This is a genomic window from Streptomyces sp. NPDC052107 (genome assembly GCF_040680215.1).
Taxonomy (GTDB): domain Bacteria; phylum Actinomycetota; class Actinomycetes; order Streptomycetales; family Streptomycetaceae; genus Streptomyces.
The window spans coordinates 285,894-337,928 of record NZ_JBFAWG010000004.1; the positions used below are offsets into that span (position 1 = coordinate 285,894).

General features: G+C 71.4%; 38 protein-coding genes and 2 pseudogenes (1 of these 40 cut by a window edge). 26 read left to right on the plus strand and 14 right to left on the minus strand.

The window, feature by feature from the left end; genetic code table 11:
* Nucleotides 1-1,287, minus strand: partial view of a 4-aminobutyrate--2-oxoglutarate transaminase gene (gene gabT / locus AB0M27_RS06825; protein WP_365718658.1) — the 5' portion only. Its footprint begins 48 nt before the window's first position; 1,287 of the gene's 1,335 nt are visible here — the first part of the coding sequence; it begins with the start codon at nt 1,285-1,287; its stop codon lies beyond the left edge, outside the window.
* Nucleotides 1,288-1,600: 313 nt separating this feature from the next.
* Here gabT and AB0M27_RS06830 point away from each other — a divergent pair, with 313 nt between their 5' ends.
* The 4 genes from AB0M27_RS06830 (at nt 1,601) to AB0M27_RS06845 (ending at nt 9,023) form a co-directional block, all read left to right on the plus strand.
* Complete coding sequence (locus AB0M27_RS06830; protein ID WP_365718660.1) at nt 1,601-4,072, plus strand: ATP/GTP-binding protein; 2,472 nt, start codon at nt 1,601-1,603, stop codon at nt 4,070-4,072.
* A gap of 128 nt (nt 4,073-4,200) precedes the next feature.
* The gene (locus AB0M27_RS06835) at nt 4,201-5,859 is read left to right on the plus strand and encodes a PucR family transcriptional regulator (RefSeq protein ID WP_365718662.1); all 1,659 of its coding nucleotides are present in this window, start codon (nt 4,201-4,203) and stop codon (nt 5,857-5,859) included.
* Nucleotides 5,860-6,012: 153 nt separating this feature from the next.
* Nucleotides 6,013-7,458: an aldehyde dehydrogenase family protein gene (locus AB0M27_RS06840; protein ID WP_365718664.1), complete on the plus strand. Its 1,446-nt coding sequence runs from the start codon at nt 6,013-6,015 to the stop codon at nt 7,456-7,458.
* Between the two features lie 203 nt (nt 7,459-7,661).
* Complete coding sequence (locus tag AB0M27_RS06845; RefSeq protein WP_365718666.1) at nt 7,662-9,023, plus strand: S53 family peptidase; 1,362 nt, start codon at nt 7,662-7,664, stop codon at nt 9,021-9,023.
* A gap of 112 nt (nt 9,024-9,135) precedes the next feature.
* On the opposite strand, the pseudogene AB0M27_RS06850 reads toward AB0M27_RS06845, so the two are convergent.
* Nucleotides 9,136-9,462: pseudogene (locus AB0M27_RS06850) on the minus strand (carbohydrate-binding protein); the annotation flags it as partial.
* Between the two features lie 192 nt (nt 9,463-9,654).
* Nucleotides 9,655-10,668, minus strand: a complete 1,014-nt coding sequence (locus AB0M27_RS06855; protein ID WP_365718668.1) for a LacI family DNA-binding transcriptional regulator — start codon at nt 10,666-10,668, stop codon at nt 9,655-9,657.
* A 318-nt stretch (nt 10,669-10,986) separates the two neighbouring features.
* Between AB0M27_RS06855 and AB0M27_RS06860 the strand changes: the two genes are divergently transcribed.
* Nucleotides 10,987-12,924 (plus strand): acyl-CoA dehydrogenase family protein, encoded by a 1,938-nt coding sequence (locus AB0M27_RS06860; RefSeq protein ID WP_365718670.1) that lies wholly within the window; start codon nt 10,987-10,989, stop codon nt 12,922-12,924.
* A 38-nt stretch (nt 12,925-12,962) separates the two neighbouring features.
* Here the strand turns inward: AB0M27_RS06860 and AB0M27_RS06865 are convergent, their stop codons facing one another.
* Complete coding sequence (locus AB0M27_RS06865) at nt 12,963-13,439, minus strand: hypothetical protein (RefSeq protein ID WP_365718672.1); 477 nt, start codon at nt 13,437-13,439, stop codon at nt 12,963-12,965.
* Nucleotides 13,440-13,682: 243 nt separating this feature from the next.
* Here AB0M27_RS06865 and dxr point away from each other — a divergent pair, with 243 nt between their 5' ends.
* From dxr to ispG, 3 genes are all read left to right on the plus strand, one after another.
* Nucleotides 13,683-14,954 carry a 1-deoxy-D-xylulose-5-phosphate reductoisomerase gene (dxr, locus tag AB0M27_RS06870; RefSeq protein WP_365718674.1) on the plus strand — a complete coding sequence of 424 codons (1,272 nt, stop codon included), beginning with the start codon at nt 13,683-13,685 and terminating at the stop codon, nt 14,952-14,954.
* Entirely contained in the window at nt 14,951-16,252 is a 1,302-nt protein-coding gene (locus tag AB0M27_RS06875) for a site-2 protease family protein (RefSeq protein WP_365718676.1), read from the plus strand. Before dxr ends, AB0M27_RS06875 begins: the two co-directional genes overlap by 4 nt.
* Before the next feature lie 170 nt (nt 16,253-16,422).
* Nucleotides 16,423-17,580 (plus strand): flavodoxin-dependent (E)-4-hydroxy-3-methylbut-2-enyl-diphosphate synthase, encoded by a 1,158-nt coding sequence (ispG, locus tag AB0M27_RS06880; protein WP_365718678.1) that lies wholly within the window; start codon nt 16,423-16,425, stop codon nt 17,578-17,580.
* A gap of 24 nt (nt 17,581-17,604) precedes the next feature.
* Here the strand turns inward: ispG and AB0M27_RS06885 are convergent, their stop codons facing one another.
* On the minus strand, nt 17,605-18,024 hold the full coding sequence (locus AB0M27_RS06885) for an ATP-binding protein (RefSeq protein ID WP_365718680.1): 420 nt from the start codon (nt 18,022-18,024) through the stop codon (nt 17,605-17,607).
* Between the two features lie 166 nt (nt 18,025-18,190).
* Between AB0M27_RS06885 and AB0M27_RS06890 the strand changes: the two genes are divergently transcribed.
* The 5 genes and pseudogenes from AB0M27_RS06890 (at nt 18,191) to AB0M27_RS06910 (ending at nt 24,253) form a co-directional block, all read left to right on the plus strand.
* Nucleotides 18,191-19,015, plus strand: coding sequence for a helix-turn-helix transcriptional regulator (locus tag AB0M27_RS06890; RefSeq protein WP_365718740.1), 825 nt, complete (start codon nt 18,191-18,193; stop codon nt 19,013-19,015).
* Nucleotides 19,012-19,209: a DUF397 domain-containing protein gene (locus AB0M27_RS06895; RefSeq protein WP_365718682.1), complete on the plus strand. Its 198-nt coding sequence runs from the start codon at nt 19,012-19,014 to the stop codon at nt 19,207-19,209. The genes AB0M27_RS06890 and AB0M27_RS06895 overlap by 4 nt, the downstream gene beginning before the upstream one ends.
* A gap of 288 nt (nt 19,210-19,497) precedes the next feature.
* Nucleotides 19,498-22,615, plus strand: a pseudogene (locus AB0M27_RS06900) (RHS repeat-associated core domain-containing protein); the annotation flags it as partial.
* A gap of 59 nt (nt 22,616-22,674) precedes the next feature.
* Complete coding sequence (locus tag AB0M27_RS06905; protein WP_365718684.1) at nt 22,675-23,070, plus strand: hypothetical protein; 396 nt, start codon at nt 22,675-22,677, stop codon at nt 23,068-23,070.
* A 334-nt stretch (nt 23,071-23,404) separates the two neighbouring features.
* A complete protein-coding gene (locus tag AB0M27_RS06910; protein ID WP_365718686.1) occupies nt 23,405-24,253 on the plus strand; it encodes a GNAT family N-acetyltransferase in 849 nt (282 codons plus the stop codon).
* A gap of 36 nt (nt 24,254-24,289) precedes the next feature.
* Here the strand turns inward: AB0M27_RS06910 and AB0M27_RS06915 are convergent, their stop codons facing one another.
* Nucleotides 24,290-25,327, minus strand: a complete 1,038-nt coding sequence (locus tag AB0M27_RS06915) for a questin oxidase family protein (protein WP_365718688.1) — start codon at nt 25,325-25,327, stop codon at nt 24,290-24,292.
* Nucleotides 25,328-25,468: 141 nt separating this feature from the next.
* Here AB0M27_RS06915 and AB0M27_RS06920 point away from each other — a divergent pair, with 141 nt between their 5' ends.
* Together AB0M27_RS06920 and AB0M27_RS06925 are read left to right on the plus strand one after the other, a co-directional pair.
* Nucleotides 25,469-25,999 (plus strand): GNAT family N-acetyltransferase, encoded by a 531-nt coding sequence (locus AB0M27_RS06920; RefSeq protein WP_365718690.1) that lies wholly within the window; start codon nt 25,469-25,471, stop codon nt 25,997-25,999.
* An 87-nt stretch (nt 26,000-26,086) separates the two neighbouring features.
* On the plus strand, nt 26,087-27,790 hold the full coding sequence (locus AB0M27_RS06925; RefSeq protein WP_365718692.1) for a proline--tRNA ligase: 1,704 nt from the start codon (nt 26,087-26,089) through the stop codon (nt 27,788-27,790).
* Nucleotides 27,791-27,808: 18 nt separating this feature from the next.
* Here AB0M27_RS06925 and AB0M27_RS06930 read toward each other — a convergent pair whose 3' ends face one another.
* From AB0M27_RS06930 to AB0M27_RS06950, 5 genes are all read right to left on the minus strand, one after another.
* Nucleotides 27,809-28,198, minus strand: a complete 390-nt coding sequence (locus AB0M27_RS06930) for a hypothetical protein (RefSeq protein WP_365718694.1) — start codon at nt 28,196-28,198, stop codon at nt 27,809-27,811.
* Nucleotides 28,150-28,407, minus strand: coding sequence for a hypothetical protein (locus tag AB0M27_RS06935; RefSeq protein ID WP_365718696.1), 258 nt, complete (start codon nt 28,405-28,407; stop codon nt 28,150-28,152). The genes AB0M27_RS06930 and AB0M27_RS06935 overlap by 49 nt, the downstream gene beginning before the upstream one ends.
* 75 nt (nt 28,408-28,482) lie before the next feature.
* A complete protein-coding gene (locus AB0M27_RS06940; RefSeq protein WP_365718698.1) occupies nt 28,483-29,382 on the minus strand; it encodes an aminoglycoside phosphotransferase family protein in 900 nt (299 codons plus the stop codon).
* 52 nt (nt 29,383-29,434) lie between these two features.
* Nucleotides 29,435-29,929, minus strand: coding sequence for a ferritin-like domain-containing protein (locus AB0M27_RS06945; protein ID WP_365718700.1), 495 nt, complete (start codon nt 29,927-29,929; stop codon nt 29,435-29,437).
* Complete coding sequence (locus AB0M27_RS06950; RefSeq protein WP_365718702.1) at nt 29,926-30,435, minus strand: hypothetical protein; 510 nt, start codon at nt 30,433-30,435, stop codon at nt 29,926-29,928. The genes AB0M27_RS06945 and AB0M27_RS06950 overlap by 4 nt, the downstream gene beginning before the upstream one ends.
* Nucleotides 30,436-30,766: 331 nt before the next feature.
* On the opposite strand from AB0M27_RS06950, the gene rimP reads away from it, so the two are divergent.
* The 9 genes from rimP (at nt 30,767) to AB0M27_RS06995 (ending at nt 43,069) form a co-directional block, all read left to right on the plus strand.
* Nucleotides 30,767-31,285 carry a ribosome maturation factor RimP gene (gene rimP / locus AB0M27_RS06955; RefSeq protein ID WP_356306042.1) on the plus strand — a complete coding sequence of 173 codons (519 nt, stop codon included), beginning with the start codon at nt 30,767-30,769 and terminating at the stop codon, nt 31,283-31,285.
* A gap of 2 nt (nt 31,286-31,287) precedes the next feature.
* Nucleotides 31,288-32,274, plus strand: a complete 987-nt coding sequence (nusA, locus tag AB0M27_RS06960) for a transcription termination factor NusA (protein WP_365718704.1) — start codon at nt 31,288-31,290, stop codon at nt 32,272-32,274.
* A gap of 140 nt (nt 32,275-32,414) precedes the next feature.
* The gene (locus AB0M27_RS06965; protein ID WP_365718706.1) at nt 32,415-32,711 is read left to right on the plus strand and encodes a YlxR family protein; all 297 of its coding nucleotides are present in this window, start codon (nt 32,415-32,417) and stop codon (nt 32,709-32,711) included.
* Nucleotides 32,712-32,855: 144 nt separating this feature from the next.
* A complete protein-coding gene (gene infB, locus AB0M27_RS06970) occupies nt 32,856-35,903 on the plus strand; it encodes a translation initiation factor IF-2 (protein ID WP_365718708.1) in 3,048 nt (1,015 codons plus the stop codon).
* A 234-nt stretch (nt 35,904-36,137) separates the two neighbouring features.
* On the plus strand, nt 36,138-36,431 hold the full coding sequence (locus tag AB0M27_RS06975; RefSeq protein ID WP_365718710.1) for a DUF503 domain-containing protein: 294 nt from the start codon (nt 36,138-36,140) through the stop codon (nt 36,429-36,431).
* 41 nt (nt 36,432-36,472) lie between these two features.
* Complete coding sequence (gene rbfA / locus AB0M27_RS06980) at nt 36,473-36,925, plus strand: 30S ribosome-binding factor RbfA (protein WP_365718712.1); 453 nt, start codon at nt 36,473-36,475, stop codon at nt 36,923-36,925.
* Nucleotides 36,922-37,827 (plus strand): tRNA pseudouridine(55) synthase TruB, encoded by a 906-nt coding sequence (gene truB, locus AB0M27_RS06985; RefSeq protein ID WP_365718714.1) that lies wholly within the window; start codon nt 36,922-36,924, stop codon nt 37,825-37,827. Before rbfA ends, truB begins: the two co-directional genes overlap by 4 nt.
* Nucleotides 37,828-38,124: 297 nt before the next feature.
* Nucleotides 38,125-41,955: a trypsin-like peptidase domain-containing protein gene (locus AB0M27_RS06990; protein WP_365718716.1), complete on the plus strand. Its 3,831-nt coding sequence runs from the start codon at nt 38,125-38,127 to the stop codon at nt 41,953-41,955.
* Nucleotides 41,956-42,121: 166 nt separating this feature from the next.
* Entirely contained in the window at nt 42,122-43,069 is a 948-nt protein-coding gene (locus AB0M27_RS06995; protein WP_365718718.1) for a bifunctional riboflavin kinase/FAD synthetase, read from the plus strand.
* A 72-nt stretch (nt 43,070-43,141) separates the two neighbouring features.
* On the opposite strand, the gene AB0M27_RS07000 is transcribed toward AB0M27_RS06995, so the two are convergent.
* The 3 genes from AB0M27_RS07000 to eccE form a co-directional block, all read right to left on the minus strand.
* Complete coding sequence (locus AB0M27_RS07000) at nt 43,142-46,342, minus strand: SCO5717 family growth-regulating ATPase (RefSeq protein WP_365718720.1); 3,201 nt, start codon at nt 46,340-46,342, stop codon at nt 43,142-43,144.
* A gap of 282 nt (nt 46,343-46,624) precedes the next feature.
* On the minus strand, nt 46,625-47,368 hold the full coding sequence (locus AB0M27_RS07005) for a hypothetical protein (protein WP_365718742.1): 744 nt from the start codon (nt 47,366-47,368) through the stop codon (nt 46,625-46,627).
* Nucleotides 47,369-47,388: 20 nt separating this feature from the next.
* Complete coding sequence (eccE, locus tag AB0M27_RS07010; RefSeq protein ID WP_365718722.1) at nt 47,389-48,750, minus strand: type VII secretion protein EccE; 1,362 nt, start codon at nt 48,748-48,750, stop codon at nt 47,389-47,391.
* Between the two features lie 207 nt (nt 48,751-48,957).
* On the opposite strand from eccE, the gene eccB reads away from it, so the two are divergent.
* Nucleotides 48,958-50,478 carry a type VII secretion protein EccB gene (eccB, locus tag AB0M27_RS07015; RefSeq protein ID WP_365718724.1) on the plus strand — a complete coding sequence of 507 codons (1,521 nt, stop codon included), beginning with the start codon at nt 48,958-48,960 and terminating at the stop codon, nt 50,476-50,478.
* A 25-nt stretch (nt 50,479-50,503) separates the two neighbouring features.
* Complete coding sequence (gene mycP / locus AB0M27_RS07020) at nt 50,504-51,784, plus strand: type VII secretion-associated serine protease mycosin (protein ID WP_365718726.1); 1,281 nt, start codon at nt 50,504-50,506, stop codon at nt 51,782-51,784.
* The last annotated feature ends 251 nt before the right edge of the window (nt 51,785-52,035 follow it).

Here is a 52,035-nt window from a genome sequence, read left to right on the forward strand (position 1 = left end):
CAGGTCCTCGCCGATCACCAGCGGGGGCAGGAAGCGCAGCACGTTGCCGTAGGTGCCGCAGGTCAGGACCAGCAGGCCCTCGGCGTGGCAGGCCTTGGCGAGGGCGGCGGTGGCCTCCGGGTTCGGCTCCTTGGTGGTGCGGTCCTTGACCAGCTCGATGGCGATCATGGCGCCGCGTCCCCGCACGTCACCGATGACGTCGAACTTCTCGGCCATGGCGGCGAGGCGACCCTTCATGATCTCCTCGATGCGCTTGGCCTTGCCGTTGAGGTCGAGCTCCTTCATGGTCTCGATGGCACCGAGCGCACCCGCGCAGGCGACGGGGTTACCGCCGTACGTACCACCGAGGCCACCGGCGTGCGCGGCGTCCATGATCTCGGCGCGGCCGGTCACGGCGGCGAGCGGAAGCCCACCGGCGATGCCCTTGGCGGTGGTGATGAGGTCCGGGACGATCCCCTCGTCCTCACAGGCGAACCACTGCCCGGTACGGCAAAAGCCGCTCTGGATCTCATCGGCGACGAAGACGATCCCGTTGTCGGCGGCGAACTGCCGGATGGCCGGCAGGAAGCCCTTGGCCGGCTCGATGAAGCCGCCCTCGCCGAGCACCGGCTCGATGATGATCGCGGCCACGTTGTCCGGGCCGACCTGCTTGGTGATCTGGTCGATGGCCTGCGCGGCGGCCTCGGGACCGGCGTTCTGCGGACCCGTCGGCCAACGGTAGGCGTACGCCACCGGGACCCGGTACACCTCGGGCGCGAACGGCCCGAAGCCGTGCTTGTACGGCATGTTCTTCGCCGTCAGCGCCATGGTCAGGTTGGTGCGCCCGTGGTAGCCGTGGTCGAACACGACGACGGCCTGGCGCTTGGTGTAGGCGCGGGCGATCTTGACGGCGTTCTCGACGGCCTCGGCGCCGGAGTTGAACAGCGCGGACTTCTTGGCGTGGTCACCGGGCGTCAGCTCGGCCAGAGCCTCGGCGACGGCGACGTACCCCTCGTACGGGGTGACCATGAAACAGGTGTGGGTGAAGTCGGCGAGCTGAGCGCTCGCCCGCCGTACGACGGCCTCGGCGGAGGCGCCGACGGAGGTCACGGCGATACCGGACCCGAAGTCGATGAGCCGGTTGCCGTCGACGTCCTCGATGATCCCGCCACCCGCGCGCGTGGTGAAGACCGGCAGCACGGAGCCCACGCCCTGCGCGACCGCGGCGGTACGGCGGGCCTGCAGCTCCTGCGACTTCGGGCCGGGGATGGCGGTGACGACGCGGCGCTCCTGCGGAAGTGCGGTCATGGGGGCTCCTGATGATCTTGCGTACCGAGCGGTCTGATCTGGCGTCCCGGACGATCCCGGGCGGTGAGTTTTCGGCCGCTTACCTATCCTTCTTCGCAGGCTAGGGCCGGGGGTGGGGGGTGGGCATGCTCCATGTGGGCGTCTTCTGGGAGAGTCGTTGTCCGGAGTGGACATAGAGGTGCCAGGAGGGGGACGCCGTGGCGTGCTCGTATCTCGCCGCGCGCCCCGTCACGCAATCGCTGAACTCGCCTGGCGAGGGCATTAGATTGACTCGCTGATGGTGGACGGAGCGGCTGGTCAGGGGGCAAGGGCGATGGACAGCGACGGGACGCAGGACACGCGGGGCACGCACGCTCACCCCGTGCCGCGGCCGGCGGAGCCGACGGACGGGCCCGCGGCTCCGCGGAACGGGCCTGCGACGCCGTACGACGCACCCGCCGTGCCGCCGCGGCCGACGCGGGAGCCGGATATGCCGCCGATGGCCGCACAGCCGGGGTACACCCGTCATGCGCCGCATCCCCGCTCGCGCGTCGCCGACTGGCTCGATGAGCCGCGCCCGGCCGTCGAGCTTGGTATCTGGCGCATCGGCTACCGTCGGCCCGTGGCCGCACGTCAGGCACAGCGCCTGGCCCCCGTCACCATCGTCGGCTTCGTCGTCCCCCTGGCCGCGGGACTGCTTCTGTGGTCGCTGTGGCGGCACGGCGGCCTCCCCTACCAGTGGACCGTCCTCAAGCTGCTCACCCCCGACGCCTGGTGGTGGCCCGGCACCACATCACCGAAGGGCTACCAGGGTCTCGAGGCCAAGACGGTCGCCGACGGGGTGTTCTTTGCGATCCTTGTCTACGCCATGGCGCGCCTGGGCAGTTGGTCCGACGTCATCCGGCACTTCGTCACCCGACGCGAACAACCCGCTCGCGCCCTCATCGCCGCCCTCGGCGCGCTGATCGCGCTGGCCTTCGTCTTTCCGAGCTGGTTCGGCCTCGGCTGGGACGCCCTGCCCGTCCAGGATCCGTTGTTCTCCCTGATCGTCCTGCTCAACGGCGGCGACTACGGCGTGTTCGCGTCGAAGCTGCTCACGGACGGGCTGTACACGCTGATCAGTCTGCTGGTGCTGTGGCCGTTCGCCCGGATCGGCGGCTGGTGGCTCCTCGCGAAGGAGGCGCTCGCCGCGCGGGCGCGGGGCAGGACGGCCGAGGCAGCCGCGCAACCGGCCGTCGACCGCCGGCCGTCGCAGTGGCCCGAACTGCGTGAGGCCGGTCAGCACCAGGCCGCGGACGTGCTGGCCGCCGAGGTCGACGCCGACCGGATGAACGACGTGGACTGCGCCAGGGTCGGCCACATGTGGACCGTGGCGCGTGCCCGCGCTCGGCTGTCCTCATTCACCGACACCGTCCTGCGCGAGGGCGCCGCCGCCTGGACCCACCCCTCCGGCGACCGCGACCTGCCCGGCCGGGCCGCCCGGCATGATCTGTGCGTCGGGCAGGTGCGCATCGGCAAGTGGGTGGCGGGGGAGCGCACCCCGCTCGACTACGGCGGCGCCGGCGCGGCACTCGCGCCGGACACCCTGGGCACCTCGCTCCTGGCCGTCGGGCCAGCGGGCTCCGGCAAGACACGCCACCTGATCCGGCCCGTCGTCGAGTCGCTCGGCCTGCAGGCCCTCGCCGGACAGTGCGCCGTGGTCGCCGTGTGCGCTGCCGGCACTCCGCTCGGACCCGACTCGGCCTACGACGTGGTCGTACGCCTAGGTGACCCCCGGTCCGTGCACGACCTCGACCCGTACGCGGACTCCGACGACCCCGACGAGGCGGCCGCCTTCCTGGCGGAGGGGCTGGCCGGCGACCTGGACACCGTGAGCGGTCAGCGGTCGGTCACCGCGCTCGCCCAGCTCCTCGGCCCCTACCGGGCGGCGTACGGACGCTTCCCTGCCCTGCCCGTGCTGCGGGAACTCCTGGAGGGCGATTCCCCGGCCCTGGCCGCGCTGCGTGACGCGCTCGCCGGGGACGAGCACGCCGTGATGCGCCGCGAACTCGATGCGCGCGCCCGGCAGTCGGGCAGCGCCGGGGATCCCCGGCCGGTCCTGGCCGACCGGCTCGCGGTGCTGGACCGGCCGGCGTTCGCCGAGTTCTTCGGCGGGGACGGCGGAAGCGCCAGGCCGTTCTCCCTGCGCGCCGTCGCCCACCATCCGTTGCGCGTCCGTATCGACCTGCCCGACCGCGGACACGAAGAGGCGTCCCGGATCATCACTCGGCTGCTGCTCGCCCAGTTCGGAGCCGTGGCGTCGGCAGGCGAACGGACCCACTTCGCCTGCCTCGTCCTGGACGACGCCACCGGCGCGGTGACGGCCGGGTCCGTCCGCCGCATCCAGCGCCTGCGCTCCCGCAACGCGGGCGTGGTGCTCGCCCTGCGTACGGTCGGCGATGTCCCCGAGGCGCTGCACGGGCCGTTGTACGCGGCCGTCGGCTGCCATATGGCGTTCTCCGGGGTGACCACATGGGACGGCGGCAGGTTCGCGGACGCCTGGGGCACGCAGTGGGTGGAGACCCGGGACGTGGCCCGGCACACCGTCTTCGCGGACCAGCCGATGACTCGCGCCATCCATGCCCTGCGCAAGCTGGTGACCGGCAAGGCGGTGACGACCGAGGCCGTCACCGTCCGGCAGGTGGAGCGTGAGCGTTGGTCCGCGTCCGAGTTGGCTCATGGGGTGCCGGCGGGGCATGCGGTGGTGTCGTTGACGAGTGTGCGGGGGGAGCACGCGCCGCCTTTGCTGGTGGATCTGCGGGGGTGAGGGGGCGGCGGGGGATCGTACGGTGAGGCAGAATCGGTGTAGGTCGTTCATACGGTTCGGCCAAAAGATCCATCCCCCCTGCCGACCTGTCCACCTGGACGCCCGGTTTCGCGTCACCTGAAGGACCGATGCCCCCTACCCTCGCCTCGCTCGTCCACCACTCCGCGCTGAAGCTGACCGTGCGCGCGGGCGAGGACCGCCTCGACGTGCCCGTCCGCTGGGCCCACGTCAGCGAGCTGGCCGACCCCGTGCCCTACATGGAGGGCGGTGAGCTGCTGCTGATCACCGCGCTCAAGCTGGACGCCGAGGATCCCGAGGCCATGCGGCGGTATGTGAAGCGGCTGGTGCAGGCGGGGGTCGTCGGGCTCGGGTTCGCCGTGGGGGTCAATTACGAGGAGATCCCGGCGGCCCTCGTCGACGCCTGTCGGCAGGAGGGGCTGCCGTTGCTGGAAGTCCCCCGCCGCACCCCCTTCCTCGCCATCAGCAAGGCCGTGTCCGCCGCCATCGCCGCGGATCAGTACCGGGCCGTCACCGCGGGGTTCGCCGCGCAGCGCGAGCTGACCAAGCAGGCCCTCAACGCCGGACCCGAGGGGCTGCTCGGCGCGCTCGCCGGGCAGGTCGACGGGTGGGCCGCGCTGTACGACGCCTCCGGCGCCGTCGTCGCCGCCGCGCCCGAGTGGGCCGGACGGCGTGCCGCCCGGCTGACGGCGGAGGTCGAGCGGTTGCGGGAGCGGGCCGCGCCCGCCTCCGCCGTGGTCGGCGGACCCGATCACGAGGACCGGGTCGAGCTGCACTCCCTGGGGACGGGGCGGCGGCCGCGCGCGGCGCTCGCCGTGGGCACCGCCGCGGCCCTCGGCACCGCCGAACGCTACGCCGTGCACTCCGCCATCGCCCTGCTCACCCTCACCACCGAACGCTCCCGCTCCCTGCACGCGGCCGAACAGCGCGTCGGCACGGCCGTACTGCGCATGCTCCTAGCCGGGGAACCCGACCACGCCCGGGCCGTCGCAGGCGACCTGTACGGCGGCCTGCTCGACGCGCCGTTCCGGATGATCGTCGCCGAGTCGGCGTCCGGATCCGCCGCCCGGGCGCACGCCGACGCCCGCGGTCACACGCGGGCGCCGGGTGCCGGTGGCGCCGCGCCCGACACCGGCGACCTGGGCGGTGATCCGCTGGGCGAGCTGGCGGAGAGCGTGGAATCCGCCGCCGCGCGCTCCGGGGAGGCCGTGCTGGTCGTGCCCGACGGGGAGCGGCTGGTGGTGCTCGCGACCGACGGAGGCGCGGCGGTGGCCGCCTGCACGCAGTACGCGGCGGCGCTGGAGGCGGCGCGGGCGGTGCCCGAGCAGGCCGGGGGCGACGAGGAGGAGCTGGTCGTCGGGCTGTCCGCGCCGGCCGGGCCGATCGCCGCCGCGGCGGCCTTCAAGCAGGCCGAGCAGGCCTTGTCGGTGGCGCGGCGGCGGGGGCGGGTGCTGGTGGAGCACGAGCAGCTGGCCGCGGGGTCCGTGCTGCCGTTGCTGGCCGACGACGCGGTGAAGGCGTTCGCGGACGGGTTGCTGCGGGCGCTGCACGAGCACGACGCGACGGGGCGCGGGGATCTGGTCGCCTCGCTGCGGGCGTGGCTGTCGCGGCACGGGCAGTGGGACGCGGCGGCCGCGGACCTGGGGGTGCACCGGCACACGCTCCGGTACCGGATGCGGCGGGTCGAGGAGATCCTCGGGCGGTCCCTGGACGATCCGGACGTCCGGATGGAGCTGTGGCTCGCCCTGAAGGCGACCAGCGCCGAATAGGTAGTCCGCACAGAGCAGCGCCGAGTAGTCCAAACAGTAGTGCGCGGTCCGGCTACTGCTACGACTCGGACAAGCGACCCCCGGCCGCCCCCGCCCTACCGTTGACCACGAAAGCCAAGCACACCCCCAACGCGGAAGGGCCGGGACTCGCACATGACTTCCACCCACGCCTTCTGGCTCGCCGGCCGCCAGGTCACCGGCGAGGACACCTTCGACGTCACCTCCCCGTGGGACGGCCGGCTCGTCGGCAAGGTCGGCGTGCCGACCGACGCCCAGGTCGAGGAGGCCGTGGCCGCCGCGTACGCCGTACGGGACGAGTTCGCCGCCACCCCGGCGCACGTACGCGCCGCCGCCCTCGACCACGTCAGCAAGCGGCTGGTCGAGCGCACCGAGGAGATCGCCCAGCTGATCTCCGCCGAGAACGGCAAGCCCATCAAGTGGGCCCGGGGCGAGGTCGGCCGTGCCGTCTCCGTGTTCCGGTTCGCCGCCGAGGAGGCCCGGCGGTTCAACGGCGGCGAGGCCCAGCGGCTGGACACCGACGCCGGCGGCCAGGGCCGGCTGGCGCTGACCCGCCGCTTCCCGAAGGGTGTCGTGCTCGGCATCGCGCCGTTCAACTTCCCGCTGAACCTGTGCGCGCACAAGGTCGCCCCGGCGATCGCCGTCGGCGCGCCGATCATCCTCAAGCCCGCCCCGGCCACCCCGCTCTCCGGCCTGATCCTGGGCGAGCTGCTGGCCGAGACCGACCTGCCGGCCGGTTCCTGGTCGGTCCTGCCGGTCCCGAACGACCGCATGCCCGCCCTGGTCCAGGACGAGCGCCTGCCGGTGATCTCCTTCACCGGTTCCGACAAGGTCGGCTACGCCATCATGGACTCGGTGCCGCGCAAGCACTGCACGCTGGAGCTGGGCGGCAACGGAGCCGCGGTCGTCCTCGGCGACTACGCCTCCGACGCCGACCTGGACTGGGCCGCGACCCGCATCGCGACCTTCTCCAACTACCAGGGCGGCCAGTCCTGCATCTCCGTGCAGCGCGTGATCGCCGACGCCTCCGTCCACGACCGCCTGCTGCCGCGCATCGTCGCCGCCGTCGAGGCCCAGGTCACCGGTGACCCCTCCGACGCCAAGACGGACGTCGGCCCGCTGGTCAGCGAGGACGCCGCCAAGCGCGTGGAGTCCTGGGTGAAGGAGGCCGTCGAGGCCGGTGCCACGCTGCTCACCGGTGGCGACCGCGACGGCGCCTCCTACGCGCCGACCGTCCTCACCGACGTGCCGGCGGACGTCACCCTCGCCTGCGAGGAGGTCTTCGGACCGGTCCTCACCGTGCAGAGGGTGGACGGCGAGGCGGAAGCCTTTGCCGCGGTCAACAACTCGAAGTACGGCCTCCAGGCAGGCGTGTTCACCCACGACCTGCAAATCGCCTTCCGTGCCCACCGCGCCCTCGAGGTCGGCGGCGTGGTGATCGGCGACGTCCCGTCCTACCGCGCCGACCAGATGCCGTACGGCGGCGCCAAGCAGTCCGGTGTGGGCCGCGAAGGCGTGCGGTTCGCGATGGAGGACTACACCTACGAGCGCGTGCTGGTCCTGACCGGTCTCGCGCTCTGACCTGCCACGGACAGGTCGGAAACAGAACGGCCGCAGCCCACTGTGCGGGGGCTGCGGCCGTTCGTGTTCACGAAAGCTCTGGCCGGGTAAAGGATTCGGCATCGGCCGGTCAATAATCTTGTTCTGTGCATGACTCAATCGACGGTCTGCGTGTCGACTAGGGCGACCGATCACGTCCGACACCGGACCACTCAGGGGAACACATGCACATAGCCCGTACCGGGCGCGGCCTCGCGGCCTCCGCCGCCACCGCCGCACTCGTCGCCGCAGGACTGGCGACCGTTTCTTCGGCCGGCGCCACCACCGCCGCGCCCGCCGGCGTACCGCACACCTTCGCGCAGCCGGCCATCGCGGGGCACACCCTGGTCCACGGCGTGGCCAGCCCCCTCCCCATCGCGCAGTGCCGGTCCAAGTGGCACATCGCCTGCTACAACCCGCTGCAGTACCGCGCCGCGTACGACCTGAACCCGCTGTACAAGAAGGGCATCACGGGCAAGGGGCGGACGATCGTCATCGTCGACTCCTTCGGATCCCCCACCGTCCAGCACGATCTGGACGTCTACAGCAAGCAGTTCGGGCTGCCCAGCGCCAAGGTCCAGGTCGTCAAGTGGGGTCACGTCCCGAAGTTCGACCCCAAGAACGCCGACATGACCGGATGGGCCGGCGAGACCACGCTGGACGTCGAGATGGCTCACGCCGTCGCGCCCGGCGCGAAGATCGTCCTGGTGGAGACGGCGGTCTCCGAGACCGAGGGCACCACCGGTCTGCCGGAGATGATGTCCGCCGAGAAGAGCCTGATCGACCACGGCGTCGGCGATGTCATCAGCCAGAGCTTCGGCGCCACCGAGAACACCTTCCCGGGCTTCGGCAAGGGCGACTTCTCCAGCATCAAGAAGCTCCGGTACGCCTTCGAGGCCGCGCAGCGCAAGCACGTGACCGTGCTCGCCTCCTCCGGTGACGGCGGCGCCACCGACCTGAAGGCGGACGGCAAGACGTACTACAACAAGCGCGTCAACTCCTGGCCGTCGTCCGACCCGTTGGTCACCTCCATCGGCGGCACCCAGCTGCACCTGAACGACAAGGGCGAGCGCGTCAAGCCGGACAGCGTCTACAACGACTACGGCGCGGGCGGCGGCGGCCAGTCCCACGTGTTCACCCGCCCGGCCTTCCAGGACGGTGTGAAGAACGTCGTCGGCACCCGCCGCGGCACCCCGGACATCTCGATGGCCGCCGCGGTCGACGGCGGCGCCTGGGTCTACTCCAGCTACGACCCGACCGCCACCGGCTGGGACGTCTCCGGCGGCACCAGCGAGGCCAGCCCGCTGTTCTCGGGCATCGTCGCCCTCGCCGACCAGGCGGCCGGCCACCGTGTGGGCGACATCAACGCGGCGCTGTACACCCTTCTGAAGCAGAAGAACCCCGGCGTCGTCGACGTCAACGACGGCACCGACAACAGCTATGAGGGTGTCGCGGGCTACAAGGCCGTCAACGGATACGACATGGCCACCGGCGTGGGCACGCTGGACGCCCTGCGCCTGGTCCAGGCCCTCGCCAAGAACCACTGATGAGAACCATTTTCGCGTAGCCTGAGCGTGGCGCTGCCCGCCATGCAAAAGGGGCCCGGCACCGCTGCCTTCCGGTGCCGGGCCCCTCCCGTCGTCGGTCTCCTCCGGACCCTCAACCGCAGAAGCCGACGTGCGTGAGCCACAGCGGGCCGCGCAGCCTGAGGTGGACGTCGTGCACGCCGTCGGCGACGAGACCGGCGCCCAGGGTGGTGTAGGCGTAGACGTGGGCGGTGGGGGCGTCCGGCGTCAGCGCGGCCAGCACCGGGCCGCCGTCCAGGGACACCTCCAGTACTCCCTCGCCCGCCACCTGCGCCGTCACCTCGCTCACCCCCGTACCGAAGTCGCAGGCAAGGTAGACCAGTTCGGCCGCCGCGTCGTGCACCGGCGTCACCGCGTCGCCCGCCGTCCGCGTCCGGTCCACGATCGCGATGCCGGACTCTCCTAACGGCCGCTCCACTCCAGCGCCCCGTCCCGCTCACGGAAGGTGCCGACGGTGGGGGAGGACTGGGCGAGGGAGACCTTGGGCTGCGTGACGGCAGGCTGATTCTCTGCATACTCCTGAAGGAGTGCGGGACAGGGACAAGGCAGGCAGAGGGGTGCCCCGGACGCACCGGAGCACGGGAGGGTGCGGTCAGGAGGCGGCCGGTGCCGGTCCCGAGCTCGCCCGTACCGTCAGCTCGGGCGCGATCAGCAGGACCTCGTCGCCGCCCCGCCCGTCCAGCTTGGCCACCAGATGCTCGACCGCGTACCGGCCCATCTCCTGCGCCGGAATGGCGACCGAGGTCGGCCGCACAGATGCATGGACGGCGACCTGGTCCGGGCAGATCGCGACCACGGACACGTCCTCCGGCACGGCCCGGCCCTGCTGGCGCAGCAGCGCGAGCAGCGGCTCCACCGCCGACTCGTTCTGCACCACGAACCCGGTCGTCCCCGGGCGCTCGTCGAGGATCCGGGCCAGGGTCAGGGCCATGGCGTCGTAGCCGCCGTCGCACGGGCGGTGCAGCACCCGTACGCCCGCCTCTCGGGCCCGGGTGCGCAGTCCGTCGAGGGTGCGCTCGGCGAAGCCGGTGTGCCGCTCGTAGACGGCCGGGGCCTCGCCGATGACAGCGATGTCACGATGACCGAGCCCCGCCAGATGCGCCACGCACAGCGCGCCCGTCGCACTCCAGTCCAGATCCACACAGGTCAGACCGGCCGTGTCGGCGGGCAGGCCGATCAGCACCGAGGGCTGGTCGGTCCCCCGCAGCAGCGGCAGCCGCTCGTCCTCCAGTTCGACGTCCATCAGGATCATCGCGTCGGCGAGACCGCTGCCGGTCACCCGGCGCACCGCGTCGGGCCCCTCCTCTCCGGCGAGCAGCAGGACGTCGTAGCCGTGGTTGCGGGCCGTGGTGGCCACCGCGATGGCGATCTCCATCATCACCGGCACATACATGTCGGTGCGCAGCGGGATCATCAGCGCGATGATGTTCGACCGCTTGCCGGCCAGGGCGCGGGCGCCGGCGTTGGGGTGGTAGCCCAGTTCCCGGATGCTCTGCTCGACCCGCTGCCGGGTGGTCGCGGAGATGGACCGCTTGCCGCTGAGGACATAGCTCACCGTGCTCGCCGAGACTCCGGCGTGCTGGGCGACCTCGGCGAGGGTGACCATCCGTGCTCCAAGCTTTGTGAAGCGCTTCGACAACGCGCGTTGCTGACGGGGATGAGTGAGGGTGAATTGACACTAGCCTCAGCCGGGGCCGGGTGTCCATAGGCTGTCGAAGCGCTTCGACGACTTTTCGTCGGCCGATATCCCGAACGGCCCATCGGGAAGAAGTGCACACCTGCGGGTCGGACTCCGGCAGACCTTTCGGCCGATCGGACGCGCGAGGGGTGGTGGGGTCGGCCCGTTTCGGGTACCAACGATCCAGTAGCACTGGTCGGTAACGAACGGTCCAATTCGTCCCTCTTTGCGGCGAGGTGAGCCTCAATGTCCGCCCCTACCAAGTCACGCACCACCGTCACCGAGCGCGAGGCGCGCCAGGTGGCGGAGGCCGCCCGGCAGCAGGACTGGCACAAGCCCAGCTTCGCCAAGGAGCTCTTCCTCGGGCGCTTCCGGCTCGACCTCATCCACCCCCATCCGCTCCCGGACCCCGAGAGCGTGCGGCGCGGCGAGGAGTTCCTCGCCAAGCTGCGCGCGTTCTGCGGGTCCACGATCGACTCCGCCCGCATCGAGCGCGAGGCCCGCATCCCCGACGAGGTCGTGACCGGCCTGAAGGAACTCGGTGCCCTCGGCATGAAGATCGACCCCAAGTACGGCGGTCTCGGCCTCAGCCAGCTGTACTACAACAAGGCCCTCGCCCTGGTCGGCTCCGCGAGCCCCGCCGTCGGCGCCCTGCTCTCCGCCCACCAGTCGATCGGCGTGCCCCAGCCGCTGAAGATCTTCGGCACCCAGGAGCAGAAGGACGCCTTCCTGCCCCGCTGCGCCCGCACCGACATCTCCGCCTTCCTGCTCACCGAGCCGGACGTCGGCTCCGACCCGGCCCGCCTCGCCACGACGGCCGTACCCGACGGGGACGACTACGTACTCGACGGGGTGAAACTGTGGACCACCAACGGGGTGGTCGCCGACCTGCTCGTCGTCATGGCGCGCGTGCCGAAGTCGGAGGGGCACAAGGGCGGCATCACCGCGTTCGTGGTGGAGGCGACCTCGGAGGGCGTCACGGTCGAGAACCGCAACGCCTTCATGGGCCTGCGCGGCATCGAGAACGGCGTCACCCGCTTCCACCAGGTGCGGGTCCCGGCCGCGAACCGGATCGGCCCGGAGGGCGCGGGCCTGAAGATCGCTCTCACCACGCTCAACACCGGCCGGCTCTCGCTGCCGGCGATGTGCGCGGGCGCCGGCAAGTGGTGTCTGAAGATCGCCCGCGAGTGGTCGGCGGAGCGCGAGCAGTGGGGCAAACCGGTGGCGCTGCACGAGGCCGTCGGCTCCAAGATCAGCTTCATCGCGGCCACCACCTTCGCCCTGGAGGCCGTCCTCGACCTCTCCTCGCAGATGGCCGACGAGGACCGCAACGACATCCGCATCGAGGCCGCCCTCGCCAAGCTCTACGGCTCCGAGATGGCCTGGAAGATGGCCGACGAACTGGTCCAGATCCGCGGCGGCCGCGGCTACGAGACGGCCGAGTCGCTGAAGGCGCGCGGCGAGCGCGGGGTCCCGGCCGAGCAGATCCTGCGCGACCTGCGCATCAACCGCATCTTCGAGGGCTCGACGGAGATCATGCACCTGCTGATCGCCCGCGAGGCCGTCGACGCCCACCTCTCGGTCGCCGGTGACCTCATCGACCCCGACAAGTCCCTGTCCGACAAGGCGAAGGCGGGCGCGAACGCGGGTGTGTTCTACGCCAAGTGGCTGCCGAAGCTGGTCGCCGGACCGGGTCAACTGCCGACGTCCTACGGCCAGTTCAAGTACGGCGTCGATCTCTCCGGGCATCTGCGCTACGTCGAGCGCACCGCCCGCAAGCTGGCCCGCTCCACCTTCTACGCCATGTCCCGCTGGCAGGGCCGGATGGAGACCAAGCAGGGCTTCCTCGGGCGGATCGTGGACATCGGCGCCGAGCTGTTCGCGATGAGCGCGGTCTGCGTCCGGGCCGAACTGCTGCGCAGCCGCGACGACCACGGCCGCGAGGCCTACCAGCTGGCGGACGCCTTCTGCCGGCAGGCCCGCATCCGCGTCGAGGAACTCTTCGACCGGCTGTGGACCAACACCGACGCCCTCGACCGCAAGGTGGTCAAGGGCGTGCTCGGCGGGGCCTACACCTGGCTGGAGGAAGGCGTCGTCGACCCGTCCGGGGACGGCCCGTGGATCGCCGACGCGACCCCCGGAGCGTCGAAACGGGAGAGCGAGCGCCGTCCCTTCGGGGACTGAGCCGCCCTCCCGCCTGTCGACCGGGTGCCTGGGGTTGGTCAGTTGCCCCAGGTGCCCTGGTCCACGGCGCAGGTCCAGCCCGAGCCGCGCAGGGTGAACTTCACCTTGTAGCTGTGGGTGTTGAGCAGATGCGTCTGCACCTTCACCCCGAGGCTCGCCTTCTTGTTCAGCGTCCCCGTGTACACCGTCACCGTCTTCGACGTCTTGTGGGTGACCTTGCCACCCGTGGCCTTGGCCGAGCCGAAGCGGATGTTCTTGACGTCGGTGACGGTGAAGCTGACCTTCTTGAAGCTCTTCGTCGTGCTCTTGTTCTTGATGCCGAAGTACAGACCCCCGTTGGTCACCCAGCCGTGCGAGTCGATGTAGAAGCTGGTCGGGTAGACCAGGTTGATCGGGCAGCCGGAGCTCGTCGGCGCCTGGGCGGCGGCGAACGCGCCCCCGGCCAGACCGAGCTGAGCGGCGGTCAGGACACCGGCCGTCCCCAGGACGGCGGCGGTCGTACGCATACGGTTCATGGTGGAACTCCTCCCCCTTTGGCCCTTCTTGACGGGCGCCAACGGAAGGATGCCATCACCGGTGCGCGGAAGCGCGCGATTTCGGGATCGCCCCACCGATGGTGTTCGTGATCGACACCAACACGTGATCTTTACTGATGCTTCACAACATGACAATCGCTCCATAAAGCGCGAACTACCTCGACGCACCCGCCCGGGGGACGCCCTGTCCTGTCGGTCACCGGTTGGGGCAACAATGGGGGGATGACCGACAGCCCCGCCCATCCGGCACCCCTCGCCGATCCGCACCTCGTCTACGACCCCCTCGCGGGCGACAGCCCCAAGGACGTGGTGATCCTCGGCTCCACCGGATCCATCGGCACCCAGGCCATCGACCTCGTGCTGCGCCACCCCGACCGCTTCCGGGTCAGCGCGCTGTCCGCGAACGGCGGCCGCGTCGCCCTCCTCGCCGAGCAGGCCCGCCGGCTGCGGGTGCGGACCGTCGCGGTCGCCCGCGAGGACGTCGTACCCGCCCTGCGAGAGGCGCTCGCCGCCGAGTACGGCCCCGGCGAGCCGCTGCCCGAGATCCTCGCCGGAGCGGACGCGGCCACCCACGTCGCCGCCTCCGACTGCCACACCGTGCTGAACGGCATCACCGGCTCCATCGGCCTCGCGCCGACCCTCGCCGCCCTGGAGGCCGGCCGCACCCTGGCGCTCGCCAACAAGGAGTCCCTGATCGTCGGCGGTCCGCTGGTCAAGGCGCTCGCCAAGCCAGGGCAGATCATCCCGGTCGACTCCGAGCACGCCGCCCTCTTCCAGGCGCTGGCCTGCGGGACGAGGACCGATGTACGCAAGCTGGTCGTCACGGCGTCCGGGGGGCCCTTCCGGGGCCGTACGAGGGCCGACCTGGCCCGGGTGACCGTCGAGGACGCCCTCGCCCACCCCACCTGGGCGATGGGCCCGGTGATCACGATCAACTCCGCGACCCTCGTCAACAAGGGCCTGGAGGTCATCGAGGCACACCTCCTCTACGACATTCCCTTCGACCGCATTGAGGTGGTCGTGCATCCCCAGTCGTATGTCCACTCGATGGTCGAGTTCACCGACGGATCCACGATCGCCCAGGCGACGCCCCCCGACATGCGCGGGCCGATCGCCATCGGTCTGGGCTGGCCCGAACGCGTCCCGGACGCGGCGCCCGCCTTCGACTGGAGCAAGGCCTCCACCTGGGAGTTCTTCCCGCTGGACAACGAGGCCTTCCCCTCGGTGAACCTCGCCCGGCACGTGGGGGAGCTCGCGGGGACCGCACCGGCGGTGTTCAATGCGGCCAACGAGGAGTGCGTCGAGGCCTTCCGCAGCGGGGCGCTGCCCTTCAACGGCATCATGGAGACCGTCACCCGGGTGGTCGAGGAGCACGGCACCCCGGATTCGGGAACTTCACTCACCGTGTCGGACGTCCTCGAAGCGGAGACCTGGGCAAGGGCCCGGGCCCGCGAACTCACAGCCACGACGGCGACCGCGGAGGCGCGTGCATGACGACCTTGATGTTCATCCTCGGCATACTGGTCTTCGTTCTCGGCCTGCTCGTCTCGATCGCGTGGCACGAGCTGGGACACCTCTCCACGGCCAAGCTCTTCGGGATCCGCGTCCCGCAGTACATGGTCGGCTTCGGCCCGACCATGTGGTCGCGGAAGAAGGGCGAGACCGAGTACGGCATCAAGGCGGTCCCGCTCGGCGGCTACATCCGCATGATCGGCATGTTCCCGCCCGACGACCAGGGCCGCGTCTCCGCCCGCTCCACCTCCCCGTGGCGCGGCATGATCGAGGACGCCCGCTCGGCGGCCTTCGAGGAGCTCCAGCCCGGCGACGAGACCCGCATGTTCTACACACGCAAGCCGTGGAAGCGCGTCATCGTCATGTTCGCGGGCCCGTTCATGAACCTGATCCTCGCGATCGGCCTGTTCTTCACCGTGCTCATGGGCTTCGGCATCCCGCAGCAGACCACCACCGTCGCCTCCGTGTCGCCCTGCTCCATCAAGCAGAGCGAGCACCGCGACAGCTGCAAGAAGTCCGACCCGGTCTCCCCGGCGGCGCAGGCCGGCATGAAGGCGGGCGACAAGATCGTCTCCTTCGACGGCAAGTCCACCAAGGACTGGAACACCCTCTCGGACCTCATCCGCGACAGCGCCGGCAAGAACGTCGCGATCGTCGTCGACCGCAAGGGCCACGAGCTGACCCTGCACGCGACGATCACCACCAACCTGGTGGCCAAGAAGGACGCCCACGGCAAGTACGTGAACGGCTACGTCAAGGCCGGCTTCCTCGGCTTCAGTGCCGCCTCCGGAGTCGTCAAGCAGGACTTCGGCGGGTCGGTGAGCTGGATGACCGACCAGGTCGGCAACGCCGTCGACTCCCTCGCCGCCCTGCCCGCCAAGATCCCGGCACTGTGGGACTCGGCCTTCGGCAACGCCCCGCGCCAGCCGGACTCCCCGATCGGCATCGTCGGCGCCGCCCGCATCACTGGCGAGATCGCCACGCTGGACATCCCCGCCTCACAGCAGCTCGCGAACTTCGTGATGCTGCTGGCCGGCTTCAACCTCTCCCTGTTCCTGTTCAACATGCTCCCGCTGCTCCCCCTCGACGGCGGGCACATCGCGGGCGCGCTGTGGGAGTCGCTGCGGCGGAACGTGGCACGGGTGCTGCGCCGCCCGGACCCCGGTCCGTTCGACGTGGCGAAGCTGATGCCGGTGGCGTACGTGGTGGCGGGGATCTTCGTCTGCTTTACCGTGCTCGTCTTGATTGCGGACGTCGTTAACCCGGTGAAAATCTCGTAGCCATACGGCGTTGGAGGCGGCCCGGAACCCGATGTTCCGCGCCGCCATCCATCGAGTGGCTTTACCGGGTGGGATGTGCTGGCGCCTGGGCCCGTGCCGTAATCTCGAAGCCTGGAGCCCGCCCGTAGACGGGACCGGACCTTGATCCACGACTTGGGGTTGCACAGCAGATGACTGCGATTTCTCTCGGCATGCCGTCCGTTCCGACCAAGCTCGCCGAGCGCCGGAAGAGCCGGCAGATCCAGGTCGGAAGCGTGGCGGTCGGCGGGGACGCGCCCGTCTCGGTCCAGTCGATGACCACGACCCGTACGTCGGACATCGGCGCCACCCTCCAGCAGATCGCCGAGCTGACGGCGTCCGGCTGCCAGATCGTGCGCGTGGCGTGCCCGACCCAGGACGACGCGGACGCCCTGGCGACCATCGCGAAGAAGTCCCAGATCCCGGTGATCGCGGACATCCACTTCCAGCCCAAGTACGTCTTCGCCGCCATCGAGGCGGGTTGCGCGGCGGTCCGCGTGAACCCCGGCAACATCAAGCAGTTCGACGACAAGGTCAAGGAGATCGCCAAGGCCGCAAAGGACCACGGCACCCCGATCCGCATCGGCGTCAACGCCGGCTCCCTGGACAAGCGCCTGCTCCAGAAGTACGGCAAGGCGACCCCGGAGGCCCTGGTCGAGTCGGCCCTGTGGGAAGCGTCCCTCTTCGAGGAGCACGATTTCCGGGACATCAAGATCTCCGTCAAGCACAACGACCCGGTCGTCATGATCGAGGCCTACCGCCAGCTCGCCGAGCAGTGCGAATACCCGCTCCACCTCGGCGTGACGGAGGCGGGCCCGGCGTTCCAGGGCACGATCAAGTCGGCGGTGGCGTTCGGCGCGCTGCTCTCGCAGGGCATCGGCGACACGATCCGGGTCTCTCTGTCGGCTCCCCCCGTCGAGGAGGTCAAGGTCGGTCTGCAGATCCTGCAGTCGCTCGGCCTGCGCCAGCGCGGCCTCGAGATCGTCTCCTGCCCGTCCTGCGGCCGGGCCCAGGTGGACGTCTACAAGCTCGCGGAGGAGGTCACGGCCGGTCTGACCGGTATGGAGGTCCCGCTGCGCGTCGCCGTCATGGGCTGCGTCGTCAACGGCCCCGGCGAGGCCCGCGAGGCCGACCTCGGCGTCGCCTCCGGCAACGGCAAGGGCCAGATCTTCGTCAAGGGCGAGGTCATCAAGACCGTCCCCGAGTCCAAGATCGTGGAGACCCTCATCGAGGAGGCCATGAAGCTGGCCGAGCAGATGGAGCAGGACGGCGTGGCCTCCGGCGAGCCGTCGGTGTCGGTGGCCGGCTGATCTTTTCGGCTTTCGTGAGTCCCGTCACCGCTGGGTGGCGGGACTCAGCCATACCTCCGCCCAGACGGATTTGCCGGGTTGTAGCGGCGTGACGCCCCACTTGTCGGCGAGCGCCTCTACCAGCAGCAGCCCCCGCCCGGACTCGTCGGCCGGGACCCGCAGCTCGGGCAGCCGCTCGGTACGGGTGTCGGAGACCTCCAGGCGCAGGGTGCCGGACGACTCGGCGAGCCGGAGACGGAAGTCCCGCCCGGGTACGTGCCCGTGACGAACCGCATTCGCCACGAGTTCGGCGGCGATCAGGGTGACGGCTTCGTTCACGGGGCCGGCGTAGGCGTGCCCCCACTCGTCCAGTCGGAGCGAGACGAGCCGCCGGGCGAGGCGTGCGCCGCGTGGGGTGGAGGTGAAGCGCATGGCGAATTCGCGGGTGGAGATTTCCGACTTCATGTCGCTCACGCTCGCGCACGCTCAGTAACGTTGAACAGCGGCCGCACCTTGACCAACACGCGTTGTACGAGCGTGGGGTGCCGCTGTACACGAGCGCGCCGTGACCGACGGTGGCGCGAGGGTATTGGGGGTGTATGTGAGCGAGGAAGTGCAGGCGGAGCCTGAAGTGAGGGAGCCGGAGGGCGAGTCCGGGCCCGACTCGGCTGTTCCGCTCATCTTCGGGCGGTTGTTGAAGCGGCTGCGGACTCAGGCGGGCATGGAACGCGCCGAACTCGGTTCCCGTACCGGGTACTCGGCGGCGACAATCGCGTCGTTCGAGCAGGGGAGGCGCATTCCATCGGCGAGGTTCATCAGTCACGCCGATGAGGTGCTGGGTGCGCAGGGGGTGCTGGTCGATTTCATCGAGGAGATGGAGAAGGCGCAGTACCCGGCGTTCTTCCAAGATGCGGCGGCGCTGGAGAAGAAGGCTGTCGCGTTGCACTTCTTCGCCGTGCAGACCGTGCCCGGTCTGCTTCAGACCGAGGACTACGCGCGGGCGGTCTTCACCGTCCGGCGTCCCCCGCTGGATGAGGCGACGATTGAACAGCGCGTGACGGCCCGGTTGGCCCGGCAGGAGATCTTCGGGCGGAAACCGATGCCCACCATCAGCTTCGTGATGGAAGAGGCGGTTCTACGGAAAGGGCTGGGTGGACGGGAGGTAGTGCGGGGCCAGTTGGAGCAGATCCTGCTCGTCGGTCAACGGACCAACGTGGAGATCCAGGTAATGCCGGACGGTCGCGAGGAGCATGCGGCCCTCTCCGGACGATTCACCTTGATCGAGACGACGAAAGGGCGCAGGATCGCGTACGTGGAGGCATACAAGAGCAGCCGCCTCTTCATCGATCGCTCGACGGTCAGGGAGCTGGAGGAGCGGTACGGTCTCCTACGGGCGCAGGCCCTGTCCCCGCGCGAATCACTGGCCCTCGTAGAGAAGTTGCTGGGAGAGACATGAACGTCGAAGAGCCGACCGAGTTGGTGTGGTTCAAGAGCAGCTACAGCGACGGCGAGGGCGGCGAATGCGTTGAGGTCGCCATCCGCCCCACCACCATCCACGTACGAGACTCCAAGCAGAACCCCGCCACGGCGCCCACCCTCGCCCTGCCCCCCGCTGCCTGGCAGGTGTTCCTCGATCTTGTCCAAGCTTGAGTGGAACTTTACTGCCCCTTTGGCGCCGCTCCCGATTGCGAACTCGTCTTGCCAACTAGTGTTTTCGGGCTGGTGAGTCCACTGACGGGGAGGAACGCGGCACCATGGGTGACCAGGGCGTCAGCGGCGGCGACGGCAAGATACTCGACATCAAGATCGCCGATCTGAAGCAGACGGCTCCGCATTTCCAGACGCACAGCTCGGATCTCACCAAGGCGCTCACCAAGCTCAAGACGGCGCTCGCGGCGGCCGGTTCACCCTGGGGCGACGACAAGCAGGGCAAGGAGCCCCCGCTCGGGCCGGGTTTGGCACTTCGCCGACCAGGGCGAGGACAGGGCGGTCCTGGAGCAGGTAGACGACCGCAACGGCAACTGGCTGACCTTCGAGTACGACACCGAGGGCACGCCGCTGGCGATCGCGTCGTCGGCCGGTTACCGCCTGAAGATCACCACGTCCGGCGACCGGATCACCGCTCTGCACCTGGCGGGCGCGGCCCCGGACGGTGCGGACCAGGAGATCAAGCGGTACGGCTACTCCGCCGAGGGCCACCTGACGGATGTCATCAACTCCTCGGGCCTGCCCCTGCGTTTCGGCTATGACGAGCGCGGCCGGGTGGTGTCCTGGACGGACACGAACTACCGCAGTTACACCCACGACTACGACGGCCGGGACCGCTGCATCGCCGAGAGCGGCTCCCACGGCCACATGGCCCTGCGTCGACCCGGCGACCGGCCACCGCGTCACCACCACGGTGACGGGCGAGGGCCACACGCGCCGATACCTGATCAACAGCGGCAGCCAGGTCGTCACGGAGATCGACCCGCTGGGCTCGGCGACGCACTTCACCCGCGACCGCTACAACCGCCTGCTCTCCGTCACGGACCCGCTGGGCCACACGACGTCGTTCCGCTACGACGACGCGGGCAACCTGATCTCGGTCATCCGCCCGGACGGCCGCGAGGCGAGGGCGGAGTACAACGACCTAGGCCTGCCGGTGAAGGTGACCGGCACGGACGGCAACACCCACCGCCGTACGTACGACGAGCGGGGCAACCGGACGTCGATGACGGACCCGGCGTCCCAGGCGACCCGGTTTGCGTACAACGAGGCCGGCCACCTGACATCGATGACCGACCCGCTGGCCCACACGACGAGGGTGCTGTGCGATCGCGCGGGCCTGCCGATCGAGGTCACCGACCCACTCGGCGCGGTCACCCGCTACACACGGGACGCCTTCGGCCGCCCGATCGCGATCACGGGCCCGACCGCCGCGCCGACCCACCTGGAATGGACGGTGGAAGGCCAACTGGCGCGACGTACGGCCCCCGACGGCACGACCGAGTCGTGGACGTACGACGGCGAGGGCAACTGCACCAGCCACACAGACGCTTTGAGCGGTGTAACGCACTTCGAGTACACCCACTTCGACCTGCTGAGCGCCCGTACCGGCCCCGACGGTGTCCGCTACGAGTTCACCCATGACACCGATCTGCGCCTGACGAAGGTCACGAATCCCCAGGGCATGACCTGGGAGTACGCCTACGACCCAGCCGGCCGCCTGCTGCGGGAGAAGGACTTCGACGACCGCATGCTGACGTACGAGCACGACCTGGCCGGCCGCCTGGCCTCACGCCGGAACGCCCTCGGCGAGGTGACGTGCTACGAACGCGACGCTATGGGCCGGATCACCGCGAAGAACGTCGCAGGCGCCATCAGCACCTACGCCTACGACTTCACCGACAACCTGGCCCAGGCAACGGGCCCGGACGGCACGGCTCTCACGCTGCTGCGCGACCGCTACGGCAGACTGCACTCGGAAACGGTCAACGGCCGGACCGTGACGTACGCCTATGACGTCCTGGGCCGCCGTGTGGGACGCACCACACCGACAGGTGCCATTTCCACATGGTCGTACGACGCAGCGGGCAATCGTATCCAGCTGACCACCAACGGCCGCACGATCGACTTCTCCTACGACGCGGCTGGCCGGGAGCTGACCCGTCACATAAGCGAAACGATCACGCTGGAGAACACCTTCGACCTCCTGGGCCGCCTGAGCACCCAGGCGGTGACCGAGGCGGGGGGCAGCACGCTGCAACGCAGGGCGTACACCTACCGCGCCGACGGCAACGTAGTTGGTATCGAGGACTACCTCTCGGGCACCCGCCGCTTCGACCTGGACGCGACGGGCAGGGTGACAGCGGTCCACGCGACGGGTTGGACGGAGCGATACGCCTACGACGAGGCGGGCAACCAAACAGAGGCAAGCTGGCCGACGAACCACCCGGGTGCGGAGGCAACGGGCCCACGCGCCTATACGGGCACCCGCATCACCCGAGCCGGTAACGTCCGCTACGAACACGACGCCCTGGGCCGCGTCACGCTCCGGCAGAAGACCCGTCTGTCGAGGAAGCCGGACACCTGGCGCTACGAATGGGACGCCGAGGACCGCCTGACATCGGTGACAACCCCGGACGGCACCCGCTGGTGCTACACCTACGACCCCTTGGGCCGCCGCACGGCCAAACTCCGCCTGGCGGAAGACGGCGAAACGGTCGTGGAAAGGGTGGACTTCACCTGGGACGGCACAACGCTGTGCGAACAAACCACCACCTCCAGGGCTCTCCCCAACCCCGTCACTCTCACGTGGGACCACCAGGGCCTCCGTCCCTTGGCCCAATCGGAGCGCATAGTGGCGCCGGATGCCCCGCAGGGTGAAATCGACTCCCGGTTCTTCGCCATAGTCACCGACCTCGTGGGCACCCCCAGCGAACTCATAGACGAACAGGGCGACATAGCCTGGCGCACCCGCAGCACTCTGTGGGGCACAACGGCGTGGGCAACGGGCAGCAGCGCCTACACCCCGCTGCGCTTCCCAGGCCAGTACTACGACCCGGAAACCGGCCTCCGCTACAACTACTTCCGTCACTACGACCCCGAGACGGCGCACTACTTCGCGGCCGACCCGCTCGGGCTCGCACCCGCCCCGAGCCCCACCGCCTACGTCCACAACCCACACATGTGGTGTGACCCGCTGGGCCTGGCTCCGGAGTACAACAAGAAGCCGAAGCGCCCACCGGAGATAACTGTCGGAAAGGATCCCGACGGCAACATACCTTTCGACAGTTTTGAGCAGGCAAGAAACAAGGCTCTCGATATCATGGGGGAAATCGACCCGCATACGAGACAGCCCTACATAAGCAGACTGGAGAACTCTGCAGCACATGGCGAGGTTGTGGGATTCGAAACGCGGGTCAACGGCGAATGGAAGCAATTCCGTATCGACTATGACCCCGCCAAGGGGCCGCACATCAATGTGGCCATCGGAAAGGGTGAGGCTCGCTATGCAGTACGGTGGAACGGAACGGAAGCGGACATGCTTCGAATCCTGAAGAGGAACACATAGTGGGTAACCGTCACCCATACGGTAGCGGCAGGGCGCGACTCGATGATCTTCTGAGAGGTATGGAGCCAGAAGAGCGGCAGAATGTGCTGATTCTTGAGAAAGGGGAAAGCGATACTTTCGAGGCATGCAGCCTGAACAGGTTTCCTCACTCTGCCTGGGAGGGCATCGACTGGGAGGCGGCCGATTTCCTGGACCAGGAGTACACCTCTGGAGAACGCGAGGCGGCTGAGTTGATGCGCGGCTGGCTGACGCGCGCCACCTCGCCGACATCCCTCTTGGTTATTTTCTGGGGCAACGCCGTTGTTCCGACCGTCGCTCTGCCTGCAGAAGAGACGAAGAGGCATGCCGAGGAAATCTTGTACACCAGTGCGGATGTGTGGCTGTTTTCCGTTGATGACCATATCTTGATCGAATACACTCACGATGGACGCCTGACATTGGCCGCGGTCAAATGAGGCGACGTTCATGGTGAAGTTCACATCGGCGTCGCCAGGGACCTGGCGCTCCTGGTCCGTGACGGCCGGATGATCGGCTGGAGCCTCGCCGACCCCGCCGGGGGGATGTGCTGTACGAAGTCGTCAGCCGACTGATCGAGGACAACGAGCTCTGATGCCGGAGTCGCCGGGGAAGCGCCCCCTGCCCGGCGAGGGCGGAGCAGATCCGAGCTGCCGGGGCGGGAGAAGCCCGGCCTGGACGTCGTCCGGCTGAGCCGTCCTCACCCGGAAGCGCTCCTTAAACGCTCGGGGTACAGTGCCACGACCAGCAGAACCCCAGGGTGAGGCCCCGCACGTGTTGACCCAGACCACCTCACGGGTGCTCGAACCGAGCGACCTTGACGCCGCGCTCGCCGTCCTCGACCGCGATCCGGTCGCGAACGCCTTCGTGACCTCGCGGGTGCAGGTCGCCGGCCTCGACCCGTGGCGCCTGGGCGGCGAGATGTGGGGCTGGTACGAGGACGGCATGCTCACGTCCCTGTGCTATGCGGGCGCCAACCTGGTCCCGGTCTGCGCCACCCCGCGTGCCGTCCGCGCCTTCGCGGACCGGGCGAGAAGGGCCGGCCGCCGCTGCTCCTCGATCGTCGGCCCCGCCGAATCCACGGCCGCGCTGTGGCGCCTGCTGGAACCCCACTGGGGCCCCGCCCGCGAGGTCCGCGCCCACCAGCCCCTGATGGTCACCGACCGGCTGCCTGCCGACATCGCCCCGGACCCCTATGTCCGCCGCGTCCGCAAGGACGAGATGGAGACGATCATGCCGGCCTGCGTGGCGATGTTCACCGAGGAGGTCGGCGTATCGCCGCTGGCGGGTGACGGCGGCCTGCTCTACCAAGCGCGCGTCGCCGAACTCGTCGGCTCCGGCCGCTCCTTCGCCCGCCTCGACGAGCACGGCAAGGTCGTCTTCAAGGCGGAGATCGGCGCGGCGACCCGCCATGCCTGCCAGATCCAGGGCGTCTGGGTGGCCCCCGAGTACCGGGGGAGGGGCCTGGCGGCCCCCGGCATGGCGGCCGTCCTGCGCTATGCCCTCGCCGACGCGGCCCCGGTCGTCAGCCTGTACGTGAACGACTTCAACACGGCGGCGCGGCGGACGTACCACCGGGTGGGATTCCAAGAGGCGGGCGCGTTCATGAGCGTCCTGTTCTGAAGATCGCGGCAGTCCACGGCAGTCCACAGCCCTCCATCAGTACGGCTCGATCAGCCCCGCCGCCCGGACCACCGCCGCGAGCGCCTCGGGACGTCCCGTGCGCCGGTGCACGTCGAGGCAGGTGTCGGCGAGCTTGATGACGTGCTCGTCCCCGTGCCGCGCGGCGAGATCGAACACCTCCTCCACCGATTCCGGGGCCGTCGGCAGGCTGTCCTCGGGCGCCGGTGCGGCGGGGCGATAGGCCGCGGTGACCGCCGCACTCGCGGTCCACGCCGCGTGCAGACTCGGTACCCAGTGGGACCGGGGGAGCGCCGGGAGGGTCCGCAGTACCGCCATGGGCGCGGTCGCCGCGTGCACCAGCATGACGGCCGAGCCGTGCGCGTTGGGGAGATAGTGCAGCGCGGCGGCGGACGTCACGTCGGCCAGCAGCTCGCGTGCCTGTTCCGCGTTCGCGGCGGGCCTGAGCGCGGCCAGCGCCGTGGACCAGCCGGCCAGCTCGGACAGCTGGCCGAGCCGGTGGTTGATGCCCGCGCTCTGGTCCGGTACCGGGGGCACCCCGGCGAGGGCGGACGCGGGGCCGGCGGCCCCGGACGGCGGGACGGCGGTGACCGGCTGCCAGCGCGCCGCCCAATAGCCGAGCGCCTGCCCCAGCTCGGTCAGCCGCGGACCGTCCTCGTGGTCGAGCAGGACCCGCACCGCGTGGCCGGTACGGATCACCCCGTGGGTGGCGCCGGCCGCGATGCCGGGCAGCAGCCTCGGCCACCACGTCTCCAGCACCGCGCGCCAGGGCTGCTCCCGCACCTCGCGCTCGAAGTACGCGAGCCAGTCACCGAGCCGGCGCGGGTCCCCCAGCGCCGTACGCCACCCGTCGGCGGTCACCGGCGACGTCCCGCGCGGCAGTTCGTCCAGCCGGCCGATGTAGCGGTCCAGCCAGCGGTGCACCTGATCTCCCTGCCCGTGCCTGACCAGTGCCTCCACGGCCATGGGGCCGTGGTTGCTCAGCCAGCCCTCGAACTCCGGCCCGCTGTGGTGCAGTCGTTCGTACGCCTCGTCGAGACTGCTGTCGATGCTCATGACATCCGACCGTAATCAGCACCCGCCGTCCGGTCATCGGCCGCCGGATCGAGCCGGGCCCGTGCGCCGGTCCTAGGCCCCCCGTCACACCCCGCCCGGGACGGAAAAACGCCGGCCGCGGCTTCCGGGTACGCTCCCGCCATGGACCTCGTGATCGGCCCCCTGGACCTCGCTGCCCGTGTCGACGAGGCCCTCGCCGTCCAGGCCGTGGCCTTCGGACTGGGCCCCGACGAGGTCGCCGTGCGCCGGCAGATCGTCCAGCGTCACATGCAGTTCCCGGGCGCGCGGGCGCTCGGCGCGACCGTCGGCGGGCACCTCGTCGGCTTCGTCTACGGCATGCCCAACTCCCGCACCCACTGGTGGTCCACCGTCGTGGAGCCGTACCTCCGCGCGACCGGCAACGACTTCTGGCTGGACGACTCCTTCGTGATCACGGAGCTGCACGTCCACCCCGGCCATCAGAACCGGGGCATCGGCCGCCGCCTGATCACCATGATCACCGACACCGCCGACGAACCCCGCTCGATCCTCTCCGCGATCGACACCGAGAGCCCCGCCCGCGGCCTGTACTTCTCCCTCGGCTATGTCGACCTGGCCCGCCGGGTCCACTTCCCGAGCGCGCCGAAGCCGTACGCGGTGATGGGGGCCCACCTGCCCCTGCGCCGCAGATGAAGCCGGGGCGTATCCGATTTCCACCGGCATGGCCCGCCCGGCTAACCTCCTATGCCATCACCCTTACCCGGCAGGAGTACGAGAACCATGGCGAACGCACCGGTCCAGCGCATGTCCCAGTTGATGGCGAAGACGCTGCGCGACGACCCGGCGGACGCCGAGGTCCTCAGCCACAAGCTCCTCGTCCGCGCCGGCTATGTCCGCCGCACGGCCGCCGGCATCTGGAGCTGGCTGCCCCTCGGCATGAAGGTCCTCTCCAACGTCGAGCGGATCGTCCGCGAGGAGATGGACGCCATCGGCGCCCAGGAGGTCTCCCTCCCCGCCCTGCTGCCCCGCGAGCCCTACGAGGCGACCGGCCGCTGGGACGAGTACGGCCAGGAGCTGTTCCGCCTGAAGGACCGCAAGGGCGGCGACTACCTCCTCGGCCCCACCCACGAGGAGATCTTCACCCTTCTGGTCAAGGACCAGTGCACGTCCTACAAGGACCTGCCGGTGATCCTGTACCAGATCCAGACCAAGTTCCGTGACGAGGCCCGCCCCCGCGCCGGTATCCTGCGCGGCCGCGAGTTCCTGATGAAGGACTCGTACTCCTTCGACCTGGAGGACGAGGGGCTCGCGAAGTCGTACGCCCTGCACCGCGAGGCCTACCAGCGCGTCTTCGAGCGCCTCGGCCTCGACTACCGCATCTGCGCCGCCACCGCCGGCGCGATGGGCGGCTCGAAGTCGGAGGAGTTCCTTGCCCCGGCCGAGGCCGGCGAGGACACCTTCGCGGACTGCCCGAACTGTGACTTCGCCGCCAACACGGAGGCGATCACGTACGCGCTCAAGCCGGTCGACGCCTCGGACGTGCCCGCGCTGGAGGAGATCCCCACCCCGGACACCCCGACCATCGAGACCCTGGCCGCCTCCCTCGGCGTCCCCGCCTCCGCCACGCTGAAGAACCTGCTGGTGAAGGTGGACGGCGAGATCGTCGCCGTCGGCGTCCCCGGCGACCGCGAAGTGGACCTGGACAAGGTCGAGGCGCACTTCGCCCCGGCCGTCGTCGAGATGGTCACCGAGGCGGACTTCGCCGGCCGTCCCGACCTGGTCCGCGGCTACGTCGGTCCGCAGGGCCTGGGCGAGAAGGTCACGTACATCGCCGACCCGCGCGTGGCCCCCGGCACCTCCTGGATCACCGGTGCCAACAAGGAGCACACGCACGCCAAGAACGTCGTCGCCGGCCGTGACTTCGAGGTGGACACGTACGTGGACGTCGTGGTCGTGCAGGAGGGCGACCCCTGCCCGAAGTGCGGCACCGGCCTGAAGCTGGACCGCGCCATCGAGATCGGCCACATCTTCCAGCTGGGCCGCAAGTACACCGACGCCCTCAAGCTCGACGTCCTCGGCCAGAACGGCAAGCCGGTCCGCGTCACCATGGGCTCCTACGGCATCGGCGTCTCCCGCGCGGTCGCGGCCATCGCCGAGCAGAGCGCCGACGACAAGGGCCTGGTGTGGCCCAAGGAGGTCGCCCCGGCCGATGTGCACGTGGTCGCCGCCGGCAAGGCCCTGCAGACCGAGCTGGCCCTCGACGTCGCCGAGAAGCTGGCCGCCGCGGGCGTCCGGGTCCTGGTCGACGACCGGGCCGGTGTCTCCCCGGGCGTGAAGTTCACCGACGCCGAGCTGATCGGCGTCCCGCAGATCCTGGTCGCCGGCCGCCGCTCCGGCGAGGGCGTCCTGGAACTGAAGGACCGCAAGACCGGCGAGCGCGAGGAACTGACGGTCGAGGACGCTATCGCCCGCCTCACGGTCTGACGACGGTGAGGGCGGCGGTCACATGTGTGGGCGCCGCCACCCCTGCCGGGAGAGCGTCCAGTACTCCCGGCTTCCGGAGGTGACGGAGAAGACGGCGCCGTAGCGGGCGCGTGCCTCGGCGACGGCGGTCCCGCCGGGCTCCAGACCGCACCGCCTCTCCGGAGCGGGCGAGGGACACGGCCTGGGTTCCCGGACGCGCCACGCCGGGTCCCACCGGTCGTCCCGCTCGACCGTGAACGACGGATCGTCGAGCTCCGGCCTGGACTGGCGCGGCCCGTCGGCCTGCCGGCCCTTGTCCCGCTGGTACTCCAGGGCGTACCGGAGCCCGCCGACCCCGCCGGTGTCCGGGCCGCCGCCCGTCAGGCCGCCCAGTCGCCGAAGTGCGCCCGGCCGCAGAAGTCGCTGCACCGCAGCAGCACGGGCTCCCGCGAGGGACGCGCGGCGAAGGCCGCCATCCCCTCACGAATGGCCCGTTCGGCCCCTGCCCGCTGGTGCCGCGCCGCCGCCGAGGTCGCCAGGCGGTGGCGTTCGCCGGCGTCCGGCTCCGCGGCGGAGCAGCCTGCCACCGGCAGCCCGGCCGCCGCCATGAGCAGCCCCCTGCGCCATGTCGTTCGCATGCGGCGAGTCTGTCCGGCGCCCGGCCCAGCCGGCACAGGCCCACCACCCATGGGCCCGAGTACGCCTACCCACGCCTACAGCCAGCTCGCGAACTCCAGCAGCAGTTCGGCGTCCTTCTCACGGCCGACGCGCCGCGCCCGCACCCCCGACTCCACCGCCCGGAACAGCGTCCAGCCCCGCAGCCGCTCCTGGTCCACCTCCAGCGACTCCGCGAGCCGTTTGATCCGGCGGCGGGTCGTCGCCGGGCCGGACGGAGCGGCGATCAGGTCCTCCACCCGGTCCCGCACCAACCGCGCCAGGTCGAACGCGCACTCGCCGAGCACCGGATCGGGGCCCACCGCGAGCCACGGCATGCGCTCCCCGGCCAGCACCTTGCTCTGCCGGAACGTACCGTGCAGCAACTGGTGTTCAGGTGGCGCCGCCAACAGCTCCTCGCGGACCGCGAGCGCCGCGTCGACCAGCGGCGCCACCTCGGGGTCGGCCTCCGCGCCCGCCCGCATCGCCGCCGCCTGGCGCCCCGTGCGCTCGGCGACGGTCTCGAAGGCGCGGCCGGCCGGCGGCTCGACCCACAGCCGCCGCAGCGTGCCCGCGGCCTCCAGCAGCGCCTTCGCCTCCGGCAGCGACCGCACGGACACGTCCGGGTGCAGCCGCTCCAGCAGCAGCACACCGTCCTCCGCGTCGGCTTCCAGCAGTTGTACGGCGCCCAGCCCGTCCCAGTGCGCCAGCGCCGCCCGCTCGCTCTCCGGGCGGGCCCGGGGCGGGGCCAGCTTCAGCACGGCCGGGGTGCCGTCGGCCCGCCGCACCAGCACCACGAGGCTGCTGCGCCCGCCCGGCACCTGAACCCGCTCCACGGTCAACTCGCGCCTGGCAACGGCCTGTTCGGCGATCGTGGGCAGCCGAGCGAGCCAGTCGTCCCCGGCCGGTGCCGTCTCACCGAGCGCCCGTACCAGGCGCGGCGGCGGTTCGAAAGCCATGCGCGAGTCGTTTCCTTCCAGTCCGGGTCCTGTCGTACGGGCGCCTACGGGGTCACGGGGACACCGAGGCGGAGGCAGACGGTGTCGTCCCGGCCGCACCGGTCCCTTCGCCGGAGGACCGCTCGGCGAGCCCAGGGAAGGCTACGCTCTCCCCGCTCCAGCGCACCGCGCGCACCGCGGCCTCCCGCAGCGCGGCGGCGGCCGATGCGCGCCGCCCGCCCGTCGCCGCCCGCACCAGGTCCGCGTAGACGCCCGCCACCCGATCCTCCAGCCGGGCGGCGAGCCGCACGGCTGTTGCCGAGCCCCGCACCGGGAACGGCAGCGCGTACGCGGCGTTCGCGGCGACCGGCTGCCCGCCCAGGTCGCGGACCTCGCGGGTCAGCGCGTCCCGGCGCGCCCGGTGGGCGTCGTACGCCGCCCGCGCCTCGGTCCGGCGCGGCGCGCCGATCCGGCCGCCGACGACACCGTAGCCGTACACCGCCGCGTGCTCCGCCGCCAGCGCCGCCTGCAGCGCGCTCAGTTCGGCCGACTTCGCTTCGTCGCTCACTTCGCCCCCTCCGTCAGCAGGTACGCGTGCGTGGCCCCGGCCGCCGCCACCGACGCCAGCAGCCGCGCCAGCTCGCCCGGCACCTCCAGCAGGGCCTTGGCGCGCCGGTCGGCGAGGGCGCGCTCGGCGCTGGCCAGGTCGGCGAGGGCGTCCTTCTCGGTGGCCGGGACAGCCGGATCGGCGGACGGGGATGCCGAGGACTTCGCGGGCGTGGGCGTCGTACCGTCCCCGAAGGCGTCGGCGTGGGCCGCCACCTGCGCGCGCAGCGGGCCCAGTCGCTCCGCCAGGCCGGGGTGTGCGGCGAGCGCGGCGTCGTACCGGGCGAGCAGCTCCCGGCTGTCCCGGGCCGCACGCGCGCGTGCCCGTTCCGTCACCGACGAACCACCGCCGCCGCCGGAGTCCGGATCAGCCGAACACCCAGCCAACAGGGCGGCCCCGGCGGCCGAGACGAGCAGGGTTCTTCTGCGCGGCCCCGAGGGGGCGCGCAAGGGTGGGGGGTACGGCACGGCTGACGTCCTCGGGGAGCTCGTACGAACACACGGGCGGGAAGGCCGCCCCGCCGTGATCACGGTACCCGCGCATCCACTTGCCTGATGTCACCGGCTCAATGGACCCCCCCCAAGGGGCGCGGGGCTGTATCGATATGCGGCTCCGCCGCGTGGGCGCGACCAGCCCTCCACGACCCGCAATCGCCAACGAACAATGGCCCCCCGAGCTGGAAGGCGCCCGCCCCCACCGCCGGAGGCACACGCACGCAACAGTGCCCGCGACCGGATACCCTTTGACCAGACACGCGACCCATCCCACAACAGCACACGCGGCCGAGGAGTCACCCGGATGAGCACCACCCAGAGCGAGAGGCTGCGAGAGCTGCTGGAACCGCTCGTCACCTCCCAGGGGCTGGATCTCGAAGAGATCGCCGTGGACTCCGTCGGACGCAAGCGGGTGCTGCGCGTGGTCGTCGACTCCGACACCGGAGCTGATCTGGATGCCATCGCCGATGTGAGCCGTGCGCTCTCGGCGAAGCTCGACGAGACCAACGCGATGGGCGACGCGGCGTACGACCTGGAGGTCGGAACCCCCGGCGCGGAGCGCCTCCTCACCGAGCACCGGCACTTCGTGCGCGCCACCGACCGGCTCGTGAAGTTCCAGCTGACCGAGGGCGGCGAGCTGGTCGCCAGGATCCTGAAGGTCGACGACGAGGGTCTGGACGTCGAGGTTCCCGGGGTCAAGGGCCGTAAGGCCACCAGCCGCAGGCTCGGTTTCCCGGAGATCGCCAAGGCGCGCGTGCAGGTCGAGTTCAACCGCAAGGACGACAAGGTCGAGAAGGACCTGAAGGAAGAGGAGGAGGCGTAGCCGTGGACATCGACATGAGTGCCCTGCGGGGCTTGGTTCGGGAGAAGGAGATCTCCTTCGATCTGCTGGTCGAGGCGATCGAGTCGGCCCTCCTCATCGCCTACCACCGCACCGAGGGAAGCCGCCGACACGCGCGCGTGGAGCTCAACCGGGAGACCGGGCATGTGACCGTGTGGGCGAAGGAGGACCCCGAGGACCTGGAAGAGGGGCAGGAGCCCCGCGAGTTCGACGACACCCCGTCGGGCTTCGGGCGGATCGCCGCCACCACCGCCAAGCAGGTCATCCTGCAGCGGCTGCGGGACGCCGAGGACGACGCGACGCTCGGCGAGTACGCCGGCCGCGAGGGCGACATCGTCACCGGCGTGGTCCAGCAGGGCCGCGACCCGAAGAACGTGCTGGTCGACATCGGCAAGCTGGAGGCCATCCTGCCGGTGCAGGAGCAGGTGCCGGGCGAGACCTACCCGCACGGCATGCGCCTTCGGTCGTACGTCGTCCGGGTGGCCAAGGGCGTCCGCGGACCGTCGGTCACCCTCTCCCGTACGCACCCCAGCCTGGTGAAGAAGCTCTTCGCCCTGGAGGTGCCGGAGATCGCCGACGGCTCGGTGGAGATCGCCGCGATCGCCCGTGAGGCCGGTCACCGCACCAAGATCGCCGTACGGTCCACCCGTTCGGGCCTGAACGCCAAGGGCGCCTGCATCGGCCCGATGGGCGGCCGGGTGCGCAATGTGATGGGCGAGCTGAACGGCGAGAAGATCGACATCGTCGACTGGTCGGACGACCCGGCCGAGATGGTGGCGAACGCCCTGTCACCCGCTCGGGTGAGCAAGGTGGAGGTCGTCGACCTCGCCTCCCGCTCCGCCCGGGTCACCGTGCCGGACTACCAGCTGTCGCTCGCGATCGGCAAGGAGGGGCAGAACGCCCGCCTCGCCGCCCGCCTCACCGGCTGGCGGATCGACATCCGGCCCGACACCGAACAGGCAGCCGAGTAACGCCGGGTAACGACCGACAACGCCGAGCGACCGGGCGGCTCCGGGAATAGATCCAAGCCGCAGGTCGCTTGGTTTACGACAACAACCGTTCGATCTTTCCCCCGGAGGGGTGAGGTCGCTACGGGGAGGTAGACTTAACCGTGTCTGGCCGGACGCACGCCCGAGCATGCCCTGAGCGCACCTGTGTGGGGTGCCGGGAGCGGGCGGCCAAGGACGATCTGCTGCGGATCGTGAAGATCGAGGGCGCATGCGCCCCCGATCCTCGCGGTACGCTGCCCGGCCGGGGTGCCTATGTACACCCCGCACTGGTCTGTCTCGACCAGGCGGTACGCCGCCGGGCGTTCCCGCGGGCACTGCGCGCCCCGGGGCCGCTCGACACAAAGGCGTTGCGCCGATACGTCGAGCAGACAACAGTTGCCGAGCAGGCAACACCGTAAGACGTGCCGTACGGAACCCCGTGCGGCCTGGTACCTCGCGAGTCGAAAGCAGGTCGAGATTGCGATGAGCACTCGATGAGTACGCGATGAGTACGCCCATGAACTAGCGACGGTCCGGCTTCACCCGGACCTCAAAGGAGCGAAGTGGCTAAGGTCCGGGTTTACGAACTCGCCAAGGAGTTCGGAGTTGAGAGCAAGGTCGTCATGGCCAAGCTCCAGGAGCTCGGTGAGTTCGTCCGTTCGGCGTCTTCGACCATCGAAGCGCCCGTAGTACGCAAGCTGACTGACGCCTTCCAGGGCGGTGGCAACGGCAAGTCCGCCGCGAAGTCCGCCCCGCGCAAGGCTGCCCCCAGGCCCGCCGCGCCCTCTCCGGCGCAGGCGGCGCGTCCGGCTGCCCCGAGGCCGGCAGCCCCCAAGCCTCCGACGGCGCCCGCTGCCCCGCAGCCGGCCGCCTCGGCGCCCGCCCCGGCCCCCGGCCCGCGTCCGGTGCCCGGTCCGAAGCCCGCGCCGCGTCCGGCTCCGGCAGCCCCGGAGTTCACCGCTCCGCCGGCCGCCCAGGCTCCGCAGGCTCCGGCCGCGCAGGGTCCGCGTCCCGGCGCCCGTCCGGGTGCCCCGAAGCCCGGTGGCCGTCCCGGCGGTCCCGGCCAGGGCCAGGCGGCCCGTCCCGGCCAGGGCCAGCGCCCCGGTGGCCAGGCCCCGCGTCCGGGTGCCCGTCCGGCCGGTCCGCGTCCGGGTAACAACCCCTTCACCTCCGGTGGCTCCACCGGCATGGCCCGTCCGCAGGCTCCGCGCCCGCAGGGCGGCCCGCGTCCGGGTGGTCCCGGTGCTCCCGGTGCCGGCCCCCGTCCGCAGGCGCCCGGCGCCCAGGGCGGCGGTCCGCGTCCGCAGGCTCCCGGCGGTGCCCGTCCGTCGCCGTCCGGCATGCCCCGCCCGCAGGGCGGTCCGCGTCCCGGCCCGGCCGGTCCGCGTCCGAACCCCGGCATGATGCCGCAGCGTCCCGCTGCCGGCCCGCGTCCCGGCCCCGGTGGCGGCGGGCGCGGCCCGGCCGGTGCCGGTCGTCCCGGTGGCGGCGGCGGTCGTCCCGGTGGCGGCGGCTTCGCCGGTCGTCCCGGTGGCGGTGGCGGCGGCGCCCGTCCGGGTGGCGGCGGCGGCTTCGCCGGTCGTCCCGGTGGCGGTGGCGGCGGCTTCGGCGGCGGTCCCGGTGGTGGCGGCGGTGGCCGTCCCGGCTTCGGCGGCCGTCCCGGCGGTCCCGGTGGCCGCGGTGGCACGCAGGGCGCCTTCGGCCGTCCCGGCGGTCCGGCGCGTCGTGGCCGCAAGTCGAAGCGGCAGCGTCGCCAGGAGTACGAGGCCATGCAGGCCCCGAGCGTCGGCGGCGTGATGCTGCCGCGCGGCAACGGCGAGACGATCCGTCTCTCCCGCGGCGCGTCGCTCACCGACTTCGCGGAGAAGATCAACGCCAACCCGGCGTCCCTCGTCGCGGTCATGATGAACCTCGGCGAGATGGTCACCGCGACGCAGTCCGTCTCCGACGAGACCCTGCAGCTCCTCGCCGACGAGATGAACTACGCGGTTCAGATCGTCAGCCCGGAGGAGGAGGACCGCGAGCTGCTCGAGTCCTTCGACATCGAGTTCGGCGAGGACGAGGGCGACGAGGAGGACCTGGTGGTCCGTCCGCCGGTCGTCACCGTCATGGGTCACGTCGACCACGGTAAGACCCGCCTGCTCGACGCCATCCGCAAGACGAACGTCATCGCGGGCGAGGCCGGTGGCATCACCCAGCACATCGGTGCCTACCAGGTCGCGACCGAGGTCAACGACGAAGAGCGCAAGATCACCTTCATCGACACCCCGGGTCACGAGGCGTTCACCGCCATGCGTGCGCGTGGTGCGAAGTCGACCGACATCGCGATCCTGGTCGTCGCGGCCAACGACGGCGTCATGCCGCAGACGGTCGAGGCGCTCAACCACGCCAAGGCGGCCGACGTGCCGATCGTGGTCGCGGTCAACAAGATCGACGTCGAGGGTGCCGACCCGACCAAGGTGCGCGGTCAGCTGACCGAGTACGGCCTGGTGGCCGAGGAGTACGGCGGCGACACGATGTTCGTCGACATCTCCGCCAAGCAGGGTCTGCACATCGACTCGCTGCTGGAGGCCGTGATCCTCACGGCCGACGCCTCGCTCGACCTGCGGGCCAACCCGGCCCAGGACGCGCAGGGCATCTCGATCGAGTCCCGTCTCGACCGTGGCCGTGGTGCCGTGGCGACGGTCCTCGTCCAGCGAGGCACGCTGCGGGTCGGCGACACGATGGTGGTGGGCGACGCCTACGGCCGCGTCCGCGCCATGCTCGACGACAACGGCAACAACGTCGCCGAGGCCGGCCCGTCGACGCCGGTCCAGGTCCTGGGCCTGACCAACGTCCCGGGTGCGGGTGACAACTTCCTGGTGGTCGACGAGGACCGTACGGCCCGTCAGATCGCCGAGAAGCGCGCCGCCCGTGAGCGCAACGCGGCCTTCGCCAAGCGCACGCGCCGCGTGTCCCTGGAGGACCTGGACAAGGTGCTCAAGGCCGGCGAGGTCCAGCAGCTGAACCTGATCATCAAGGGTGACGCTTCTGGTTCGGTCGAGGCCCTGGAGTCCTCCCTGCTCCAGCTGGACGTCGGCGAAGAGGTCGACATCCGCGTCCTGCACCGCGGCGTCGGTGCGGTCACGGAGTCCGACATCGACCTGGCGATGGGCTCCGACGCCATCGTGATCGGCTTCAACGTCCGTGCGGCCGGCCGCGCGGCGCAGATGGCCGAGCGCGAGGGTGTGGACGTCCGGTACTACTCGGTCATCTACCAGGCGATCGAGGAGATCGAGGCGGCCCTCAAGGGCATGCTCAAGCCGGAGTACGAGGAGGTCGAGCTCGGTACGGCGGAGATCCGCGAGGTCTTCAAGTCGTCCAAGCTGGGCAACATCGCCGGTGTCCTCATCCGCTCCGGCGAGGTGCGCCGCAACACCAAGGCCCGCCTCATCCGCGACGGCAAGGTGGTCGCGGAGAACCTCAACATCGAGGGTCTGCGTCGCTTCAAGGACGACGTCACCGAGATCCGCGAAGGCTTCGAGGGTGGTATCAACCTCGGAAACTTCAACGACATCAAGGTCGACGACGTCATCGCGACGTACGAGATGCGGGAGAAGCCGCGGGTGTAATGGCCGACGGTTCGTGAAGCTGGCCGACGGGACCGGGGTTCCGTCGGCCAGCGCCCCTTTTCCCCACCTGGCCATCCGACTCGGTCGGCTGAACGGCCGGGGTCCGGGGCGAAGCCCCCGGGCGGCGCCGCAGCCGACGGTGACCAGGAAACTCGGTCGAGCCACCGACGGCCAGGCGGTAACGTGGCTCCCAGGCCATCGATCCCGTACCGGCGGGTAAACCCGGCACACAACATGTACGTGGGGACTCTGTCCTTCGACCTCCTCCTCGGCGACGTCCACTCGCTGAAGGAGAAGCGCTCCGTCGTCCGCCCGATCGTCGCCGAACTGCAGCGGAAGTACGCGGTGAGCGCGGCGGAGGTGGACCACGTGGACCTCCACCGGCGAGCGGTCATCGGCCTCGCCATGGTCTCCGGCGACGCGGCCCACCTCACCGACGTACTGGATCGGTGCGAACGGCTGGTCGCGGGCCGCCCCGAGGTCGAGCTGCTGTCCGTACGACGGCGCTTCCATGGCGAAGACGACTGACCACAGAACGCAAGAAGAAACAAGGAACGGGAGACGGACCAGTGGCCGACAACGCGCGGGCGAAAAGGCTGGCGGACCTCATCCGGGAGGTGGTGGCCCAGAAGCTGCAGCGCGGGATCAAGGACCCGCGGCTCGGCTCGCACGTCACCATCACGGACACCCGGGTCACGGGTGACCTGCGGGAGGCGACCGTCTTCTACACGGTCTACGGCGACGACGAGGAGCGGAAGGCCGCCGCGGCGGGCCTGGAGAGCGCCAAGGGCATCCTGCGCTCCGAGGTGGGCCGCGCGGCCGGTGTGAAGTTCACGCCGACCCTGACCTTCGTCGCGGACGCACTGCCGGACACCGCCCGGACCATCGAGGACCTCCTCGACAAGGCGCGGCAGTCCGACGAGAAGGTGCGCGAGGCGGCCACCGGCGCCACGTACGCCGGCGGCGCGGACCCGTACAGGAAGCCGTCCGAGGACGACACGGACGGCGACGCCGCAGAATGACCCAGAAGCACACCACGCCCGACGGCCTCGTCATCGTCGACAAACCGTCGGGCTTCACTTCGCACGACGTGGTCGCCAAGATGCGCGGTATCGCCCGGACCCGCCGGGTCGGCCACGCCGGCACCCTCGACCCGATGGCGACCGGCGTCCTGGTCCTCGGTGTCGAGCGCGCCACGAAGCTCCTCGGGCATCTCGCCCTCACGGAGAAGGAGTACCTGGGCACCATCCGCCTGGGCCAGAACACGCTCACCGACGACGCCGAGGGCGAGGTCACCTCGTCCACCGACGCGTCCAAGGTGACCCGGGACGCCATCGACGCCGGCATCGCCAAGCTGACCGGCGACATCATGCAGGTGCCGTCCAAGGTCAGCGCCATCAAGATCGACGGTGTGCGGTCGTACAAGCGGGCCCGCGAGGGCGAGGACTTCGAGATCCCCGCCCGCCCGGTGACCGTCTCCTCCTTCACGGTGTACGACGTCCGGGACGCCGTGACCGACGACGGGACCCAGGTCCTCGACCTGATCGTCTCCGTCGTCTGCTCCTCCGGCACCTACATCCGCGCCCTCGCCCGTGACCTGGGCGCCGGCCTCGGCGTCGGCGGCCACCTCACCGCGCTGCGCCGCACGCGCGTCGGGCCGTACAAGATCGATACGGCGAAAACGCTGGACCAGCTCCAGCAGGAGCTCACGGTGATGCCGATCGCGGACGCCGCCGCGGCCGCGTTCCCGCGCTGGCAGGTGGACGCCCGGCGCGCCCGGCTGCTGCTGAACGGGGTCCGGCTGGAGATGCCCGGCGAGTACGCGGGCGCCGGTCCCGTCGCCGTCTTCGACGCCGAGGGCCGCTTCCTCGCGCTCGTCGAACATCACAAGGGCAAGGCGAAGAGCCTGGCCGTCTTCGGCTGAGACATCAGCCGAGACACCCGCCAGGGGTGTCACCCATGCGCGTCGCCCGTGGAGCGGCGGCCGGCCACGGGGCGAGCCCCTGCCGCCGCTCCACGGTCCCCCCTCGGTTCCCCCACCTCTAGGGTTATCCAACGGCTCCCGCCAATTCACCCGACCGTGCAGGCGCTCGGAGTGAACCGGGGGAGCGGAAGGGGGCGCGTTCGCCACGTGATCTGTCCCGCCGATCATTGCGCGCCTACCGTCGACAACAGCGCGACGGCAGACAGTGCGCGTGAGCTCGGGCGGGGAGGTACGGCCATGGCGGGACGGGGCCCGCGCACCGGAAGCGGTGGCCGGTCGGCGGCGGACGGTGGGCGCGAGAGGGCGGACGGCTACCGCCGGGGACGGCGGAACCGTACGGACGACGGGGGCGCCGCAGGTACTACCGGTTACACCACTGGCACCACGCGCGTCGGTGCCACCACAGGCCTCTCCAGCCCCACAGCAGGCCCCTCGAAGCCCCCAGGCACCCCGGGCACGCATCCCGGCGGCCCGATCCCCGACCCCGCCCTCGTCCAGATCCGTGACCTCGCCGGGCGTTCCCGGGGCGTCGGCTTCCTCGCCGATCACCAGGGGACCCTGCTCACCAGCCACGAGACGGTCGACGGCCTGCCCCGGCTCGTGCTGCGGGTCGCCGGCGGCGACCGCACCTGTGTGGTCGCCGCCGACGCCGTCACCCCGCTGCCCGAGCGGGACCTGGCCCTCGTCCGCACCGAGGGCCTGGGGCTCGACCCGCTGCCGCTGTCCGTACGGGAACGGATCGACGCCGGAACCTATGTACGGATCCCCGCCGGCTGCTGGCGGGAGGCGCGGGTACTGGCCGCCACCGAGGTGACGTACACCGCCACCGACCGCTTCCACCTCCTGCAGGAGGCGCTGGAGCTGGCGATCGGCACCGCCGGCCGGGACGCGCTGCGGCTGGGCGGCGGGGCGGCCGGGGGACCGGTGCTCGACACGGAGACCGGCGCGGTGATCGGCGTCCTCGGCACCGCCCTGCACTCCGCGCAGCGCGACACGGGCTTCGCGGTGCCGCTCCGGCCCGCCGCCGGCCCCCTCGGCGAACTGCTCGCCCGCAACGCGGCCACCGTGCCCACCTACGGCGGCGACCTCAACCTGGCCGGCATTCTGCAGCTGACCGCCACCTCGGTCGGCCAGGACGGCCCGCAGGGCTTTCTCGCCGGCGCTGTGGAACCGGTCGAACGCCACGGTGTCGCACGGGAGTTGGCCGCCTTCACGGACGGCGAGGGGGCCGTGCTCGGGCTCGTCGGCGCGCCCGGCAGCGGCCGTACGACGGCACTGGCGGCCCTCGCCGCCCGCCGGGCCCGTGGCGAGCGGCCCGCCCCGGCGCTGTGGTTGCGCGGCGCCGACCTGGAGGATGCCGACGACTCCGTGGCCGACGCGGCCCGCCGCACCCTGGAACGGGCCGCCAGGATCGTCGCCGCCGCCCGCTGCGTCCACCCGGAATCCCTCGGGGACCTCAGCCCCGAACGCCTGGCCCGCCTGGCCGCCCGGGCCGGCCGCCCGCTCCTGCTCCTCCTGGACGGCCCCGAGGAGATGCCCCCCGTCCTCGCCCACCGCCTTCCCGACTGGACCAGGGGAACGGCCGCCTGGCTGCGCCGGACCGGGGCCCGGCTGGTGGTGGCCTGCCGGGAGGAGTACTGGGAACGAGCGGGAGCGGAATTCCCCGCCGACCTGCTGCACGCGCCGACGCCTTCCACAGCTCCCGGCGCCGCGAGTGCGGCCTCCGCCGCTCCAACCGGTCCCACGGCACTCGCTGCCCCGGTCGCCGTCCACGGTTCCGCGACGCCCGCGGCCACCACCATCACCGTAGGCACGCTGCCAAGCAGACAAACCACCAGCACCACATCCCCCACCCCCCTCCCACCCTGCCTGCACCTCCCCGACCTGACGGAGGACGAGGCCCGCCTGGCCCGCGCCCGCTACGGGCTGCCGGACGGCGTCCTCGCCGACCGCGACGCCCGGCACCCGCTCACCCTCCGGCTGCTGTCCGAGGTACGGGCCGCCGTCCCGGACGTCCGGGACGGCGCCGGACCCGTCGACCGGCACGAGGTGTTCGCCGCCCACCTGGACCTGATGTGCCTGCGGATCGCGGTCCGGCTCGCCGCGGACAGCGGCCTGCGCGGCACAGCCGTACGCCGGCTCGCCGCTCGTGTGGCCGGGCAGGTGCACGAGGCCGCCCGGCGGAGCCTCGGCCCCGGGCAGGGCGAGCTGGACCGGGCGTCGTTCGAGGCGGTGTTCCCCTGGGGGCCCGCGCCGGCCCGGCTCGGCGGCGGAACGGGATGGGCGTCCGCCGTACTGACCGAGGGCCTGCTCGTCCCGGCCGGCCGGGGCTACCGCTTCGCGCACGAGGAACTGGCCGACTGGATCCAGGGCATGCACCTGGACCTCGACGAGGCCCTGCGCGCCCTGGTCCACCGCCCCCGCACCGACCGCGAAACCGCTCCCGTACCGGTGCCGCACCACCGCGTCGGCCCCGTCGTGCAGGCTCTGCTGCTCCTCGCCCGGCAGCAGGGAGACCACCAACTCACCGCCAGACTGCGGGACTTGGCGGACACCCTGGACCGCGACCCCGGCTCCTGGTGGGCCGCCCGGCTGCTGGCCCGGACCCTGCTGCAGGTCCCGGACGCGACGCCGTACACCGAGGTGCTGCGGCTGCTGGCCGACCGGATCGTCGCCTGGCGCCGCGCGCAGCGGCCCGTGCCGGCCGAGTTCGGTCCCGGCTTCTGGACCGAACTGCCGGTCTGTGACTCCGAGCGGCTCGATCTGCTGCGCCGGCTCGTGCTGGCCGACCAGGCGCCCCCGGAGGCCGGCGAGCGCTACCTGGACGCCGTCGCCCGGCTGCTCGCGGCCGCGCCCGCCGTCGTACAGCCGCGGCTGACCTGCTGGTTCGACGACGAACGGCCGCTGCCCGCGACCCCGCACGCCACCGTCGCGACCGCCGCGCAGGCGCTGCTGCACACCCACCGGCACGGCGCGCTGGACGACCTCACCGAGATCCTGGTGGCCAGTGCGCACCGGCGTGCCGGCGAACTGCTCGCGACCCTCGCCGAGGACGAGCCGTCGGCCGTCTGCCGGGCGGTCGACCGCTGGGCGCACGACGAGCGCCCCGCCCGCCGGGTCGCGGCCGTGGCCCACGGCCTGCGCGCGGCCCCGCACGTGCGTACGGAGGCCGACCGCGAGCTGCTGCGCTACGCCGCGCTCGCCCTGCTGGCCCGTCCCGCCGACTGCGCCCTGCACGGCGGCGCCCTCGCCCTGCTGGTCCGCGACCCGCACACCCGCGACCGGCACCTGGCCGCGGCCCTGCGGCACTTCGCCGACGGCGATCCGCAGGTCCCGCCGAGCGCCCTGGCTCCCGCCCTGACCACCCACCCCGAACCGGTCCTGGAGGCCTTCCGCACCCGGCTGCGCGGCCCGCACCCGGGAGAGCCGCTGCACAACGTGAGGGAGGCGCCGCACAACGTGGGGGAGACGTTGCGGATCCTCACCGATGTCACCACCCCGGCCCTGGCCCGCCGCGTCGCGCCCCTGCTGCAGGAGACGGCACGGCTGCACCCGCAGACCGCCGGACCCCTCGCCACCCACGTCGACCGCCGCCTCGCCCAGGGCCCCTCCGCCCGCCCCGTCCTGCTGCCCCTGGTCACCGGCCTGCTCGACGGCGCACCCGAACTGCTCCGTGCCGCACTCGCCACCGTCCTCGCCGCCGCCGGCACCCCCGCCTCCCGCCCGCTGCGCCGCGAGCTGCTGGAGCTGCTGCTCGCCCGGGAACAGGAACCGTCCGTGCTGGACGCCGTACTGCACGCGGCGGCCGAGCACGGTGACGGCTACGACGACGGCCGGGAGGAGGAGGCCCGCGGGCTCGTCCACCGCACCGGTCTGCTCCTCGTCCGCACCCCGGAGGGGGCCACCCGCTTCGACCGCGGCCTGGTCGACCTGGGCCGGCACGTGCCCGGTTTCGCCGCGCAAATGGCCGGCTGGCTGGCCGCCGCCCCGGAGGACTGGGCCGCCGTCGTGGGCCCCAGCACCCGCCGCATGCTCGAGAACCTCTCCGGCGTCCGCGTACCGGCATGAGCGGCGCCGGAAAGGGACGGAGTGAGCGGCGCCGGAGGGATCGCCGGGAACGTGCGCCCGGTCACAGCCCCGATACCGATGCGGGTCCGGGGCACCCGGCATGGCACCCTTAGACCTGCGCAAGTCTTAGGCGTCGATATGGACACGGGTTCGAGGAGCGGTCACAGTGCAGCGCTGGCGTGGCTTGGAGGACATCCCCCAGGACTGGGGGCGCAGCGTCGTCACCATCGGTTCCTACGACGGCGTCCACCGCGGCCACCAGCTGATCATCAGGCACGCCGTCGACCGCGCCCGCGAGCTGGGCGTCCCGGCCGTCGTGGTCACCTTCGACCCGCACCCCAGCGAGGTGGTCCGCCCCGGCAGCCACCCGCCGCTGCTCGCCCCGCACCATCGCCGCGCCGAGCTGATGGCGGACCTGGGCGTCGACGCGGTCCTGATCCTCCCCTTCACCACCGAGTTCTCGAAGCTCTCGCCCGCCGATTTCGTGGTGAAGGTCCTGGTGGACAAGCTGCACGCGAAGGCGGTCGTGGAGGGTCCGAACTTCCGCTTCGGCCACAAGGCCGCCGGCAACGTGGAGTTCCTCGCGGAGCAGGGCAAGATCTACGACTACGAGGTCGAGGTCGTCGACCTGTACGTCACCGGCGAGGCGGGCGGCGGACAGCCGTTCTCCTCGACCCTGACCCGCCGCCTGGTCGCCGAGGGCGACGTCGAGGGCGCCCGCGAGATCCTGGGCCGCCCGCACCGGGTGGAGGGCGTGGTCGTCCGCGGCGCCCAGCGCGGCCGCGAACTGGGCTTCCCGACGGCCAACGTCGAGACGCTCCCGCACACCGCCATCCCCGCCGACGGCGTGTACGCCGGCTATCTGCACGTCGAGGGCGAGGCCATGCCGGCCGCGATCTCCGTCGGGACGAACCCGCAGTTCGACGGCACCGAACGCACGGTGGAGGCGTACGCCATCGACCGCGTCGGCCTCGACCTGTACGGCCTGCACGTCGCCGTCGACTTCCTCGCCTACGTGCGCGGCCAGGCGAAGTTCGAGTCGCTGGAGGCCCTGCTGGAGCAGATGGCCGCGGATGTCAAGCGGTGCCGGGAGATCGTGGCCGCGGAGGAGTAGGTCTTCGGCGGTGCCACCACACGAAAGGGCGGCCGGTGCGATGAGCACCGGCCGCCCTTTCGGTTGTTTCGGTTACCGCTGCGGCGGCGGGGCCTGCGGGGGCTGCTGCCCCTGCGGGGGCTGCGGGTAGCCGTATGGCTGGCCGGGCTGCTGCGGCTGGCCCTGCTGCGGCGGGTACGGCTGGCCGGGCTGCTGCCCCGGAGCCTGCGGGTAGGGCTGCTGGCCCGGAGCCTGCGGGTACGGCGGCTGGCCCTGCTGGGGCGGGTAGGGCTGCGGCGGCCCGGTGTACAGCTCCTGGCCGGGTGCCTGCGGGTAGGGCTGGCCCGGTATGGGCTGGCCCGGCATCGGCGGGGCGGCCACCGGCGGCGGGTTGCCGTCGCTGGTCCACAGGCCGTGCGCCTGCTGGTGCCGCACGAAGTCCTCGGCGATCAGCGCGGCGAGGTTGAAGTACGCCTCGCGCGTCCGCGGCCGCATCATGTCGAGGTCGACCTCGGCACCGGCCGCCAGATGCTCGTCGAAGGGCACGACCACGACGCCGCGGGTCCGCGTCTCGAAGTGGGAGACGATGTCCTCCACCTTGATCATCTTGCCGGTCTCGCGGACCCCGGAGATGACCGTGAGGGACCGGGAGACCAGGTCGGCGTACCCGTGCGCGGACAGCCAGTCCAGCGTCGTACTGGCGCTGCTCGCACCGTCCACCGAGGGCGTGGAGATGATGATCAGCTGGTCGGCGAGGTCCAGTACGCCGCGCATGGCGCTGTACAGCAGACCCGTGCCGGAGTCGGTCAGGATGACCGGGTACTGCCGGCCGAGGACGTCGATCGCGCGCCGGTAGTCCTCGTCGTTGAACGTGGTCGAGACGGCCGGGTCCACGTCGTTGGCGATGATCTCCAGACCGGAGGGCGCCTGCGAGGTGAACCGACGGATGTCCATGTAGGAGTTCAGGTACGGGATCGCCTGCACGAGGTCACGGATGGTGGCACCCGTCTCCCGGCGCACGCGCCGCCCGAGGGTACCGGCGTCCGGGTTCGCGTCGATGGCGAGGATCTTGTCCTGCCGCTCGGTGGCGAGGGTGGAGCCCAGCGCGGTGGTCGTGGTCGTCTTGCCGACGCCGCCCTTGAGGCTGATGACCGCGATCCGGTAGCAGGACAGCACCGGCGTGCGGATCAGCTGCAGCTTGCGCTGCCGCTCGGCCTCCTCCTTCTTGCCGCCGAGCTTGAACCGGCCGCCCGCCGCCGCGGGCCGTCCGCTCTTCGCCTTCTGCTTCTTGTTGTTCAGCAGCCGGTCCGAGGACAGCTCCACGGCGGCCGTGTAACCGAGCGGCGCGGCACCGGGGTTGGTCGGCTGCCGCTGGTCGTGCTGGACGGGCTGCGGCCACGCCGCACCGGAACGCGGGTCCACCGGGGCCTGGGGGGCCTGGGGTGGCTGCGGGGTCTGCTGTCCCTCGGCGGCGGTCGGCGCGCCGTGCGGGCCCTGCGGAGCCTGGGGGAAGCCGTAACCGCCGGGCTGGGGCTGAGGGTTAGGGGTGCCGGGCTGGGGGAAGCCGTAACCGCCAGCCGCATTGGGGTCGTTGGGGTTCGGCTGGGGTGCGGGCGGTTGCGGGAAGCCGTAACCACCCGGCTGGGGCTGGGGCTGGGGCTGGGGCTGGGACTGGGGCTGGGCGTTGGGGGTGCCGGGTTGCGGGAAGCCGTAAGCACCCGCCGCGTTCGGGCCGTTGGGGTGCGGCTGCGGCTGCGGCGCAGTGGGCTGGGGGAAGCCGTAACCGCCCGGCTGGGGCTGGGGCTGGGGCTGGGGCTGGGGCTGGGGGTTGGGGGTGCCGGGCGGCGGGAAGCCGTAAGCGCCCACCGCGGCGGGGCCCGTCGGGTTCGGCTGCGGTCCCGGGCCCGCCGCCGGCTGCCCGGCCGCGTTCGGCTGACCGGGCTGCGGTGCGGTGGGTACGCCGGGCTGGTTGGCCTGATTGGCCTGGTTGGGCTGGTGCCAGGCGGCGGGCGCGGGCTGCGGGGCCTGCGGCTGGAACGGCGGCTGCTGGTCAGGTCCGCCACCGGGGCCCTGCGCGGCCGCCGGCTGCGGCTGCCCCGGCATCGGGCCGGGCTGCTGCTGCGCGGGCCACTGGGCCGCCGCAGCGGGCGCCGCGGGCTGGTAGGAGGGCGGCAGCGGCGGCACACCGCTCTGCGGCGCGGGCGGAGGCGTCCAGCCGGGCTGGGCGTCCGGGGCGGGAGCGGGCGGCACGGTGGCCTGGGGCGCGCCGGTCTGTGACGAGCCGTCCTGTGCGGGGGCGTCGGTGGTCGTGGCATCGGAGGCAACGACGCCCTGCGCCACGGCGTCCGTGGACCCGGAGGCGTGGGAGTCGGCGTCGCCGGACTCGCCGTTGTCGGCTTCGGCATCCTCGGCGGGCCTGTCCCCGGCACCGTCGGCGTCCCCGGCCTGGGCACCGACGTCACCCTCGACGGTGTCGTCGACCTGGGCCTCGCCTTCGCCCTCATCCGCATCGGCCACGGAGACAGCCGCGTCCTCCCCGGAACCGGCGTCATGCTCGGAACCGGCGTCATGCTCGGAACCGGCGTCATGCCCGGAGCCGACCTCCGCGGAGACCACCTCCGCAGACTTCGCAGCACCCGACAGCTCCTCGGCACTTTCGGCCAAGCCCTCCGCTGCAGACGCCTCGAACGCGTCGCTCTCCGCACCGGCGGAGCCCGTGGCCGTACCCTCCGTCGAGTCCTCGTCGCCGGTGCCGTCCCGCATCGCGGCCGCGCGCTCGGCGATCTCGGCGATCTCGCGCTTCAGGGCCACGGCGGAGAACCGCATGGTCGCCCCGCTCTCCAGGTCCCCATTGCTCGTGTCCGGTTCGACCTCGGGAACCGGCGCCTCCGGCCGGGCCTGCTGAGCCGGCTGGGCGGACTGCGGCGGCTGCGCCTCGAAGCCCTCCGGCAACCGCGGCATGGGAACGGGATTCCCGACGGGCGGCGCGGGCGCGGCGTAGGGGGCGCCTTCGGCCGACGGAGACGGAGCATAGGGCGCGCCCTGGGCCGGTGGGGGCGGCGGTGCGTAAGAAGTCCCCTGCGGCGGCGTGAACGGAGCGCCCTGCGGGGGCGGTGGGGGTACCGGAGCCGACGAAGACGCACCGGACGAGCCCTGCGCGTTCTGCGTGTACCAGGCGGGCGGCGCGTAGTCGATGGTGAACTCGCCCGTCATCTCGATGGCGGACTCCGCGTCGGTCTGGTCGTCGTCGGGTGTGTCCCAGCCCCCGCGGATCCCGTCCCGATCGCTGTTCACAGTTCCTCCTGGTGTGGTCGAACACCCTCATGCCGTGCTTGGGGGCGACCGTTCCTGTCGTACGATTCGCCGGGCTTCCCCCTTGGGTCGACGGACCCCTGCGTCGCAGCGCGCGCACCGCCCGACCCCAGCCTAATCACCAAAGCGACGCGACTGGCAGGCCCGGCCGACCCTTCGTGCCCGTCCGACGCGTCACACCGGGCCCGAGACGACTGCGGTGCATGCGGACGTACACCAAAACGTGACAACAGTGCTCGTGAAAAACCAGGCAAGTTGGACGCGTCAGTCCATCCGGCGTGCCACGCCCAGCAGTCCCGTCTCGGCGTCGGTCGCCCGAGTCACCACGTACTGCCGGTCCCGCTCGGTGCACCAGAGGGTCACTCCGTCCGGAAGCGTGGGCAGCGTGTCGAGTTCGGGGCGCGGGAGCCCCATCACCCGCCCGATCTCCACCGCTTCGTCCGGCGACACGCGCTGCACGCCGACCAGGCGCGCCTGCCGCATCAACCGCGGCGCGACCGGGCTCAGATAGGGCAGCAGCGTCAGCACGGACTGCCAGGGAGCCGACACCACGCGTCCGCGCGGCGGCCGCATGCCACAGTCCCGCACCACCAGCACGGGCGTACCGGCCGAGGCGCCCTGCGGCGGCACACGGCCGACGTCGTACACCGCGAGGCCGTTCTGTCCGCCGCCCATGGCGTGCACCATGGGCATCCAGGCCTGTGCGCGCCCCGTCTCGACGGCCACGCGCGCCCCCGTCGCCGCCGCCCGCAGCGCCATGACCTGCGCGGTCCACAGGCCGCCGATGAGCACGATGTCGTACGGCGTGGGGCGGTTCACCCCGAGCACGGCGGGCTGGCCCTCGGCGTTGACGCCGACGACCACGCCGTCGTCGCCGATGGGCAGGGACAGCGCGTCGGCCTGCTCCACGGGCAGCACGTGCCGCGGGTGGCGGGGGCCGAGGAGGCCGAAGCCGGTGCGCAGCCGTTCGCCGAGGCCGGGTGCCGGCGAGGCCGTGCCCGACGGCATGGGAGAGGTCGACAGGGCCATCAGCGGGCACCTCCAAGCGGCAGGGTGGCCAGAACGCCGGGGAGTTGTTCACGGTCCAGGCGGGCGAGCCCGGTTCGCGCAGACCGTGCCGCCTGTTCCAGATTGCGCCGGGCGTCGGTCAGTTCCTGGTTGCTGCGGCCGGTGATGCGGACATGGCCGGTGATGGCCACGTCCTGCTGCGCGCCCTTGGCCAGGGTCAGGCTGAAGGTCGTCGCAAGGGCGGGCACCTCGGTGAGCTGCGCCACCAACTGCGCCAGCGAGCCGCCGGATCCGCCGAGTTGAGGCCAGCGGCGCACCCAGTAGGTGGTGTGCCGGCGATTGTCGCAGCGCCAGCTGCGGAGGGACTCCTCGGTGCGGCGCTGCGGCGCCTCACCGCGCCCGGCCTGAGCCGTCACCATGGGGTTGGCGCACGCGGACGTCGCGATGGCGGCCGTCAACTCCTCCTCGGTGAGCACGCTCGCCCGGAACCCGGCGCCGGTCAGGCGGCTCGACAGATGCTCGGCCAAGCGGGTCAGGCACTTCTGCGCGCCCGACAGCCCGCCGCCGCGCGCGGCCACCGCCTCCGGGCACAGCTCGGGATCCAGCTTCAGCGCGATCCAGGTGATGCGGACCGCGGGGGAGCCGGTCTGGGCCTGCAGCGGCGCGTAGTTGCTGACCACCACCGACTGCTGGGGCAGGTGCAGCGCGGGCGCGGGCTGGGTGTGCACGACGATCTGCGCCGACTCCAGCCGGATTCCGTCGACTTCGAGGGCGTCCCGTACCAGGCCCACCGGCAGCGGTCTGCGGCCACGCTCCGCGCGCAACGCGCCGGCGTCCGACTCCACTTGGAGCAGCGCGGTCAGGAAGCCACCGTCACCGACCATGCCGATCGGCCGCTGGTCGCGGTCGTCGCCTCGGCTGTAACTGTAGGTGCGCAGGGTCGGGTCGCACTCCACGGCCGGCGCGAGTCCGGCGTCGGTGCCCGCCGGCACCGGTGTGCTCGCCGCCCGCCGTTTGCGGGCCCGCAGCGCCAGCAGGGTGCTGAGCCATTCAGGCAGGGATCGCCCCCGGCGGCGTACGACCGCGAGCACCACGAACAGCACGGCGACCGGGGCCACGGCGATCAGCGCGACCGTCCCCACGAGCCACCCGCTCAGCACGAGCGCACCCGCGATCTCCAGCAGCACCAGCCGCTGCAGCGCGAACGAACCGCCGCGGCCCGAGCGGGACTCCAGATGCGGTGCGAACGAACCCTGGTAAGCGGTCGGTGCCTGCTGGGTGGTGGGCTGAGAGGAGGACGAGCCGCGGGCACCCGAGCGGCGCGCGCGACGAGGTCGTGATCCCGATTGCGATCGCGACCGGGTCCGCGTTGCGGAAGCCATCACTCCAAAACCCCCGAACTCACCCGGAAACCCTTTGAGCTCCGGTCCCTTCAAGCCGTGAGCACCCTACCCGTGCCACAAGCACACCCACGCAACAGGCATAGTAGGGGGCGGGTCTGACAGACGAGTCATCAGAGGCAACCGAGGGCGGGGGACGGATCTTCACAGGTCCCCCACGGCTCCGCAACGGGGAGAGAGCGGACACAGATGGCATCACGGCGGCACGAACTCAACGCCTACACCTTCGCGAAGCGCCGCACGCTCGCAGCATTCCTTCAGCCTTCGCCCTCCGGCTCGGAGGAAGGCGCCCCCAAGCCGCTGGGCGCACTGGTGCCCGGTCTCGTCGTCGGCGCCGTGGTCCTCGCGGTGTTCGGCGGGATCGGGATGTTCAGTCCGACGGCGCCCAAGGGGTGGGACGACCCGGAGAAACACGTCATCGTCGCCAGCGAGTCGACGACGCGGTACGTCGTCCTGAAGACGGGCAAGCAGGTGCAGCTGCACCCCGTCCTCAACATGGCCTCGGCCAAGCTGCTGCTGAGCCCCGAGAACGACAGCGTCATCACCGTCGACGAGAAGATCCTGGACAGCGGCAAGCCGCCGCACGGCGTCACCATCGGCATCCCCTACGCTCCCGACCGCCTGCCCTCCGCGGACGAGGCCTCGGCCGCCAAGCGCTGGGCGGTGTGCGAGCGGCCCGGCGCCGGCGGCCGGGCTATCCAGAAGGCGGCCTTCGTCCTCGCGAAGAAGGAATGGTCCAGGACGGAGGGAGCCGACCGGCTCACCCGTGGCGACCTGATGTACGTCGTCGCGCCGGACGGCAAGACCCAGTACGTCGTCGACGCACAGGGCACGGCGTACCAGATTGAGAACCCGGACGACAAGGAACTGCTCAAGGCCCTCGACACCCAGGGCCGCGCCCCGCAGCGCGTCTCGCAGGATTGGCTCGCCACCCTGCACAAGGGCGACGCGGTCTCGATCCCCCGCATCCAGGGCACGCCCGGCGTGAAGGCCGGTGCCGGGTTGCCGGACCAGTACGACAAGGTCGGCGAGGTCATCAAGGCGTACGACGGCCACACGCTCCAGTACTACGTCGTGCTGCAGGGCAAGGTGGCCCGTATCTCCGAGTTCACGGCCACGCTCCTGCTCAACAGCGGACAGCTCGTCAACGTCGGACAGGCCGGTGAGGCGCAGCAGGTCAGCCCCGGCGCGGTCGCCGACAGCACCACGTTCGAGGGAGGCAAGAGCTGGCCGGCGTACAAGCCGAGGACGGTGAACGACGGCTCCAGCGCCACCAGCGGCCGTAACACGGTCTGCAACGTCCTGCGCTCGGTCGGCGCCAAGGGCGGCACCACCCTGTCGACCTGGGTGGGCAAGGACTTCCCCGCCCAGCTGCCCACCGGCTCCTCCAGCGGCTACGTCACCCCCGGCTCCGGTCAGCTCTACCGCCAGTTCCAGGGCACGGAGACCTCGGTCGGCGGCGTCTTCCTGGTGACCGACACCGGCCTGCGCTACGCCCTCCAGTCCAACAGCGACAGCGACAGCAGCAACGAAGGCATCGGTACCTCCGCCGAGAAGCGCAAGGAGGAGCTGCAGGAGGCGAGGATCGCCCAGACCCATCTCGGCTACGAGAAGGTGTCTCCCACCCCCATCCCCATGGAGTGGTCGACGTTCCTGCCGACCGGCCCGCGCCTGTCGGAGGCGGCGGCACGGCAGCCGCAGGGCTCCTAGCGGCGGGGCGGAGGAGAACGGAATCATGCTGAACGCAAAGACGCCCGGGACCGGGACCTCGGGCACCGCGGCCAGAACGGCGGCCCTGGCCGCCGCGGTGGTCCTCACCGCGACCACGACGGTGATCGCCCTCCCCGCCGCCCCGGCCCTGGCGGACGACGGTCAGTGCACGTTCCCGTCGAAGCCTTACACGGGCCGGCCGTGGGCGCTGCAGCGCGTCAACCTGGACGAGTTGTGGGCGCTGTCGACCGGCAAGGGCGTCCGGGTGGCCGTGATCGACACCGGAGTCGACGTCAAGAACCGTCAGCTCACCAAGGCCGTGGAGGCATCGAGGGGCAGGAACCTGCTGCCCCCCAAGAACTCCAAGGGCGAGCAGATAGATCGCGGCAACAGCTCCGGCACCACGGACACGGTCGGCCACGGCACGCGCGTGGCGGGCATCATCGCGGCCCGCCCGATGAAGGGCACGGGCTTCGTCGGCCTGGCCCCGGACGCGACGATCATCCCGATCAAGCAGAACGACGCCGAGGGCGACGGCACGGCCGAGACGCTTGCCGAGGCGGTGACGTACGCGGTCCACGCCGGCGCGGACGTCATCAACATCTCCCAGGACACGGCCAACGCGCTCGACCCGAAGGACTCGAAGCTGAAGGACGCCATCGACTACGCCTTGGGGCAGAAGGTCGTGGTGGTGGCCTCGGCCGGCAACGACGGCCTCGGTGGCAACGTCAAGGTGACGTACCCGGCGTCGTACAAGGGCGTCCTGGCGGTGGCGGCGTCGGACCGCAACAACGAACGGGCGCCCTTTTCACAGTCGGGATATTTCGTGGGAGTCGCCGCTCCCGGTGTCGACATGATCTCCACAGTCCCGGGCGGCGGACACTGCTCGGACAACGGCACGAGTTTCTCGGCCCCCTATGTGGCGGGCGTCGCGGCCCTGTTGAAGGCCAAGTACCCCAACTGGACGGCCCAGGAGGTCGTCGCTCAGATCGAACAGACCGCGGAACGCTCGATCCCCGGGCACGACCGGTTGGTGGGCTGGGGCGTGGTGGACCCGGTGAAGGCGCTGTCGGACGTGGATCCGGAGCACCCCGTCCAGTCCCCGCAACCCGAGGGCGGCGTGTCCAAGGCGGAGGCCCCGTCGGTCGCGCCCCTGCACTTCGGCGAGACCGCGGAGGAGCGGAACAGCCGCATGGCGACTTACGTGGTCGTGGGCGGCCTGGTCCTGGTGGCGGGCCTGAGCGGTACGGCGGTGGCGCTACGGGATGCGCGGCGCAGGCGCGGCAGGCTGGAGACCGGGCGGTGAACGCCCTGGACAAACTGAACGGGCTGGGCCTGTTCCTGTCCGCCGTGCCCCGCAGACCCGGGTTCGACTTAATTCGGTGACCTGGAGGATCGAATCTGGCCTCTGACCTGGGCGGACATGGGTGTGGCCGCCTGGAGGGCGTTTCTCTAGGCGGTGGCGTTTCGGCTGGTCAGCGAGATGTGGCCTGGAGGTCGAGGACCTGCTTGGGGTGGGGGATGTCGAGCTTGGCGAGCAGGTCGGCTTGCGGCTTG

What these genes read in the sequence shown, in the direction of transcription:
- AB0M27_RS06830 (WP_365718660.1), top strand. Translation starts at nt 1,601, where the DNA reads ATGGACAGCGACGGGACGCAGGACACGCGGGGCACGCACGCTCACCCC.
- AB0M27_RS06835 (WP_365718662.1), top strand. Translation starts at nt 4,201, where the DNA reads ATGCCCCCTACCCTCGCCTCGCTCGTCCACCACTCCGCGCTGAAGCTG.
- AB0M27_RS06840 (WP_365718664.1), top strand. Translation starts at nt 6,013, where the DNA reads ATGACTTCCACCCACGCCTTCTGGCTCGCCGGCCGCCAGGTCACCGGC.
- AB0M27_RS06845 (WP_365718666.1), top strand. Translation starts at nt 7,662, where the DNA reads ATGCACATAGCCCGTACCGGGCGCGGCCTCGCGGCCTCCGCCGCCACC.
- AB0M27_RS06855 (WP_365718668.1), bottom strand. Translation starts at nt 10,668, where the DNA reads ATGGTCACCCTCGCCGAGGTCGCCCAGCACGCCGGAGTCTCGGCGAGC.
- AB0M27_RS06860 (WP_365718670.1), top strand. Translation starts at nt 10,987, where the DNA reads ATGTCCGCCCCTACCAAGTCACGCACCACCGTCACCGAGCGCGAGGCG.
- AB0M27_RS06865 (WP_365718672.1), bottom strand. Translation starts at nt 13,439, where the DNA reads ATGAACCGTATGCGTACGACCGCCGCCGTCCTGGGGACGGCCGGTGTC.
- dxr (WP_365718674.1), top strand. Translation starts at nt 13,683, where the DNA reads ATGACCGACAGCCCCGCCCATCCGGCACCCCTCGCCGATCCGCACCTC.
- AB0M27_RS06875 (WP_365718676.1), top strand. Translation starts at nt 14,951, where the DNA reads ATGACGACCTTGATGTTCATCCTCGGCATACTGGTCTTCGTTCTCGGC.
- ispG (WP_365718678.1), top strand. Translation starts at nt 16,423, where the DNA reads ATGACTGCGATTTCTCTCGGCATGCCGTCCGTTCCGACCAAGCTCGCC.
- AB0M27_RS06885 (WP_365718680.1), bottom strand. Translation starts at nt 18,024, where the DNA reads ATGAAGTCGGAAATCTCCACCCGCGAATTCGCCATGCGCTTCACCTCC.
- AB0M27_RS06895 (WP_365718682.1), top strand. Translation starts at nt 19,012, where the DNA reads ATGAACGTCGAAGAGCCGACCGAGTTGGTGTGGTTCAAGAGCAGCTAC.
- AB0M27_RS06905 (WP_365718684.1), top strand. Translation starts at nt 22,675, where the DNA reads ATGGAGCCAGAAGAGCGGCAGAATGTGCTGATTCTTGAGAAAGGGGAA.
- AB0M27_RS06915 (WP_365718688.1), bottom strand. Translation starts at nt 25,327, where the DNA reads ATGAGCATCGACAGCAGTCTCGACGAGGCGTACGAACGACTGCACCAC.
- AB0M27_RS06920 (WP_365718690.1), top strand. Translation starts at nt 25,469, where the DNA reads ATGGACCTCGTGATCGGCCCCCTGGACCTCGCTGCCCGTGTCGACGAG.
- AB0M27_RS06925 (WP_365718692.1), top strand. Translation starts at nt 26,087, where the DNA reads ATGGCGAACGCACCGGTCCAGCGCATGTCCCAGTTGATGGCGAAGACG.
- AB0M27_RS06935 (WP_365718696.1), bottom strand. Translation starts at nt 28,407, where the DNA reads ATGCGAACGACATGGCGCAGGGGGCTGCTCATGGCGGCGGCCGGGCTG.
- AB0M27_RS06940 (WP_365718698.1), bottom strand. Translation starts at nt 29,382, where the DNA reads ATGGCTTTCGAACCGCCGCCGCGCCTGGTACGGGCGCTCGGTGAGACG.
- rimP (WP_356306042.1), top strand. Translation starts at nt 30,767, where the DNA reads ATGAGCACCACCCAGAGCGAGAGGCTGCGAGAGCTGCTGGAACCGCTC.
- AB0M27_RS06975 (WP_365718710.1), top strand. Translation starts at nt 36,138, where the DNA reads ATGTACGTGGGGACTCTGTCCTTCGACCTCCTCCTCGGCGACGTCCAC.
- truB (WP_365718714.1), top strand. Translation starts at nt 36,922, where the DNA reads ATGACCCAGAAGCACACCACGCCCGACGGCCTCGTCATCGTCGACAAA.
- AB0M27_RS06990 (WP_365718716.1), top strand. Translation starts at nt 38,125, where the DNA reads ATGGCGGGACGGGGCCCGCGCACCGGAAGCGGTGGCCGGTCGGCGGCG.
- AB0M27_RS07005 (WP_365718742.1), bottom strand. Translation starts at nt 47,368, where the DNA reads ATGCCGTCGGGCACGGCCTCGCCGGCACCCGGCCTCGGCGAACGGCTG.
- eccE (WP_365718722.1), bottom strand. Translation starts at nt 48,750, where the DNA reads ATGGCTTCCGCAACGCGGACCCGGTCGCGATCGCAATCGGGATCACGA.
- eccB (WP_365718724.1), top strand. Translation starts at nt 48,958, where the DNA reads ATGGCATCACGGCGGCACGAACTCAACGCCTACACCTTCGCGAAGCGC.
- mycP (WP_365718726.1), top strand. Translation starts at nt 50,504, where the DNA reads ATGCTGAACGCAAAGACGCCCGGGACCGGGACCTCGGGCACCGCGGCC.